53 protein-coding genes and 1 tRNA gene (1 of these 54 cut by a window edge) are annotated in these 57,047 nt (G+C 65.5%); 21 read left to right on the top strand and 33 right to left on the bottom strand.

Annotated features, from left to right (window positions below; genetic code table 11):
- The first annotated feature begins 64 nt into the window (after positions 1-64).
- Positions 65-664, top strand: a complete 600-nt coding sequence (locus tag XM53_RS09675; RefSeq protein WP_057792732.1) for a hypothetical protein — start codon at positions 65-67, stop codon at positions 662-664.
- Positions 665-781: 117 nt separating this feature from the next.
- Positions 782-2,596, top strand: a complete 1,815-nt coding sequence (locus XM53_RS09670) for a DUF4344 domain-containing metallopeptidase (RefSeq protein ID WP_144435501.1) — start codon at positions 782-784, stop codon at positions 2,594-2,596.
- Positions 2,597-2,602: 6 nt separating this feature from the next.
- On the opposite strand, the gene XM53_RS09665 is transcribed toward XM53_RS09670, so the two are convergent.
- Positions 2,603-3,088 carry a thioesterase family protein gene (locus tag XM53_RS09665; protein WP_057792728.1) on the bottom strand — a complete coding sequence of 162 codons (486 nt, stop codon included), beginning with the start codon at positions 3,086-3,088 and terminating at the stop codon, positions 2,603-2,605.
- Between the two features lie 95 nt (positions 3,089-3,183).
- Here XM53_RS09665 and XM53_RS09660 point away from each other — a divergent pair, with 95 nt between their 5' ends.
- Entirely contained in the window at positions 3,184-3,912 is a 729-nt protein-coding gene (locus XM53_RS09660) for a FadR/GntR family transcriptional regulator (RefSeq protein ID WP_057792726.1), read from the top strand.
- A 177-nt stretch (positions 3,913-4,089) separates the two neighbouring features.
- On the opposite strand, the gene XM53_RS09655 is transcribed toward XM53_RS09660, so the two are convergent.
- Complete coding sequence (locus XM53_RS09655; protein WP_057792723.1) at positions 4,090-5,361, bottom strand: ABC transporter substrate-binding protein; 1,272 nt, start codon at positions 5,359-5,361, stop codon at positions 4,090-4,092.
- A gap of 166 nt (positions 5,362-5,527) precedes the next feature.
- Here XM53_RS09655 and XM53_RS09650 point away from each other — a divergent pair, with 166 nt between their 5' ends.
- Positions 5,528-6,874 (top strand): NAD(P)-binding domain-containing protein, encoded by a 1,347-nt coding sequence (locus XM53_RS09650; protein WP_057792721.1) that lies wholly within the window; start codon positions 5,528-5,530, stop codon positions 6,872-6,874.
- Between the two features lie 233 nt (positions 6,875-7,107).
- Here XM53_RS09650 and XM53_RS09645 read toward each other — a convergent pair whose 3' ends face one another.
- The 6 genes from XM53_RS09645 to modA form a co-directional block, all read right to left on the bottom strand.
- Positions 7,108-8,772, bottom strand: coding sequence for an ABC transporter permease (locus tag XM53_RS09645; protein ID WP_057792719.1), 1,665 nt, complete (start codon positions 8,770-8,772; stop codon positions 7,108-7,110).
- Positions 8,773-8,877: 105 nt separating this feature from the next.
- Positions 8,878-9,030, bottom strand: coding sequence for a hemin uptake protein HemP (locus XM53_RS22450; protein WP_236544462.1), 153 nt, complete (start codon positions 9,028-9,030; stop codon positions 8,878-8,880).
- 20 nt (positions 9,031-9,050) lie between these two features.
- Positions 9,051-9,215: a hypothetical protein gene (locus XM53_RS23690; protein ID WP_236544456.1), complete on the bottom strand. Its 165-nt coding sequence runs from the start codon at positions 9,213-9,215 to the stop codon at positions 9,051-9,053.
- A 74-nt stretch (positions 9,216-9,289) separates the two neighbouring features.
- The gene (gene modC, locus XM53_RS09640; RefSeq protein ID WP_057792717.1) at positions 9,290-10,423 is read right to left on the bottom strand and encodes a molybdenum ABC transporter ATP-binding protein; all 1,134 of its coding nucleotides are present in this window, start codon (positions 10,421-10,423) and stop codon (positions 9,290-9,292) included.
- Positions 10,420-11,124 carry a molybdate ABC transporter permease subunit gene (gene modB, locus XM53_RS09635; protein ID WP_082630886.1) on the bottom strand — a complete coding sequence of 235 codons (705 nt, stop codon included), beginning with the start codon at positions 11,122-11,124 and terminating at the stop codon, positions 10,420-10,422. Before modB ends, modC begins: the two co-directional genes overlap by 4 nt.
- Complete coding sequence (modA, locus tag XM53_RS09630) at positions 11,121-11,882, bottom strand: molybdate ABC transporter substrate-binding protein (protein ID WP_057792715.1); 762 nt, start codon at positions 11,880-11,882, stop codon at positions 11,121-11,123. Before modA ends, modB begins: the two co-directional genes overlap by 4 nt.
- A 198-nt stretch (positions 11,883-12,080) precedes the next feature.
- On the opposite strand from modA, the gene XM53_RS09625 reads away from it, so the two are divergent.
- From XM53_RS09625 to ptsP, 5 genes are all read left to right on the top strand, one after another.
- Positions 12,081-12,551, top strand: coding sequence for an NUDIX hydrolase (locus tag XM53_RS09625; protein WP_057792713.1), 471 nt, complete (start codon positions 12,081-12,083; stop codon positions 12,549-12,551).
- A 79-nt stretch (positions 12,552-12,630) separates the two neighbouring features.
- The gene (locus XM53_RS09620) at positions 12,631-13,080 is read left to right on the top strand and encodes a DUF1178 family protein (RefSeq protein ID WP_057792710.1); all 450 of its coding nucleotides are present in this window, start codon (positions 12,631-12,633) and stop codon (positions 13,078-13,080) included.
- Between the two features lie 66 nt (positions 13,081-13,146).
- Complete coding sequence (locus XM53_RS09615) at positions 13,147-13,791, top strand: SDR family NAD(P)-dependent oxidoreductase (RefSeq protein WP_057792708.1); 645 nt, start codon at positions 13,147-13,149, stop codon at positions 13,789-13,791.
- A 140-nt stretch (positions 13,792-13,931) separates the two neighbouring features.
- Entirely contained in the window at positions 13,932-15,170 is a 1,239-nt protein-coding gene (locus XM53_RS09610; RefSeq protein ID WP_057792706.1) for an aspartate kinase, read from the top strand.
- 194 nt (positions 15,171-15,364) lie between these two features.
- The gene (ptsP, locus tag XM53_RS09605; RefSeq protein WP_057792704.1) at positions 15,365-17,617 is read left to right on the top strand and encodes a phosphoenolpyruvate--protein phosphotransferase; all 2,253 of its coding nucleotides are present in this window, start codon (positions 15,365-15,367) and stop codon (positions 17,615-17,617) included.
- A 43-nt stretch (positions 17,618-17,660) separates the two neighbouring features.
- Here ptsP and XM53_RS09600 read toward each other — a convergent pair whose 3' ends face one another.
- Together XM53_RS09600 and XM53_RS09595 are read right to left on the bottom strand one after the other, a co-directional pair.
- Entirely contained in the window at positions 17,661-18,449 is a 789-nt protein-coding gene (locus XM53_RS09600; protein WP_057792930.1) for an EcsC family protein, read from the bottom strand.
- A 31-nt stretch (positions 18,450-18,480) separates the two neighbouring features.
- Entirely contained in the window at positions 18,481-18,966 is a 486-nt protein-coding gene (locus tag XM53_RS09595; protein WP_057792702.1) for a GNAT family N-acetyltransferase, read from the bottom strand.
- 96 nt (positions 18,967-19,062) lie between these two features.
- Here XM53_RS09595 and XM53_RS09590 point away from each other — a divergent pair, with 96 nt between their 5' ends.
- On the top strand, positions 19,063-19,671 hold the full coding sequence (locus tag XM53_RS09590; RefSeq protein WP_057792700.1) for a flavin reductase family protein: 609 nt from the start codon (positions 19,063-19,065) through the stop codon (positions 19,669-19,671).
- Between the two features lie 285 nt (positions 19,672-19,956).
- On the opposite strand, the gene XM53_RS09585 is transcribed toward XM53_RS09590, so the two are convergent.
- From XM53_RS09585 to XM53_RS09550, 8 genes are all read right to left on the bottom strand, one after another.
- A complete protein-coding gene (locus XM53_RS09585) occupies positions 19,957-21,588 on the bottom strand; it encodes a SulP family inorganic anion transporter (RefSeq protein WP_057792699.1) in 1,632 nt (543 codons plus the stop codon).
- A gap of 103 nt (positions 21,589-21,691) precedes the next feature.
- The gene (locus XM53_RS09580) at positions 21,692-22,705 is read right to left on the bottom strand and encodes an NAD-dependent epimerase/dehydratase family protein (protein ID WP_057792928.1); all 1,014 of its coding nucleotides are present in this window, start codon (positions 22,703-22,705) and stop codon (positions 21,692-21,694) included.
- A gap of 79 nt (positions 22,706-22,784) precedes the next feature.
- On the bottom strand, positions 22,785-23,834 hold the full coding sequence (locus tag XM53_RS09575; RefSeq protein WP_057792696.1) for a GGDEF domain-containing protein: 1,050 nt from the start codon (positions 23,832-23,834) through the stop codon (positions 22,785-22,787).
- Positions 23,831-24,424, bottom strand: coding sequence for a heme NO-binding domain-containing protein (locus tag XM53_RS09570; protein ID WP_057792694.1), 594 nt, complete (start codon positions 24,422-24,424; stop codon positions 23,831-23,833). Before XM53_RS09570 ends, XM53_RS09575 begins: the two co-directional genes overlap by 4 nt.
- A gap of 103 nt (positions 24,425-24,527) precedes the next feature.
- Positions 24,528-26,090, bottom strand: a complete 1,563-nt coding sequence (locus XM53_RS09565) for a trimethylamine methyltransferase family protein (protein ID WP_057792692.1) — start codon at positions 26,088-26,090, stop codon at positions 24,528-24,530.
- Positions 26,091-26,178: 88 nt separating this feature from the next.
- A complete protein-coding gene (locus tag XM53_RS09560) occupies positions 26,179-27,069 on the bottom strand; it encodes a DMT family transporter (protein ID WP_057792926.1) in 891 nt (296 codons plus the stop codon).
- A complete protein-coding gene (locus XM53_RS09555) occupies positions 27,066-27,770 on the bottom strand; it encodes an HAD family hydrolase (protein WP_057792691.1) in 705 nt (234 codons plus the stop codon). The genes XM53_RS09560 and XM53_RS09555 overlap by 4 nt, the downstream gene beginning before the upstream one ends.
- Before the next feature lie 21 nt (positions 27,771-27,791).
- The gene (locus tag XM53_RS09550; RefSeq protein ID WP_057792689.1) at positions 27,792-28,076 is read right to left on the bottom strand and encodes a DUF3572 domain-containing protein; all 285 of its coding nucleotides are present in this window, start codon (positions 28,074-28,076) and stop codon (positions 27,792-27,794) included.
- Positions 28,077-28,162: 86 nt separating this feature from the next.
- On the opposite strand from XM53_RS09550, the gene XM53_RS09545 reads away from it, so the two are divergent.
- Positions 28,163-29,554: a diguanylate cyclase domain-containing protein gene (locus XM53_RS09545; protein WP_057792687.1), complete on the top strand. Its 1,392-nt coding sequence runs from the start codon at positions 28,163-28,165 to the stop codon at positions 29,552-29,554.
- A gap of 23 nt (positions 29,555-29,577) precedes the next feature.
- On the opposite strand, the gene XM53_RS09540 is transcribed toward XM53_RS09545, so the two are convergent.
- The 4 genes from XM53_RS09540 to XM53_RS09525 form a co-directional block, all read right to left on the bottom strand.
- On the bottom strand, positions 29,578-30,054 hold the full coding sequence (locus XM53_RS09540) for a periplasmic heavy metal sensor (RefSeq protein WP_160321383.1): 477 nt from the start codon (positions 30,052-30,054) through the stop codon (positions 29,578-29,580).
- A 2-nt stretch (positions 30,055-30,056) separates the two neighbouring features.
- The gene (locus XM53_RS23425) at positions 30,057-30,449 is read right to left on the bottom strand and encodes a hypothetical protein (protein WP_057792683.1); all 393 of its coding nucleotides are present in this window, start codon (positions 30,447-30,449) and stop codon (positions 30,057-30,059) included.
- A complete protein-coding gene (locus XM53_RS09530; protein WP_057792924.1) occupies positions 30,446-31,030 on the bottom strand; it encodes an RNA polymerase sigma factor in 585 nt (194 codons plus the stop codon). The genes XM53_RS23425 and XM53_RS09530 overlap by 4 nt, the downstream gene beginning before the upstream one ends.
- A gap of 103 nt (positions 31,031-31,133) precedes the next feature.
- The gene (locus tag XM53_RS09525; RefSeq protein ID WP_057792681.1) at positions 31,134-31,607 is read right to left on the bottom strand and encodes an EF-hand domain-containing protein; all 474 of its coding nucleotides are present in this window, start codon (positions 31,605-31,607) and stop codon (positions 31,134-31,136) included.
- Positions 31,608-31,855: 248 nt separating this feature from the next.
- Between XM53_RS09525 and XM53_RS09520 the strand changes: the two genes are divergently transcribed.
- Together XM53_RS09520 and XM53_RS09515 are read left to right on the top strand one after the other, a co-directional pair.
- Positions 31,856-32,290 carry a DUF983 domain-containing protein gene (locus XM53_RS09520; protein ID WP_057792679.1) on the top strand — a complete coding sequence of 145 codons (435 nt, stop codon included), beginning with the start codon at positions 31,856-31,858 and terminating at the stop codon, positions 32,288-32,290.
- A gap of 28 nt (positions 32,291-32,318) precedes the next feature.
- On the top strand, positions 32,319-33,035 hold the full coding sequence (locus tag XM53_RS09515) for an NUDIX hydrolase (protein WP_057792677.1): 717 nt from the start codon (positions 32,319-32,321) through the stop codon (positions 33,033-33,035).
- 12 nt (positions 33,036-33,047) lie between these two features.
- On the opposite strand, the gene XM53_RS09510 is transcribed toward XM53_RS09515, so the two are convergent.
- On the bottom strand, positions 33,048-33,953 hold the full coding sequence (locus XM53_RS09510) for a DMT family transporter (RefSeq protein ID WP_057792675.1): 906 nt from the start codon (positions 33,951-33,953) through the stop codon (positions 33,048-33,050).
- Between the two features lie 21 nt (positions 33,954-33,974).
- A complete protein-coding gene (locus XM53_RS09505) occupies positions 33,975-34,916 on the bottom strand; it encodes a fatty acid desaturase (RefSeq protein WP_082630880.1) in 942 nt (313 codons plus the stop codon).
- Positions 34,917-35,021: 105 nt separating this feature from the next.
- Between XM53_RS09505 and XM53_RS09500 the strand changes: the two genes are divergently transcribed.
- Positions 35,022-35,885, top strand: a complete 864-nt coding sequence (locus tag XM53_RS09500; protein ID WP_057792673.1) for a helix-turn-helix domain-containing protein — start codon at positions 35,022-35,024, stop codon at positions 35,883-35,885.
- 149 nt (positions 35,886-36,034) lie between these two features.
- On the opposite strand, the gene XM53_RS09495 is transcribed toward XM53_RS09500, so the two are convergent.
- Positions 36,035-37,078 carry an aldo/keto reductase gene (locus XM53_RS09495; protein WP_057792671.1) on the bottom strand — a complete coding sequence of 348 codons (1,044 nt, stop codon included), beginning with the start codon at positions 37,076-37,078 and terminating at the stop codon, positions 36,035-36,037.
- Positions 37,079-37,189: 111 nt separating this feature from the next.
- Here XM53_RS09495 and XM53_RS09490 point away from each other — a divergent pair, with 111 nt between their 5' ends.
- The gene (locus tag XM53_RS09490; protein ID WP_057792669.1) at positions 37,190-37,810 is read left to right on the top strand and encodes an ImuA family protein; all 621 of its coding nucleotides are present in this window, start codon (positions 37,190-37,192) and stop codon (positions 37,808-37,810) included.
- 63 nt (positions 37,811-37,873) lie between these two features.
- Here XM53_RS09490 and XM53_RS09485 read toward each other — a convergent pair whose 3' ends face one another.
- From XM53_RS09485 to XM53_RS09470, 4 genes are all read right to left on the bottom strand, one after another.
- The gene (locus XM53_RS09485) at positions 37,874-39,220 is read right to left on the bottom strand and encodes an HlyD family type I secretion periplasmic adaptor subunit (protein ID WP_236544455.1); all 1,347 of its coding nucleotides are present in this window, start codon (positions 39,218-39,220) and stop codon (positions 37,874-37,876) included.
- A gap of 25 nt (positions 39,221-39,245) precedes the next feature.
- The gene (locus XM53_RS09480; protein WP_236544454.1) at positions 39,246-41,222 is read right to left on the bottom strand and encodes a type I secretion system permease/ATPase; all 1,977 of its coding nucleotides are present in this window, start codon (positions 41,220-41,222) and stop codon (positions 39,246-39,248) included.
- 104 nt (positions 41,223-41,326) lie between these two features.
- Positions 41,327-43,252, bottom strand: a complete 1,926-nt coding sequence (locus tag XM53_RS09475; protein WP_057792665.1) for a hypothetical protein — start codon at positions 43,250-43,252, stop codon at positions 41,327-41,329.
- A 109-nt stretch (positions 43,253-43,361) separates the two neighbouring features.
- A complete protein-coding gene (locus XM53_RS09470) occupies positions 43,362-44,945 on the bottom strand; it encodes a hypothetical protein (RefSeq protein ID WP_160321382.1) in 1,584 nt (527 codons plus the stop codon).
- 827 nt (positions 44,946-45,772) lie between these two features.
- Here XM53_RS09470 and XM53_RS09465 point away from each other — a divergent pair.
- Together XM53_RS09465 and XM53_RS09460 are read left to right on the top strand one after the other, a co-directional pair.
- On the top strand, positions 45,773-46,378 hold the full coding sequence (locus XM53_RS09465; RefSeq protein ID WP_160321381.1) for a helix-turn-helix transcriptional regulator: 606 nt from the start codon (positions 45,773-45,775) through the stop codon (positions 46,376-46,378).
- Positions 46,359-46,880, top strand: coding sequence for a hypothetical protein (locus XM53_RS09460; RefSeq protein WP_057792659.1), 522 nt, complete (start codon positions 46,359-46,361; stop codon positions 46,878-46,880). Before XM53_RS09465 ends, XM53_RS09460 begins: the two co-directional genes overlap by 20 nt.
- Here the strand turns inward: XM53_RS09460 and XM53_RS09455 are convergent.
- Positions 46,877-48,133 carry an aminotransferase class V-fold PLP-dependent enzyme gene (locus tag XM53_RS09455; protein WP_057792656.1) on the bottom strand — a complete coding sequence of 419 codons (1,257 nt, stop codon included), beginning with the start codon at positions 48,131-48,133 and terminating at the stop codon, positions 46,877-46,879. The two genes, XM53_RS09460 and XM53_RS09455, sit on opposite strands and share 4 nt — an antisense overlap.
- 216 nt (positions 48,134-48,349) lie before the next feature.
- On the opposite strand from XM53_RS09455, the gene XM53_RS09450 reads away from it, so the two are divergent.
- The 3 genes from XM53_RS09450 to metG all read left to right on the top strand — a co-directional run bounded on the left by XM53_RS09450 (position 48,350) and on the right by metG (position 52,976).
- Positions 48,350-49,786 carry a calcium-binding protein gene (locus tag XM53_RS09450; RefSeq protein WP_057792654.1) on the top strand — a complete coding sequence of 479 codons (1,437 nt, stop codon included), beginning with the start codon at positions 48,350-48,352 and terminating at the stop codon, positions 49,784-49,786.
- Positions 49,787-49,954: 168 nt separating this feature from the next.
- Positions 49,955-51,193 carry an MFS transporter gene (locus XM53_RS09445; RefSeq protein ID WP_057792652.1) on the top strand — a complete coding sequence of 413 codons (1,239 nt, stop codon included), beginning with the start codon at positions 49,955-49,957 and terminating at the stop codon, positions 51,191-51,193.
- Positions 51,194-51,263: 70 nt separating this feature from the next.
- Positions 51,264-52,976 (top strand): methionine--tRNA ligase, encoded by a 1,713-nt coding sequence (metG, locus tag XM53_RS09440; protein WP_057792650.1) that lies wholly within the window; start codon positions 51,264-51,266, stop codon positions 52,974-52,976.
- Positions 52,977-53,044: 68 nt separating this feature from the next.
- Here metG and XM53_RS09435 read toward each other — a convergent pair.
- The 3 genes from XM53_RS09435 to XM53_RS09425 all read right to left on the bottom strand — a co-directional run bounded on the left by XM53_RS09435 (position 53,045) and on the right by XM53_RS09425 (position 54,234).
- A tRNA-Leu gene (locus XM53_RS09435) sits at positions 53,045-53,130 on the bottom strand.
- A gap of 33 nt (positions 53,131-53,163) precedes the next feature.
- Entirely contained in the window at positions 53,164-53,709 is a 546-nt protein-coding gene (locus XM53_RS09430; RefSeq protein WP_057792648.1) for a tetratricopeptide repeat protein, read from the bottom strand.
- A gap of 54 nt (positions 53,710-53,763) precedes the next feature.
- Positions 53,764-54,234 (bottom strand): Lrp/AsnC family transcriptional regulator, encoded by a 471-nt coding sequence (locus tag XM53_RS09425; RefSeq protein WP_057792645.1) that lies wholly within the window; start codon positions 54,232-54,234, stop codon positions 53,764-53,766.
- 123 nt (positions 54,235-54,357) lie between these two features.
- Here XM53_RS09425 and putA point away from each other — a divergent pair, with 123 nt between their 5' ends.
- Positions 54,358-57,047 carry the 5' portion of a bifunctional proline dehydrogenase/L-glutamate gamma-semialdehyde dehydrogenase PutA gene (putA, locus tag XM53_RS09420; protein WP_057792643.1) on the top strand. The gene runs 757 nt beyond the window's last position, so the window shows 2,690 of its 3,447 coding nt (coding positions 1-2,690); the start codon lies at positions 54,358-54,360; its stop codon lies beyond the right edge, outside the window.

Below are 57,047 nucleotides of genomic sequence, written 5' to 3'. Positions count from 1 at the left end.
TGACGCCGCACCCGCGCTTGTGCGTCTAGTCTGGCCTCACCCGCCGACCGCCAGGAAATCCGCCATGCGCCTTCTCTCTCTCCGACTGCTCGCGGCGCTGCTGCTGGCCACGCCAGCGCTGGCCGACACCGACAGCCCGCTTGCCAGGCACCTCGGCGATTTCGCCGCCGATGTGAAACCGGGCAAGATGCACGGCTACATCATCGCCGAACGCGGCGGCTGGGTCACCTTCGTCAGGTCAGGCCCCCCAGGCGCCACCTTCTATACCCAGGCAGACTACACCGACCAGGACCCGGCCAGCCTCACGATTTCGGCCATGCTCTTCACCGGCGGCAACCGCGAGGGCCACGGCTATATCGGCCTTGCCTACAAAATGATCGACGAAAACAACCTGGGCGCCGTCATGATCGGCAGCGACGGGCGCGCGCACCATTACCGAATAGACGACAAGCTGCAGCGTCACGAGTGGATCGAGGACAGTCATCCGCGCCTTGACGGCACCGACCGTCTGAAACTGTACGTCACCCGCGACACTGCCACCGCCTGGCTGAACGAGCGCCAGATTTTCACCACCAGCTTCAGCACCGATGAGCCCTGGAAGGTGGGCTTCCTCGTAGCCGGCAGCGGTGTTTCCGGCCTGACCGGGGTCACGGTCGTGCCTTGAGCCTGAGGTGCACACCCCGCCTTACCCAATTGGGTGAAGCCGCCGGACCGTCTTTTCGCCTTTACTGAACCCAAACCGCACGCGGCGCGCCGCACAGACTTATCAGGGGAGGCCTTCGTGCCACGTTTCCGTTTTCGCAGTTTGACAGGCGCGCTTGCCTGCGCCCTTATTCTTGCCCTGCCGCTGCCCGGCCACGCGCAATCGGACCTCGATCCACATCTGGGCCCCCTCGCCAGCCAGGTCGAGATCGGTCAGGACGCCCCCTGGAGAATCGGCACCGAGGGCGGCTGGGCCACCTTCCGCAACACCACCGACCCCGGCGACGTGCGCTATTACTGGACCGATCTCAGGGACATGGCCGACACCGACTTCTCGGTCTCCGTCACCCTGTTCGCCCAATCGAACACGCAGAACGCGATGAATGCCGGCATGATCTTCAATTTCGAGGGATCCGACAGCTATTTCGCCGTCACCATCGCCAGCGACGGCACGCCCTACGTGATCGTGCGCAACGCCGACGGCTTCCAGCCCCAACCGCTCGACACCACCGCCGCGCGGCTCGACGGCAGCGATGTGCTCCGGGTGGAGGTTCAGGGCACCAACGTCCACGCCATGCTGAACGGCGACACCCTGATCAATGCCAGCTTTGGCGGGCCGGTGTCGCGCAAGACAGGCGTCATCGTCTACGGCACCGGCGTCGCCGGCTTTACCGGCCTGACGGTCGAGCCGATGGAGACGGGCAGCACCCTGCCCACACCGGGCGGCGACACGACCCTGCCCACCCCCGGCGGCGACACCGACGGCCCCCCTCCGACCCCCGGAGGTGACACGGACGGACCACCCCCCATCCCCGGCGGCGACACGGACGGACCGCCCCCGGTTCCCGGCGGCGACACCGACGGACCGCCCCCCATTCCCGGCGGCAACACCGACGGTCCACCTCCCATTCCCGGCGGCGATACCGACGGACCGCCCCCCATTCCCGGCGGCGATACCAACGGTCCACCCCCGATCCCCGGCGGCAACACCGACGGTCCGCCCCCCATCCCCGGCGGCGACACCAACGGACCGTCTCCGATTCCCGGCAACGACACCAGTGGCCCGCCCCGCATCCCGGGCCAGGACCAGGGCACCGCCATGTCCGCCATCGACGGCCTCACCCGCGAACAGGCCGAGCGTCGCCTGGGCGTCGCCTTGGGCATCTTCCTGCACGAAATGGCCCACGCTGTGATCGGCGAAACCGGCCTGCCCGCCACCGGCCCCGAAGAAGACACCGCCGACAGCTTCTCGGCCTTCACCATGGCCAGCATGATGGAAGGCGCCACGCCGCAGACGCAGGAGTTCATCGTCGGCGTCATCGAAAGCTCCACCTTGCTGTGGTACTATACCGCCCGCGCCTTCCAGCAGCAGCAGGTCACCCATGACTGGCAGGACGAACACGCCCCCAACATCAAGCGGTTCCGCAATTCCTTCTGCATCATCTACGGCTCGAACCCCCAGATCTTCGAACCCGTCGCGACCAAGGTCGATTTCACCGACCGCTCCAAGCAGCGGTGCGCCTACGAATTCGCGAAAAGCTATGAAGCCTGGGATGAACTTCTGGCGCTGCGCGGCCGCAATCTGGGTGCCGACATGCCCGGCCGCTATCCCGCCAACCAGCCCGGCGGCAAACTCAACCTGACCTTCCAGCCCAGCCAGTCGGAATACGGTCGCAAGACCGAGGAACTGCTGAAGTACCAGAACCTCGTGCCCGGCATCACGCAGCTTTTCGAGCAGTATTTCGTCTGGCCGCGCGACGTCACCATCACCTTCCGCGACTGCGAGGAAATCAACGCCTGGTACAACCCGATGGAAGCGTCCGTGACCATGTGTTACTCAGCCATCGAATTCTTCGAAGGCTTCCTGAACCGCGGGATCGACTCGGCGAACTGACGCGCCTCAGACCGCGCCGCGCCGCAGTCCCATGCCGCGTCCCGCCGTCTCGGGGCGCGGCAACGCCTTGTGCGCCTCCGCCACCCGCCGCAACCGCGACAGCACCTTGTCGGGCATCGGCACCACCTTAGGCCCCGACTGATCCACATGCAGCGCGATCCCCTCGCCCGTCGCCACCAGCGTGCCATCCTCGCGCATCAGCTCTTGGTAGCTGTGAAACCGCTTCTCGTCGTGGTCGAGAATGCGAAAAGAAGCCCGCACCCGGTCGCCCAGCTTCAGCTCGCGCAGGTAGCGCACGTGAAACTCCGCCGCATAGGTGGTGCACCCGCTCGCGGCGCGATAGTCCGGCCCGAACCCGATCTCGGCATAGGCCTCGTCCGCCGTGCGGTCGAACAGCACCGTGTAATAGCCCATGTTCATGTGCTGATTATAGTCGATCCAGTCCGCCTCGACGGCGTGGAGACTCGACATAAGGGGTACAGGGTCGGTCATGGGTCCCCCAATAGCATGGGCCAATGGCGCATGACCACGCTTTACGCGCCCACCAGACCAATTTATACCAGTTACACTGAAATTGGTCTGGTCAGATGAGCACAGAAACCCAAGACACCGCTCCCGAACTGCGCCTCGCCCATCCCGTGGGTGCCACCGTGCAGATCGTCGTCGACACGCTCTTCGCGCGTATCAAGTCCGAGGAATATCCCCGCGACACCCGCCTGCCGTCCGAACGCACGCTGGCCGCCGAACTGGGCGTGGCCCGCAACACCGTGCGCGAGGCGCTCGACGTGCTCGAAGGCCAGGAGGTCATCCGCCGCCGCCCCGGCGCCGGCAGTTTCGTCACCTACCGCTCCGCGCCCCATTCCGCCCCCTCGCCCGGTTCCGTCGCGGGCGAGACCAGCCCCCTCGACCATCTTGTCGTGCGCGGCATCCTCGAGCCGGAAATCGTCCGGCTGGCCGTGGTGAACATGACCCCACGGATGCTGACGGCGCTGTCCGAAACCCTGTCGCGGATCGAAACGGTGACCACCGATGTCGACGCCTTCATCGCGCTCGAGGAACAGCTCTACCTGCAGATCGCCGAAGGCACCGGCAACGCGCTTCTGGCCTCGTGCTACCGGCTGGCCATCGACACCTACCGCGAAAGCTACCGCACTCGCCTGCGCCGCCGCGCCCTCACCCCGCGCCGGATGCAGGATTATCAGAAACGCTACAACACGCTCTACAACGCCATCGCCTCGCGCGACGTCGGCCAGGCGGTCGAGTTCATCAAGCTGCACCTCGTCGAGGAACAGAAGCTGCTCCTCCAAGACGATTAACGCGCATTAACTCCGGTTAACGCAGGGCCAAGACTTTTTAAAAAGTCTTGGCAAAAGTTTTCAAAAAACTTTTGCACCGCGCGCCCCGTTCATCCCGGCGCCCGGACAATGGCACCGACGCGATACACCTGAAATACCGACGCGATACCGACACGGTTTTCGGCATCTCCCGAAAGTTTACCCTTGAGTCGCGTCCTCGTCGCTCACCACCCGCGCGCCCAGCGCCAGCACCCGCTCATAGGACAGCCGCTGCTGCCACATCTGCCCCAGGTCCCGCATCTCGGCCCGCAGCAGATCCTCGTGCCGCCGCAGCCATCCCGGCACCGATCCAAAGGCCACAACCTTTGCCCGCCCTTCCTCGATCCGCACCACCGGCCAGTCGCCTACCAGCGCGTTGTCGATCCCGAACACCTCCGCCCCCCACCACTCGGCAGGACCAAAGGCGTGCGTCACCTCCCCCAACTGCTTCATCGCCGCCAGCACGCTTGCCGGCGCCACGCTGTCGGCCTTTTCCACCGCGGCGTGCCAGATATCCAGGATCGCCGCGTATTCCCAGCTCACGGCGGTCCAGCTGTCTGGGTAGAGGGCGTTGTACTCCTCGAAAAACGCGTTGGGCCGGTTGAAAAAGAACGCCTTCTCGCTCAACGCCGGATCGTCGAAATCGGGGAACTGGAACACCAGCCCTTCCATGAACTCCGCACCAAGCCGATCGACCAGCCGGTCATAGTGATCGCAGGTGCAGGACAGGATTTGTCCTTTGAAACCCTTGGCATGGGCGTATTCCGTCATCGCGTGCACCATCGGGGTATAGCTCGTGCACCAACACAGGATGTCCGGCTTCGCGGCCAACATCGGCCCCACCACGTTCTCCGCCGGCGCACCTTCGGCGGGGTATTGCACCTCGTGCACGATCTCGACCCCCGCCGCCTTGAACGCCGCACGATACGTGGCCAGCGACGGCAGGCCCATCCCGTCCTGCTGCGCGCACAGCGCGACGGACTTCAATTCCGGGCGCGCCTTGATCAGCCACTCCACCCCGGTCACCACGTAAACCGGGTGCACCTCCGACGGCGCGATCAGGTAAGGCGCGTCCGGCGACAAATCCGACGGCAACAGGGTCGAGGTCAGGATCCGCCTGTCCATCAGGCTCTGGCCCACCGCGCGATATGCGTCGCCCCCCAGCATCATCATCAGCTTGATGTCATGCTCGCGCATGAGCGCCTGCGCCCCCTCGCGCGCCGCGTCAAGACTTTCTCCACAATCGTATGCGTGAATGCGTATCGGATAGCGCCGCCCCCCGATCAGCACGCCGCCCGCGTTGTTCAGCCACCGCTCCCAGATGCGGCAGCCCTGCAATCCGGGCAGCCCCCAGCTTTCCGCCTGGCCCGACAATGGCGCCAGAAACCCGATGTCCACCGTCCGCGCCATCCCCACCGACAGGCGCGGCATCACCCCCGAAAGGGCCAATCTTTGGGCAAAACTGGATGTTTCCGCGGCCACCGCACGCTCCCTTAAGGAATCCTTGACAGACTGGTCCAGTCTTTGGCTTAGTAAAAGGAACCAAAAGAACCAAAGTCAATAATTGGTCCACACCAATCTAGGGAGATATGACAAAATGGCCAAGAAAAGAGTTGCCGTCATCGGCGCAGGACCGTCCGGACTGGCGCAGCTGCGCGCGTTCCAGTCCGCCGCCGACAAGGGCGCCGAGATCCCCGACATCGTCTGCTACGAGAAACAAAGCGACTGGGGCGGTCTGTGGAACTACACCTGGCGCACCGGCGTCGGCGCGGATGGCGAACCCTGCCACGGCTCGATGTACCGCTACCTGTGGTCCAACGGCCCCAAGGAAGGTCTGGAATTCGCCGACTACACGTTCGACGAGCATTTCGGCAAGGAAATCGCCAGCTACCCGCCCCGCGCCGTGCTCTTCGACTATATCGAGGGCCGCGTGAAAAAAGCCGGCGTGCGCGACTGGATCCGCTTCAACAACGTGGTCCGCGACGTGCGCTACGACGACAAGACCGAGACATTTACCGTCACCGCCCGCGATTCCCAATCGGACACGGAAACCGAGGAAGAGTACGACCACGTCATCGTCGCCACCGGCCACTTTTCCACCCCGAACATGCCCCACTACCCGGGCTTCGACACGTTCAACGGCCGCATCCTGCACGCCCACGATTTCCGCGATGCCCGCGAGTTCGAGGGCAAGGATATCCTGATCATGGGCGCCTCCTATTCGGCCGAGGATATCGGCTCGCAATGCTGGAAATACGGCGCCAACTCGATCACCTCCTGCTATCGCTCCGGACCCATGGGCTATGACTGGCCCGACAACTGGGACGAGGTTCCGGCGCTGGAAAAGGTCGAGGGCAAGACCGCCCATTTCTCCGACGGCCACACCCGCGAAGTGGATGCCATCATCCTGTGCACCGGCTACAAGCACCACTTCCCGTTCCTGCCCGACGACCTGCGTCTGAAAACCGCAAACCGCCTGGCGGCGGATGACCTCTACAAGGGCGTTGTCTGGATCAACAATCCCAAGATGTTCTATCTCGGGATGCAGGACCAGTGGTTCACCTTCAACATGTTCGACGCTCAAGCCTGGTGGGTGCGAGACTGCATCATGGGCCGGATCGCCCTGCCGGACACAGCCACGATGGAGGCCGACTGGAAAAAGCGCCAGGCCGACGAGGACGCGCTCGAGGACGATTACGCGTGCATCCGCTACCAAGGCGACTACACCGAGGAGTTGATGGCCGAAACCGACTATCCCGGCTTCGACGTCGAGATGGCCTGCCAGCAGTTCTATGCGTGGAAGAAGCACAAGAAAAAGGACATCATGGCCTTCCGCGACCACGGCTATGTCTCGCCCATGACGAACAAGCAGGCGCCCGCACACCACACACCATGGAAAGACGCGCTGGACGACAGCCTGGAAAGCTACCTTCAGACCAGCTGAGCAAAAGCGTTTCCGGGTCAGTTCGAAACATGCATCGCTTTTTGCGCCTCAAGAGGCAGCGAAAAGCGATGCATGATTTCCCGAAAATGCTCTCATTACGCGCCGGTTCGCCCCCCGCGGGCCGGCGCATTCCCCACCACAATTCTTCCTCTGGCCAGAAATATCCCGGAGAGCGCGAGAGGCAGCGCCTCTCGCCCCGGTCGCCGCGGGCGCAGCCCACGGCGAAACCGCTTTCAGCCCGCCTTAACCGCCGTGCCCAGCCGCGCGGCCCGGCGGCCAGGGTCCTCGCGCCCGATCGAGCGGCAGAGGATGATCACCGGCAAAAGCCCGAACGCCACCAGAACCAGCGAAGGCACTGCCGCCTCGTGCAGGCGCTCGTCGGCGGCCAGCCGGTGCGCCTGCACCGCCAGCGTCTGAAAGTTGAACGGATGCAGGATCAGCGTCGCGGGCAGTTCCTTCATTACATCCACAAAAACGATCAATAGCGCCGTCAGGACCGACGACCGCGCCACCGGTAGATGCACCCGCAAGAGCAGCTTCGGCCCCGAATGCCCCAGCGACCGTCCGATGGCATCGAAATGCCCCGGCACCGTGGCCATACCGCTGTCATAGGCATTGAGGGCGGCAGCCATGAACCGGGTCATGTAGGCCAGCACCATCAACCAGATCGACCCGGTGATCAGCAGCCCGGTGTCGATGCCGAAATTGGCCTCCATGATCCGATCGATCAGATTGTCGAGCGCGGCCATCGGCACCATCAGCCCGACGGCAATGACGCCCCCCGGCACCGCGTATCCCAGGCCTGCGCCCACCACCAGCGCCTTGCTGCGTCGCGTGGGGCGGGTGCGTGCCCGGAACCCGATCAGGATCGCGCCCAGCACCGTCAGCACCGACGCCACCGATGCCAGCATCACCGAGTTCTGCATGAAGCCGATATAGCGCGCCGCAAAGAGGTTCTGGCCCGACCCCACCGCCATCGTGCCCAGCATGATCACCGGCACGATGAACCCCAAGAGAACCGGCACCAGACAAATGAGCGTCGCGACCCACCCCGCACCGCCCGTCAATTGCGGCTTTTCCAGCGTGTCGAACCGCGCCCCGCGCCCCGCCGTCTGTGCGCGGCCCCGCTGCGCCCGTTCCAGCCCTGCCACCAGCAGAGCGAACATCAGCAGGCACAGCGACAGCTGCGCCGCCGCGGGCCGGTCCCCCAGCGAAAACCACGCCTGGTAGATGCCGGTCGCAAACGTCTGCACATTGAAGAAGGCAACAGTGCCGTAATCCGCGATCGTCTCCATCACCGCCAGCAGTGCGCCCCCGGCGATGGCCGGTCGCGCCATCGGCAACGCCACGCGCCAGAACGCCTTCATTGGCGATTGCCCCAGCGTGCGCGCCACCAGGAACGCGTTCGACGATTGCTGCCGAAAGGACGCCCGCGCAAGCAGGTAGACATAAGGGTAAAGCACGATGATCAGCATCAGCGCCGCACCGCCCAGGCTGCGGATCTCCGGAAACCAATAATCCCGAGGCCCCCAGCCCGTCAGATCGCGCAGCAGGGTCTGCACCGGGCCGGGATGGTCCAATAGGTAAGTATAGGCATAGGCCAGCACATAGGCCGGAAAGGCCAGCGGCAGCGCCAGCGCGATCTCCAGCCAGCGATGCCCCGGAAAGCGATAGACCGTCACCAGCCATGCGGTGACCGACCCGATCACGGCCGTGCTGAGGCCCACGACCACCACAAGAACCAGCGTCGTCGCGGTATAGCGCGGCAGCACGCTCGACAACACGTTGCGCCACGTGTCCAGATCGCCGGTGAACGCCGCCAGCGCCGACGCAATGATCGGCGCCACGCACAATGCAACGATGATCCAGGCCAGGCGATGCAGCAGGCTTTCCGACATCCGGCGGGTCCCTTGTGGAAGCAACCGCCCTTCGCTGCCACATCCGGCCGGAACTTGCCAGCAGAAACCTGACAAAAATGGTTTACCAGGCCCGACGTAGCGGCGTCACTTGGTCAGGATCAGCTTGCCCGCCCGAGTGATCCGCAGCGTGTAGACCTTGTCATCCAGCGTGATCTGCGCGGTCGATTGCCCGCGTGTCAGATCGCGTGCATCATGAAGCGTTTCGCCCGCCTCGCTCGCCGCCACCAGTTGCGGCATCTCTTTCGTCTGCGCGCGGATCATGCGCCTGTCTCCCCGGCGGCCTGCAACAGCCGCTCCAGCATCAGGTCAAGGCACAGCCCGCTTGTCATCGCGGCGTCGAGAAGGGTGAAGGATCGGGGGTGCGGCATCGGTACGTGCCGCGGCTCTCGGCCAGCCGTTTCAGGGTAAGGCATCACATGCATGATCGCGCTCCATTGCTTGCGATTCTAGGTGGATGGCTGACCTTGCAGGCTGGCTTGCTTAATTTCTGATTGAATTAGTCGGAAATGTCAACTCCCGCATTTTTCCGTGGCGATAACCCCGCCGAACCGCCGATGCTGCCGCGTGGAATAGCGGTGGCATTCAAGATCGCAAAGCAGGTCATGCCGGGCTGAAGCCCCAGCTCGGTCGCCGCCCGCTGCGTGATCCGTGCCAGAAACACGTCCCGACCCGCCCGCAATTGCACCGCAACACCGGGCCCCATCCCGCGATGCAGCGCCACCACATCGACCGGCAGCACGTTGTGCGATGACAACCCCTCGGGTGCGGCCCGCGAGATCAGCACATCCTGCGCCAGCACCCGCAGACGGATCGTGCTGCCTTCGGGCGCCGTCACGCCGGGCAACAGCAACTCGCCCCCCGACAGTGTCAGCCGGCTCAGCCCGTCGGCCCCGTGTTCGGCCACGCGTGCAGGCAGGATCGCGCCGGCCTCCCGGACACCGACCAGCGGCAACGCCTTGGGGTCGCTCAGCACCGCCTCGGCGCTGCCCGACAGCACCACCTGTCCGCGCTGCAGGACCACCAGGTCGTCGGCCAGCCGTGCCACCTCGGCCAGGTTGTGCGACACATAGACGATCGGCACCTGCGCCACGTCGCGCAGCCGCTCCAGATAGGGGAAAATCTCGTCCTTGCGCGGCTCGTCCAGCGCCGCCAACGGCTCGTCCATCAGCAACAGCCGCGGCCGCGACAACCAGGCCCGCGCCAGCGCCACCCGTTGCTTTTCCCCGCCCGACAGGGTGTTGGGCCGGCGATGCAGCAGCGCCTCCAGCCCCAGCAGGTCCACGACCCGCCGCATCTCGTCCCGGTCGAGCCCGCCTTTTGCAAAGCGGGCGCCATAGCCGATATTCGCCGCGACGGTCATGTGCGGAAACAACCGCCCGTCCTGAAAGACATAGCCGATCCGCCGCTGCGATGCGGGAACATGCACGCCCCGCTCCGCGTCGAACAACACCGTCTCCTCCAGCGCGATGCGCCCGCCACCCGGCCGCAGCAGCCCGGCGATAGCGTTGACCACGCTCGACTTGCCCGCCCCGGACGGGCCGAACAGCGCCGTCACGCCCGGCCCGGCCCGGAACGACACCGACAGGTCCAGCCCCGGAAAGCGGTGGCGCAGGTCGACGTCCAGGCTCATCGCGGCGCGTCCTGCCCGATGCGCCGGGCAACCCGTCGTGCCAGCCATTCCGACACCAGCACCGCGCCCAGCGCCACGATGATCGCAAGGATCACCAGCCTGACAGCCCCGGCTTCGCCGCCCGGCACTTGCAGAAAGGCATAAATCGCCGACGGCAGCGTCTGCGTCTCGCCGGGGATGTTGGCGACGAAGGTGATGGTTGCGCCGAACTCTCCCATCGCCTTGGCGAACCCCAGCACCACGCCGGCCAGGATACCGGGCGCGATCAGCGGCAGCGTCACCGTGCGAAACCGTGCCGCCCGCCCCGCGCCCAGCGTCTCGGCCGCCGCTTCCAGCTTGGGATCGACCGCCTCGATCGCCAGCCGGATCGCCCGCACCATCAGCGGGAACCCCATGATCCCCGCCGCCAGTGCCGCGCCGGTCCAGCGAAAGGCCAGCACGATGCCCCAATCCGCCAGCATCCGGCCCAGCGCGCCGTTCATCCCGAAGGTCAGCAGCAGCAGATACCCGGTGACCACCGGCGGCAGGACCAGCGGCAGATGCACCAGTGCGCTCAGCAGTGCCTTGCCCGGAAACCGCTTGCGCGCCAGCACCCAGGCTACCGCAATGGCCGGCGGCAGGCTGATCACCACCGCCCAGGCCGAAACTTTGAGCGAGAGGGTCAGCGCGGCCCATTCCACTTCACTGAGCTCCAGGCTCACGGCGCGCGTCCGGCCAGGGAAAAGCCGTGGGCGACGAACGCCTGCCCGGCCGTCTCGGATCGCAGCTGCGCCAGCACCGCTTTTGCCGCTTCGGTTTCGCGTCCCGCAACCAAAGCCGCCGGGTACACGATCGGATCGTGCAACGCGGGGTCGATCCGGCTCAGAACCTGCACCCCTCGATCGGCCTCGGCATCACTGGCATAGACCACGCCCAGGGGCGTTTCTCCGCGCGACACCAGCGCCAACGCGGCGCGGACATTTTCCGTCTCGGCAAGCTGCGGGCGCAGCGCGTCCCATAGGCCCGCCGCCTGCATCCACTGCTTCGCATAGATCCCTGCGGGCACCGCCTGGGTGTGGCCGACCGCCAGCCGCCCCCCGGCCAGCCGGGCCAGCAGACCATCGACGGTCACCTCCGCCAGCGCCGGCGCGTCCTGCGGCCCCACCAGAACCAGCCGGTTGCCCAGCAGGTCCGCACGGGTCGACGGCGCGAGGTGGCCCTGCTCTTGCAGCCAGTCCATCCACGCCACGTTGGCAAGAATGACGATATCCGCCGGCGCGCCCTGCGCCACCTGCCGCGCCATCGTCCCCGACCCGCCGTAGGAGATGCGCGCGTCGGTGTCCGACCCTTCCAGCGCGGCCTCCAGCGCGCCGCGCAAAGACGCCGCGGCAAAGATCGTCACCGGCGCGTCGGAACGGGCCGGCACCGTGGCGGCCACCGCCACGCAAATGATTGTCAGCAATCCGAAAAACCGCATCATTGCCAGAGTATCTTGCAGTTCGTGAGGTGACACAAGGGCCGCCCTGGCGCGCGGCGCGCGCCTCGGGTTCGGCACCGACACCACAATCGGTTCGAATTGTTCTTGGCATCATACAAATTTCATATCAATCTGCGACGATAGCGTTAATACTACGTATATACACGTCCGCCTGGACAGGTGCGCAGAGATCGGACCAGGATGAGTTTACAGGGCAAAGATCAGTATCCTCTCACGCTGCAAATCGCCGACAAGCGCGATGTGCGCAGCCAGTTCGGCGCGCTGTGCTATCGCATGAAGGCCGGCAAGCCGCAGGTTCTGATGATCACGTCGCGCCGCACCGGGCGCTGGATCATCCCCAAGGGCTGGCCCATGGAAGGCAAGACACCGGGCCAAAGCGCCTTGCGCGAGGCCTGGGAAGAGGCCGGCGTGCGCGGCAAGGTCACCGGCACCTGCCTTGCGCTTTTTTCCTACACCAAGGGCGTGGGCGCCGCCGACCGCTTGCCCTGCGTCGTGATGGTCTATCCCGTCAAGGTCGATGCCCTGGCCGATGACTTCCCCGAAGCCGGACAACGCAAGCGCCGCTGGATGAGCCTCAAGAAAGCGGCCAAACGGGTAGAGGAACCGGAGCTCGCTCACCTGCTGAAATCGTTCGACCCGCGCCGGCACTGACGCCGCCAATCGCCCGTTCTGCTTGATTTTTCCGGCGATCCGCCTATTTCTCTCATTGGTTTCGAAGCGGAGCAGGCCGGTGATAAAATTCACCCTGAAATGCGATCACGATCACCAGTTCGAAAGCTGGTTCCAGTCGGCCTCGGCATTCGACAAGCTTGAGGCCGCCGGCATGATTTCCTGCGCGATTTGCGGCTCGACCTCGGTGGAAAAGGCGCTGATGGCCCCAAGCGTGCGCGCCAGCCGCGAGACCGGCCACGCGACCGACCGGTCCACGCACGCGCCATCACGCCTCGCCGCGCCCTCCGACGACCGCGCCCGCGCTATCGCTGCTCTGAAAAAACAGGTTGAAGAAAATTCCGAATATGTCGGCCTCAAATTCGCCGCCCAGGCCCGCGACATGCATGACGGCCTGACCCCGCAACGCGCCATCCACGGCGAGGCCCGGCCCGAAGAGGCCCGCAAACTGATGGAAGATGGCGTTCCGGTTCTGCCTTTGCCCTTCGTACCGGGCCGCAAGTCGAACTGATATCTTGTTTGGCGCGGGGGCACCGCCCAGACCGCGCTTTTGTCGATGCCAGGAAAAGGACACCGAATGCATGTCGTGATCACCGGCGCAAACCGCGGGATCGGCGCCGCACTGGCCGAAGGCTATGCACGCCGCGGCGACGAAGTTACCGGCACCACGCGCGACCCCGAGGCCACGCACACGCTTGACGTCGCCGACCCCGCCAGCCATCGCGCCTTCGCCGCGCGGCTCGACGGCTCACCGGTGGACCTTCTGATCTGCAACGCGGGCGTCTACCTCGACAAGGGCGAGACACTGCCCGACGGCTATCCGGTCAAAATGTGGACCGACAGCTTTGCCACCAACGTCACCGGCGTCTTCCTGACGGTGCAGACGCTTCTGCCCTGCCTGCAAGCCGCCGAGGCCGGCCGGATCGCGATCATTTCCAGCCAGATGGCCAGCCACGAACGCGCCCCGGGCGGCAGCTATATCTACCGCGCGTCCAAGGCGGCGGCCCTGAATCTGGGGCGCAACCTGGCCCGCGACCTCGCGACGCTGGGGCTTGCCGTGGGCATCTATCACCCCGGCTGGGTCCGCACGGACATGGGCGGAGACAGCGCCGACATTTCCGTGGACGAGGCCGCGTCGGGCCTGATGGACCGTTTCGATGCGCTCGATCTTGACAGCACCGGCTGTTTCAAGACCTGGGATGGCAAGGATCATCCTTTTTGACCCGCGCAATTTTCTTCAGCGAAGAAAATGCCCGAGAAAATTCGTACGAATTTTCTCGGGCGCGCAACGCACACGCTCGGCCCTTGCCCTTCGCCGCGCACCCGCGTAAAGCACCTGCGATCTGATCCAAGGACGCAGCCATGCCCCTGCTCGTGATGAAATTCGGCGGCACTTCGGTGGCCAACATCGACCGCATCCGCCGGGCGGCGAAGCGCGTCGGCGTCGAGGTGGCCAAGGGCTATGACGTGATCGTCATCGTCTCGGCCATGGCCGGGCGCACCAATGAACTGGTCGGCTGGGTCGACGAGATCTCGCCGCTTTACGACGCGCGCGAATACGACGCCGTTGTCAGCTCGGGCGAGGCCGTCACCGCCGGCCTCATGGCGCTCACCTTGCAGGAAATGGACATCCCCGCGCGCAGCTGGCAGGGCTGGCAGGTGCCGCTGAAAACCAACTCGTCCCACTCCGCCGCGCGGATCGAGGAAATTCCGACTGACAACATCAACGCCAAGTTCGGCGAAGGGATGCAGGTCGCCGTGGTCGCGGGCTTCCAGGGCGTCAGCCCCGAGGGCCGGATCACCACGCTGGGCCGGGGCGGGTCGGATACGACCGCCGTGGCCTTCGCCGCCGCCTTCGGCGCGGAACGCTGCGACATCTATACGGATGTCGACGGCGTCTACACCACCGACCCGCGCATCACCGACAAGGCGCGCAAGCTCGACAAGATCGCCTTCGAGGAAATGCTGGAACTCGCCAGCCTGGGGGCCAAGGTCCTTCAGACCCGCTCGGTCGAGTTGGCGATGCGCTACAACGTGCGTCTGCGCGTGCTATCAAGTTTCGAGGAACAATCGGACGACGCAGGAACCCTGGTCTGCGCCGAGGAGGAAATCATGGAATCAAACGTGGTCAACGGCATCGCCTATTCCCGCGACGAGGCGAAGATGACCCTTATCTCCGTCGCCGACCGCCCCGGCATCGCCGCCGCCATTTTCGGGCCGCTGTCGAATGCGGGCGTCAACGTGGACATGATCATCCAGAACATCTCCGAGGAAGGCCGCACCGACATGACATTCTCATGTCCCGTGGACCAGGTGGCCCGCGCCGAAAAGGCGCTCAAGGGCGCCAAGGAAAAAGGCGAGATCAACTTTCACGACCTCGTGGCCGACACCAACGTGGCCAAGGTCTCGGCCGTGGGCATCGGTATGCGCAGCCAGTCGGGCGTCGCCGCCAAGATGTTCCAGACGCTGCGCGACGAGGGCATCAACATCAAGGTCATCTCGACCTCCGAGATCAAGATCTCGGTGCTGATCGACCGCAAGTACATGGAACTGGCCGTGCAATCGCTGCACGACGCGTTCGAGCTGGACAAATCCGCCTGATCCCGCCCCGCCGCGCGATCCTTCAGACACCGCCGGCGGCGTACCTTGTGACCAGCGCAACCCAAGATTGCATTTCTGCATTTTCGACAATCTTCATTCGGGACTGCACATTGTCCTTTCACATCGGCCTGCACCTGTGATTTAAACGGTCCGGCTTCTGGCCAGCCCATCCGAACCGAAAGGCTTCGACCGCGATGACACCCGACGGCGATCCCGTACAGACCGACAGCCGCCAGATGCTCTCGCGTTTGCGCGCGCTCATGGCCGAGGATGCCGCCGGCCAGGCCAGGCTGGACGCGATAACCACGCTCATCGCCGAGGAAATGCGCACCGAAGTGTGCTCGATCTACCTTTTCCGCGACGAGCAGACGCTGGAGCTTTGCGCCACAGAAGGTCTCAACCGCGATGCCGTGCACCAGACCCGGATGAAACTGGGCGAGGGTCTAGTGGGCCGCGTCGCCCGCACCGGCAAGGTCGTAAATACCGACAATGCCCCCGCCGCACGCGGTTTTCGCTACATGCCGGAAACCGGTGAAGAGGCCTATTCATCGTTCATGGGCGTGCCGATCCAGCGGCTGGGCGAAACCTTGGGCGTGCTGGTCGTTCAGTCGAAACAGTCGCGCGAATATTCCGACGAGGAACTCTACGCCGTCGAGGTGGTCGCCATGGTCATCGCCGAGATGGCCGAGCTGGGCGCTTTCGTCGGCGAAGGTGCGGCCATGTCCGCCCGCCACCAGCAGCCGGTGCTCTTCCGCGGCGGCATCGCACAGGAAGGTGCCGCGCAAGGCCGTGTCTGGCTGCATGAGCCGCGCGTCGTGGTCACCAACCCCATCGCCGAGGATCCAAACCGCGAACTGGAACGGCTGGAAGAGGCCGTAGAGACCCTGCGTGTAGGTGTCGACCGTATGCTCAGCACAGCCGCGACCGGCGACAAGGAACAGCTTCAGGTGCTCGAAGCCTACCGCATGTTCGCCAATTCCAAGGGCTGGATGAAGCGGATGGAAGAGGATATCGCGCGCGGTCTCTCGGCCGAGGCGGCGGTGGAAAAGGAACAATCCACCACCCGCGCCCGGATGACGCAAGTGACCGATCCGTATCTGCGCGATCGCCTCCACGACCTCGATGACCTGAGCAATCGACTGCTGCGCATCCTCACCGGGCAGGGCGCGGAAACCGGTGCGGAAATGCCCGACGACCCGATCCTGATCGCGCGCAATATCGGGCCCGGCGAATTGCTGGACTACGGCCGCAAACTGCGCGGCATCGTGCTCGAGGAAGGCTCGGTCGGCAGCCATGCCGCCATCGTCGCGCGCGCGCTGGCCATTCCGCTGGTGATCCACGCCAGCCGCATCACCAACGAGGCGCTCAACGGCGATTTCATCATGGTCGACGGCGACCAGGGCATCGTGCATCTGCGCCCCGACGACAACGTCGTTGCCGCCTTCCGCGACAAGATGGCGATGCAGGCCCAGGCCCAGGAACGCTATGCCTCGATCCGCGACAAGCCCGCCGAAACGCTGTGCGGCACCCGGCTCGCCCTGCACATGAACGCCGGCCTCATGGCCGACCTGCCCAGCCTCGAAGGATCCGGTGCCGAAGGCGTGGGCCTCTTCCGCACCGAGCTTCAGTTCCTCGTGCGCGCCCACATGCCCCGCCGGGCGGAACTGAGCGAGCTTTACGCCCACGTCATGGACGCCGCCCGCGGCAAGCGCGTCTGCTTCCGCACGCTCGACATCGGGTCGGACAAGGTGCTGCCCTACATGAAGGTCATAGACGAGCCCAACCCCGCGCTTGGCTGGCGCGCGGTGCGCGTGGCGCTCGACAAGCCCGGCGTGATGCGGATGCAGCTTCAGGCGCTCGTGCGCGCCGCCAAAGGGCGCCCGCTGTCGGTGATGTTCCCCTTCGTCGCCCAGCGAGAGGAATTCTCCGCCGCCAATGCCGAAATGAACAAGGCTCTGGAACGCGAGCGTATCCTCGGCCACCCGCTGCCCTCGGACATCGAGGTCGGCGCGATGCTGGAAACCCCGTCGCTGGCCTTTGCGCCGGACTCGTTTTACCGGGAGGTCGATTTCCTGTCCATCGGCGGCAACGATCTCAAGCAGTTCTTCTTCGCCGCCGACCGCGAAAACGAACTGGTGCGCAGGCGCTACGACACGCTGAATGTCAGCTTTCTGACGTTCATCGAATCCATCGTGAAACGCTGTGAGGCGCATGACACGCCGCTCAGCTTCTGCGGCGAGGATGCCGGCCGCCCGGTCGAGGCCGCCTGCTTTGCCGCGATCGGCCTGCGCAGCCTCTCGATGCGCCCGGCCTCCATCGGGCCGGTGAAATCCATCCTGCGCCGCATCGACCTGGGCGAGCTTTACGAGGTGATCGACGGCGTGCGCAACGCCGGCGACCAATCGGTGCGGCCGGCGGTCATGGAGTATCTCAAGGGCAAGCTCTGAGCCCAAGAAAATTCGTACGAATTTTCTTTTCTCCCAACGGCGCTCAGGCGCGTTTCACCGTCGGCATCTCCACCAGCGCCCGGAAATCCTCCAGCAATTCGCCATGATCGCGGTCGGCCTCGATGGCCAGCCGGCGCAGGCCGAAATGCACATGGGCCATCTGCTGATAGTAGCTGGTAAAGGCGTAATTCGTGGCCGCCCCTGCCGCCGCGCCCAGCACGGGCACGGTTTGCGCCGCCAGCTTCTGACCCAGCACCGTGGCCAGCCTGGGCGCGACCTTGGCCACCAATGCCTGCACCGCCTTGCCGGTCACCGCAACGCGCGTGCTGAGAAACGCCAGGTCGCTGCCATCGTCATGGTCCAGCGGCCCGGCCGCGGCAAACACCTTGATGCAATCGTATTGCACGCCCGGCTCGTCCGGATCAAAGCCGTATTCGGCCGCCACGTCCTGGATCGCGCGCAACAGCACTGTCGTCGTGACGGGCAGTTCCGCCAGCGCCGTGGGCAAACCGCCCGCGCCGCCCGCGGCCCCCATCGCAGTGGTCATCGCACGACTCAACCAGCCGGGACTGTCCGGAAAATAGCCGCGCGAACGGTGCGCCGTCTCCATCGCCATCCGCAGCGCCCGCTCGGTGCTGTCGTCCAGCCGCGACCGCACCGGCACCGGCAGACGCGACAACAGCCCCTCGGCCTGGCCGCCGATCATGTTCAGCACCTGGATGCCCACGTTCCCGGCACGGCGGTGCCGCTCGGCCAGCGCCTTTAGGCGCGCCTCTACCGCACTCGCATCTATCGCCGCCGGCAGAATCTCGGAATAGGTTTTCTTGACCATGGACAAAAGATCGGGCACCGCCGCCGCTTTTTCAAGCGTCCCGCATGACTTTGCCGGCAATTCCGTCCCACGCGCCGGGGGTCAGCGCGATGCCTAGCACCCGCTCGGGGTTGGTGGGCGGCGGCATCTTCACCTTGTCCAGCCGGGCAAAGCCGAACCGCTGGTAATACGGCGCATCGCCCACCAGCATCGCCCGGTCCCAGCCGGCCTCCTGCCCGATCCGCAGCGCCTCGCGAATAAGGTACCCGCCCAGCCCCTCGCCCTGGCGCGTCGGGTGCACCGCTATGGGCCCCACAAGCAAGGCCCGCGCCGGGCCGATCCGCACCGGCCAGACCCGGATCGCCCCGGCCAGGATGCGCCCCTCATCCCGCGCTACCAGGCACAGCGCCGCCACCGGCGCCACACCATCGCGCAGTCGGTACGAGGACAGTGCCTCGCGCCCCGGTGCGAAACACAGGTCGTAAAGCGCCTCCACCTCCCACCAATCGGCTTTCGTTTCCGGGGCCAGATCGAACACGCGGCGCCTTGTCCTTTGAAATAACTGGTGGAACGTCGCCTAGCACGCGGCTAGGTCTATGTCCAAACGCAATCGCAACACCCCTGAAAGGTGCCCATGTTCTACCGCCCCGAAGACGGCCACGGCCTGCCGCACAACCCGTTCAACGCCATCGTGGCCCCCCGCCCCATCGGCTGGATCTCGACCCGCGGCAGCGACGGCTCGGAAAACCTCGCGCCCTATTCGTTCTTCAACGCCGTGGCCTACGTGCCGCCCCAGGTGATGTTCTCCTCGACCTCGACCAAGCCCGACCGGGGCGACACCAAGGACAGCGTCGCCAATATTCGCGACACAGGCGTGTTCTGCGTCAACATCGTGGAATACGCGATGCGCGACGCGATGAACCAGACCTCTGGCCCCTGGCCCATGGACATCGACGAATTCACCGATGCCGCCATCGAACGGGCGGCCTGCGAGACCATCCCCTGCTCCCGCGTGGCCGCCGCGCCCGCAGCGCTTGAATGCAAACTGACGCAGATCGTCGATCTGCCGGGCGAGGCCAACAAGGTGGTGTTCGGAGAGGTCACAGGCGTCTACATCCGCGACGACTGCCTGAAGGACGGCATCTTCGACGTGCTCAGTTTCAACCCGCTCGCGCGGATGGGATACAAGGATTACACCGTGGTGCGCGAGAAATTCGCCATCGCGCGTCCGGGAGAAAGCTGAGCCGCAAGCCGCGCCAGCGCCGGCCCCCGGGGTGGCGACCCGACGGGTGGGCTGAGCACTTTATCGCAGCCAAATCCGGAAAACCTGCACGCGATACGCCTGACCTAACCAATCGCCGCCCCCAGGGAGGGGGCCGGCGATGGCGCGGCGGCCTTCGGCCTTGATTCCGCGCTCAAGCTACATGCTCTACCGCGTTCAGGGACCTCTCGCACAAGGAGATCCCGGATCACGTCCGGGATTGCGTAGGGTGGGCGAAAACCCACGCGCGCCCGCCCCGGCAGGCCGTCAATGCCCCCCGCCCAGAACCCCGGTCTTTACGTCGTAATCCACGGCCAGCCCGTAATCGGGGTCGTCGTCGCTGTCGACCATCAGGTGTCCGGCCTTGTTCAGCATCCGGTGGCAATCCCGCGTCAGGTGCCGCAACTGCAACCGCTTGCCCGCCGCCAGGTACTTGCCCGCCACCGCTTCGATGGCCTGCAACGCCGACTGGTCCACGACCCGGCTCTCGGCAAAGTCCACGATCACCTTTTCGGGGTCGCTGTCGGGGTCGAACAGCTCAACGAAGCCGCTGGCCGAACCAAAGAACAGCGGCCCCTGCACGCGATAAACCTTGGTGCCGTCCATCTCCTTGCCGGTTATGGCGTGGATGCGCTTGGCGTTGTTCCAGGCATAGGTCAGCGCCGACACGATCACCCCCACGACCACGGCGATGGCCAGGTCGTACTGCACCGTCACCACCGTCACCAGCACGATCACCAGCGCGTCCGACAGAGGCACCTTGCGCAGGATGCGCAGCGAGTTCCAGGCAAAGGTCCCGATCACCACCATGAACATCACGCCCACCAGGGCGGCCAGCGGGATCTGCTCGATCAGCGGCGAGGCGAACAGGATGAAGATCAGCAGGAACACCGCCGCACAGATCCCCGCGATCCGCGTGCGCCCGCCCGATTTCACGTTGATGATCGACTGACCGATCATGGCGCACCCACCCATGCCACCGAAGAACCCGGTCACGGTGTTGGCCACGCCCTGCGCGATGCATTCCTGGCTGGCCCCGCCGCGCTTGTTCGTCATTTCGCCCACTAGGTTCAGCGTTAGCAGGCTTTCGATCAGACCAATCGCGGCCAGGATTACGGCATAGGGCAGTATGATCTCGAACGTCTCCAGCGTCAGCGGCACGGTCGGAATGTGAAAGGCCGGCAAACCGCCCTGGATCGACGCCAAATCCCCCACCCGCGGCACGTCTAACCCGAACACCACGACGATCCCGGCCACCAGCCCGATCCCCGCCAGCGGTGCCGGAATGACCTTGGTCACCCGCGGCATCAGCCAGACCACCGCCATTGTCAGCGCCACCAGCGCCAGCATGGTGTAAAGCGGCGCGCCCGACAGCCATTCACCCCCGCTCATCCCGTGGCCGGTATTCTCCATCGTGCCTGGCACCTTGAACTGGCCCAATTGCGCCAGGAAAATCACGATGGCGAGACCATTGACGAAGCCCAGCATCACCGGATGCGGCACCAGCCGGATGAACTTGCCCCAGCGCAGCACCCCCGCCGTGATCTGCAAGATCCCCATCAGAACGACGGTGGCAAAAAGGTATTCAACCCCATGCTGCGCCACCAGCGACACCATCACCACCGCCAGCGCGCCCGTCGCCCCGCTGATCATGCCGGGCCGGCCGCCGATCAGCGCGGTGATCAGCCCCACGATGAAGGCCGCGTAAAGCCCTACCAGCGGGTGCACCCCGGCGACAAAGGCAAAGGCCACCGCCTCGGGCACCAGCGCCAGCGCCACGGTCAGCCCCGACAACAGCTCGATCCGCAGCCGCGCCGGGCTCAGCCGCTCTCCGGGCGTCAGGCTCAATTCGGACAGATCAAAGCGTTTGGCCCAGTCGGCCAGCAAGGTGCGTTTCACGGGGGGTATCCTGAATGGTATTTTTCGCGCGAGCGTCCCCCTAACGCGAACGGGCGCGATTGACCATTGCCAATTTCGGAACCCGGCCATGAACGCGGCGGGACTACCTGCCGTAATAGTCCCGGAACCACGCCACGAACTGGCGAACCCCGTCGCGCACGTCCGTATCCGGGCTATAGCCCGTCAGGCTTCGCAACAGGCTGGCATCGGCCCACGTGGCCGGCACGTCGCCCTTCTGTATCTCTATCAGGTTGCGCTCGGCGGTCATGCCCAGCGCCGCCTCGATCGCATCGACGAAATCGGTCAGACGCACCGTCCTGGAGTTTCCGATATTGACCACACGATAGGGTGCCACCGGCGACAGGCTGTCGCCCTCTGCAATCGCCTCGGGGCTCTGCGGCCGCACCGGTGCCGCGTCCATCAACAGGCGGATTCCGCGCACCAGGTCGGTGACATAAGTGAAATCGCGGTACATTTCGCCGTGGTTATAAACGTCTATCGGCCGCCCCTCCAGGATCGCATCCACGAACTTGTAAAGCGCCATGTCCGGCCGCCCCCAGGGGCCGTAGACGGTGAAAAACCGGAACATCGTCGTCGGCAGGTTCCACAGATGGGCATAGGAATGGCCCATCGCCTCGGTCGCCTTCTTGGTGGCGGCATAGATCGTCATCGGCGTGTCGGCCTTCTGCGTCTCGGCATAGGGCATGTCGGTCTCGGCCCCGTAGACCGAACTGGTCGAGGCCATCAGCAGGTGCCGCACCTCGTGGCGCTTGGCCGCCTCCATCACGTTGAAGGTGCCCACCACGTTCGCCTCGATATAGGCGCGCGGATTTTCCAGGCTGTAGCGCACGCCGGCCTGTGCGGCCAAATGCACGATGATATCCGGCGCGCAGGCATCCACGGCGCTGTCCAGCGCCGCGACATCCTCCAGCATCGCCTCGGTCGCGGTGAAATTGGGCGATTGCAACAGCATCTGATGCCGCCGCGCCTTCAGCGACACGTCGTAATAATCGGTCATGCCGTCGAAGCCATGCACGGCCATCCCCTCGTCCAGCAAAAGCTGCGCCAGGTGATAGCCGATGAAACCGGCCGTTCCGGTGATGAAAACCCGCGTCATGCCTGCGTCGTCCCCGCTGCCCCGATCCGCCGCCATTCGTTAGCGGGCGCGGCCGCCACGCACAAGGCCCCGGGGCGGTTCAGACAGGAGGCACCGCGCCGACAGACCGCATCTCGACCGCGTTGCGCAGGCCCGGCCTAAAGGCCACATGGCACCCACGTCCGGCCTGCTTTGCGGCGTAAAGCGCAAGGTCGGCATCGTCCATCATCACCGCCAGCCGCGGCTTGGCATAGGTGCTGCTGCGCGTGGTGCCGATGCTGCCCGATATCCGCGCGACCTCGCCGTTGAAGGCAACCGGCGCCTCCAGCCGCCGGATCAGCCGCCCGCCAAGGCGCGACAGTTCCGCGTCCGAGGTGCGCTCGGCGATCATCAGCACGAATTCGTCGCCGCCCACGCGGATCACCGTATCCCCGTCCCGGATTTCCTGCCGCAGGATCTGCGCCACGTGCCGCAAGACGTGGTCGCCGGCCGCATGGCCCAGCGTGTCGTTCACCGACTTGAAGTAATCGAGGTCGAGATGCATCAGGGCAAACTCTTGCCCGGAAGCGATCAGCCGCCGCATCATTGGCTCCAGCGCGCGACGATTGAGCAGGCCGGTCAGCGTGTCGGTATAGGCCTCCTGCTCGGCCACCGCCTTGGCCCCCTGCAACCGCTGGTTCAATTTCTGCCAGGCATCGGTCACCACCGACTTGGCCTCGGCCAGATACAGCATTTCCACAGCAAGGTCCGTCACCGCGAAATCCGCACTGCGCAGGTCGTGCCGACCCACGGCTTCGATGACACCGATCCCGAAACTCAGATCGACGATCACACCGCCCGGCGGTCCCAGCGCCCGGTCCTCGGGAAACGGCACCGCGACACCCTTCAGTTCCGTATCGGCGGGGCCGCGCAACACGAAATGCAGCCGCCGCCCCGCCGCCGCGCGCAGCCCCGGCACACCGGGGTCCAGCCGCGGACGCCTGACCTCGAACAGATCAAAAAAATCGCGCCCGGTCAACGCCTTGGTGTCCAGCACCTTTGTCGCCGTCGGACCCGCGTGCGTGATACGCCCCATGGCATCCACGATCAGATGCATCGGGCACAGCACGTCCAGCAGCGCCCCAAGGGTCTCGATCGCGCCGGGTCTCATCCGGCGGCGCCCAGCACGAAACTGCGCCCGGTCGCAAACGCCGCCTCCAGCAGTTGAACATCAATGGTCTCTACACCATCACGGCACCCCTTGTGCTCCAGCAGAACCAGGGCGCCGTAATCATCCGCCATGGCCCGCAACAGCCCCAGCAGAACGTGACCGAAGGCAAAACCCGCCGCCTCTCGTCTTCCGACCGTGACCGAGAACATCTGCTGCCCATGATCCGTCAGCGCCACGGGCGGCAATTTCAATTGCGGCACCGCCAGCCGCGCCCGCGCCGGCAGGTCGTCCAGCGAATGCAGGAAATCGGTAAAATCCGCACCCGAGAACCGCAATAGCCGCCGCAGCGCCTCGGCGGTGGGGTGCGAGACAAGGTACGTGCCGATATCCTCCAGTATCTCGGCCTCGGGCTTGTCCAGCAGCTGTGCCGCCTGCGCCAGCACATCCACGGTCAGCGCGTCCGGATAATCCAGCATCGCCTCGAATTCCGGCGGCGCAAGGTCCGCCCGGCGCGCGATCTCGTCCCACGCCTCCTGACCGTAGGTATCCCGCAAAAACAATTCTATGGCCCGGTTGATCAGCCCATGCATCCTGTGCTCCCGAATTCGGTCAAGCGTTTGCACAACCGAATTAAGAAGCCTTGAACGTTTCAATTTGTCCTTAACAAATTGCCCGGCCGGATCTGCATGGTGCTCAGAAATCCGTCGGCGCGCCGCCTTCCTCTTTCCGCCTGGCGACAAAGGCCGCCAGTTCGTCGCGGATGCCGTCGTCCATCGGCGGCGCCTCGAAGCTCGCGATGATGTCGCGAAAGACCTGGTGCGCGCGCTGCGGCGTCCACATGGCGCCTGCCGCCTCCCAGGCCTCGAAATTGCGCCAATCGCTCAGGAACGGCTGATAGAATGCGGTCGTGTATCGGTCCTGGGTGTGCTGAATGCCAAAGAAATGCCCCTGGTTGCCCACTTCGCGCACCGCCTCCAGCGCGATGTCGTCGGGGCCGGTCGCGGTCAGCATCGGATCCATGTACCGCTGGATATGCTGCAATATCTCGCAATCCATGATGAATTTCTCCGGGCTGGCGATCAGCCCGCCTTCCAGCCAGCCGGCGGCATGATAGACCATGTGCGCCCCCGACTGCACCGCCGACCATAGGCTGTTCGAGGTTTCCCACATCGCCTGCCCGTCCGGCACGTTGGCCGCGCACACGCCCGAGGCCCGCATCGGCAGGCCGTAGAACCGCGCCATCTGCCCCGTCATCTGCGTCGCGCGCATGTATTCCGGCGTGCCGAAGGCCGGCGCGCCCGATTTCATATCGACATTGCTGGTGAACGTGCCGATGGCGCACCCCACCCCGGGCCGGATCGCCTGCGCCAGCACGATCGCGCACAGCCCCTCGGCCAGCGATTGCGCCACGGCCCCCGCCATGGTCACCGGCGCCATCGCGCCCGCCAGCGTGAAGGGCGTCACCACCAGCCCCTGGTTCCGCCGCGCCAGCCGGATCCAGCCGTCCAGCATCGGGAAATCATGCTTCAGGGGCGAGGTGGAGTTGATGTTGGAATACATGTGCGGGCTGGCTTCGAACTCTTCGTCGGTCAGGCCACCCGCGATGCGCACCATCTCCATCACGTCCTCGACCCGTTCCTTGCCTAGGCAATAGGCATGGGCGACCTTGTCGGTCAGCGTCAGCTTGTCATAGAGCACATCCAGGTGCCGCACGCTGGCATGAACGTCCTGCGGCTCCACCGGATAGCCACCCACGAAATGCACGCAGTTGAAATACTGGCTCAGTTTCAACAGGTTGGCACACATCTCGCGCGTGCCGGTCACCTTGCGTCCGATCCCCATATCCCAGTAACTGGGCGGCGACGACACGTTGCCGAAATTAAGGTGCCGGCCCCCGATCGTGATGGCATGATCGGGGTTGCGCGGGGTGATGGTGAATGCGCTCGGCGCCTTGGCGATCATCTCCATCACGAAATCGCGGCCCATCCGCACATTCTCGCCATTGATGTCGCAGCCGCCGGTGCCGCGCAGGATCTCCACCGCTTCGGGGTTCAGAAACTCGATCCCGATCTCTTCCAGGATGCGCATCGCGCCGTCATGGATCGCGGCGATGCCTTCGTCGGTCAGCGGCTCGACCGGCCGGTCGATATTGATCGGCGGGTTCCAGGGCATCTGGTCGATGACGGCCGTGCCCCGGCGCGTCGCATTACCGGCCCGTCCGCCGCTGCGTTTCCTGCGTAAGGCTGTGTCTGGCATGGTGAGTCTCCTCGAAGGGCTCTTTCCATGCAATCACCGCGCAGGCCGGCGAGTTTGCCGCTTTGCGACAGAACCTGTCGCAGGTGAACTACCGCGGCACGATTAGCGCCGCGCGCCGCCGCAGGATCGAAAGATATACGGTCAGGCTGCCCACCACGATGGCGCCGCCCACCAGCATCGCCACTGTCGGCCGCTCGCCCACGCCGATCCACACCCACAGCGGCCCCAGCACGGTTTCCAGCAACATCAGCAGACTGACATTGGCCGCCAGCGTGTGCCGTGCCGCCAGCGACAGCATGAAGAACGACACCGGCAGCACCACGCCCCCGGTGATCGCCATGGCCCAGACCCGCCCCTGAAACATCGCCTCGACGCCCGTCAGCGACCAGCCGATCACACCCGCGATCCACGCGCCCACCCCGATGGCCAGCAAGATCGGCAACGCGGGGCTCGCGCGCACGGTCACGAAATTCAGCGCCAGCACGAACGCCACGCCCAGGCCAAAGACCGCCCCCGTCGCCGCGGCCCAGTTCAGCGCCACGTCGCCATGCCCGCCGCCCAGCACCGCAATGCCGATCCCCGTCATCACCGCCGCAATGGCCGCCCAGGTCAGGGCCGATGTCGCCTCGCCGGTCACCACCCGGCTCAGCACGGCCGAAAAGACCGGCACCGCGGCCACGCCCATCAGCACCATCGCCGCCGGGGCCGAGGCAATGCCCAGGCAGAACAGCATCGAGTTCAGCACCTGCGCCGCCACGATCAACAGCCCCGGCCCGCTTATCAGCCGGGCGATGTCACCCTCCCTGTCCCGGCTGACAGCGGCCCAGGCCAGCACCATCATCGTGCCCATGAACACACCGCGCCAGCCGGTCATCTGGAAACCTTCCATGCCCGACAGCCGCATCAGCATCGCGTCCGGCGTCAGCACCAGCGTGCCGATCAGCGCCAAAAGAACGCCGCGGGAAACCCCTGTACTCACGTCGTCATCCAAGCCGGGATATGCCCGATATCCGTCAGGACCACATCGGCATGGGGGCGCAAGTCATCCAAGCCTGCGGGACCGGTCAGGACCGCGATGGTCTGCATCCCCGCCGCACGACCCGCGATCAGATCATGCGTGCTGTCACCCACCATCGCCACGCGCGCGGGGGCCAAACCCGCTGCACGGGCGAACGCCAGGCACGGCCCCGGGTCCGGCTTGGCCCCGTGGCCGGAATCGAACCCGGCGATGAAATCGAAGAACCCGGTGACCCCGGCTTCGCCCAGATGGGCGCGAGCGCCGTACTCGGTATCGTTCGTGGCAACGCCCAGCGCGATGCCCTCTCCCTTCAGCGCTGTCAGGAACGGCACGAGCGGTACAGCTTCCGCCTGCGGCGCGGTGGCCGAGGTCTGCATCAGGTAAAGTTCCAGGTCCGCCACCTCGCGCCCAGGCAGCGCCCGCGCGACGCATTCCGCCGCCTCGCGGTTGGTGCCCGCGATGATCGGGCTGGTCGGCGCGAAGCGCCCAGCTGCAAGATCGTAATGCATTTCCCTGGCCAGCCGTGCACGCACATCCGCGTCGCCGCCGGCCAGATCCTCGATCAGCCCCCCAGCCCAAGTGCTCCACGTGGTGTGGAAATCGAACAGCGTGCCATCCTTGTCAAAGAGCAGCCCATCAATCTTTCTTGCTGGTTTGTTCACCTTATGGTCCTCAAAATTAATTTATGTCCAATGGGTCTGAACTCCGCCCGGAAGGGCCGCGCGGGCCTCGACAATCGTCTCGGGCGGCACATTCGCGGCCTCGCTGAACTCCATTATCCAAGCGTCGTCCATCAGGATGAAATCCATCAAAGACGCAAGAAAATCAGGGTCTTGCGCACCGTCTCGCAGGTCATCCTGCCCTGCCCCCGTGGCCCCCATGAACACGTCCAGCAGGTTCTCGTGACCGGCGATCCAGCCCAACGCCTTGAGCGCGACAGTCTCGGCAGCTTCTCGCTGATCGGCCATATTGATTAACTCCCGGCAAGGTTTTCTTAACCAATCACAGGGATAGTCTAGCCATCGGAAAGGACAAGTCGGAAAGGCCTCGGCACATGTCAGGCACCATTCTCATCGTCGATGGTCTCGCGACCAATCGCATCGTGCTGAAGGTCAAGCTGTCGGCGGCTTACTTCAGCGTCGAACAGGCCAGCACCGCGGCAGACGCGGTCGCGGCCATCCTGCGCGACAAGCCTCAGGCGGTGCTGATGTCCGGCGACCTGCCCGACCGTGACGCGTGCGAACTGATCCGCGGCATCCATGCCCTGCCCGGCTGCGACCGGCTGCCGGTGCTGGTTCTGAGCGCTGACCGCACGCCCCAGGTCCGGATCGATCTGCTGCGGGCGGGGGCGGACGATGTCATGTCCAAGCCGTGCTGCGACAAGACGCTGCTGGCGCGCCTGCGCTCGATGGCACGCCATGCGCCGGTCGAGGCCGATCTTGATCTCACGCACGACACCGCCGAAGCCCTCGGTTTCGCCGAGGCGCAGGCGGGTTTCGCCGCCCGCGGCCTGATCGCGGCGCTGCATTCCGGCGCGGCACGCGACCAGGCGCTGTGCCGCCGCCTGGCACAAGCCACCTCGCACCGGTTCGAAACGCTCCGCACGGGCCGGACCGACCTGCTCACCGGTCTGCAAGTACCGCCCGACGTGCTGCTGACCTTTCTGCCCCCGGGCGCCGGCGAGCCCGAACTAGTCCACCTGGCCGAGCTGTGCAGCGCGCCCCAGACCCGCCAATCGCGGGTCCTTGCCCTGATCGATCCCGAAGACGACGCGCTCGCGGCAAAGGTGCTTGACCTCGGAGTGCACGACATCGCCGCCCATGACGCAGACCCCGGCGAGATCACACTGCGCCTTGAAAAGCTTCTGCACGCGAAACAGGCAGACGACACTCAGAAGGCCCGGTTGCGCACCGGGCTGCACGCCGCGGTGACCGATCCGCTGACCGGCCTCTACAACCGCCGTTACGCCCTGTCGCAGATGGCCCGGCTGATCGACAGCGCCCGCTCCAGCGGGCAGACCTTCGCGGTGATGGTCGCGGATCTCGATCACTTCAAGGCGGTCAACGACACCTACGGGCACGCCGCCGGCGACCAGGTCCTGACCCGCGTGGCCCATGCCCTGCGCGACGCCCTGCGCCCCGGCGACAGCCTGTCGCGCATCGGCGGCGAGGAATTTCTGGTGCTGATGCCCCAGTCCGGCATCGCGGACGCCCGCGCCATGGCCAAGCACCTGTGCCAGACCGTGCGCGACACCGCCATCACCCTTCCCGGTGTCCAAACCCCGGTCACGCTGACCATCAGCATCGGTGCGATGGTGGCCGATCCCGCGCGTCAGGGCGCCACGTTCGAGCCCGAGGCGATGGTGGCCGAGGCCGATCACGCGCTTTACGCCGCCAAGTCGGGCGGCCGCGACATGGTAACGATCTCGCATCTCTCCGCGGCCTGAGGCGCCGCGCGGCCCGGTGGGGCTCAGCGCCTGCGCCGCTCCATCTCCTGCTCCAGCCGGTCGGCATAGGCGGCCCGCTCCGACGGGGTCATTTCGATCCAGTACCCGATCAGCAGGTCCTGCGCCGCAGTGACCCGGCCATTGAACAGCGCCCGCACCCGCGCCATCCGGTCCGCCGCCGCCGCCGGGTCGAACGCGTCGGCCCGCAGCAGTTCGACGAGCCCGGCCATTTCCTGGCGCACCGCCGCGCGGTCTTCTTTTCTGTCACGGAATTCCCGGATCATCCGGCGCTTGAGGTCGGCGCGTTCCGCATCGCTCAGCGCGCGGTGCATGGCCCCCATGCCCCCCGGCGGCCCCCTGTGCCCGTCCGGCCCGCCCTTGATCGCGAACCCGGCCACCACGCCGACGACCAGCAGGTTCAGCGCCAGCGACGCCACCAACAGCAGCCGCATCCAGCGCGGCGCCCCGGTGCGGGACGTATGTTCGGTCTTGTCATCCACGCTCATCCCTCCTCTTCGGGGAACAGGTCGGTTCCGATATCGGGCTGCAAGGCCAGGGTGATATCCTCGCCCCATACCTGCTGAGCCGTCGCGTCCAGCCGCTCCGGCGGCGCCACCCCGATCCACAGCCCCGCGACCGCCGCCGCGCTCAATCCAGAGACCGCGGGCCATCCGCCCAGCGCATGGAACACGCCGCGCCATCCGCCGCGCAAGGCCAACCGCTCGCGGTCCTCGGCAAAGGGTTCGGTCCGGTCCGCCCGGGCGAACCCGTCCTGCACATCCTCCGCATCGGCCAGCACCCGCGCCAGGAAATCGGCATCGGGTTCGGGCGCGGTCCGGCGCGCGGCGGCGAAAGCCTCCGTCAGCGCATCTTCAGGTTTGCCGGTCTTGCTCATTCCGCGTACCCCAGTTCATCCTTTCTACCCCGCAGCACATCGCTCAGCGCCCGCTTTCCCCGCGCCGTCAGGCTTTCCACCGCGTCGACGCTGATCTCCATGATCTCGGCGATCTCTGGATTGCCGAGTTCGTCTATGTGCCGCAACACCACCGCCTGCCTCTGACGCTCGGGTAGGGATTGCAGCGCCTCTTGCAGCGCGTCGACCCGGGCGCGTTCCTGCATGTCCTCGGCCGCGCTCGTGCGGTCGTCGGCCGGGTCGCCCGCGGCCTCCAGCGGGCGCTGGCGCCAGCCCCGGCGCAACCGGTCGGTGCACAGGTTCGCCACCACGCGATACAGCCAGGTGGTGACCTTCGCCTCGCCCTGCCGCCAGTCGGGCGCCACCCGCCACAGCCGCAACAGCGCCTCCTGCGCCACGTCCTCGGCCTCGGTCCTGTTGCCCAACAGGCGATAGGCATGGGCCAGCACCCGTGGGCTCAGCCGCAGGGTCAGCGCCCGCGCCGCCGCCCGTTCGCCATTGGCGAACAGAACCAGCAGCGCCTCGTCCGGCACATCGTTCATGGCGTCGAGCGGCATCGTCATGTCCCGGTCGTACATCCAGCCTCGTCATCTGCGTCCGGCTTTTACGCCGAAACGCCCCGCCCCGGCCAGCCCCGCAAAGGACACCGGGACGGGACCGCGCGGATCACTCCGCGTTCTGCTCGCTCTTCTTGCCGTGACGTTTGGCGTGCATCTCGCGCATCTTCTCGCGCGCGGTGTCGAACTCGGCCTGGCTGATCGCGCCATCGCCATCGGTATCGGCCCGCTCGAACATCTTGCCGCCGCGCCGCGCCTGCGCTTCGTCGAAGCTCACGCCACCGTCGCCATCCGTATCCAGCCGTTCGATCATCTTGGCGGCCCGCTTGGCCGCGCGTTCCTGCCCGCGCGCCTGCATTTCCTCCAGGCTCATCACGCCGTCGCCATTGGTGTCGGCGGCGTCGAATCGCGCCTTCATATGCGCCTGCATCTCGTCGCGCGTCAGCTGGCCGTCCCCGTTGGTGTCCAACTGCTCGAACGAATGACGCGGGCCCTTGCCCTCGCCCGACGCGGCCATGCCCTGCACGGCCCCGCCAAGGACAATCGACATGCCAAGGGCGCTCATCATCATCAGGTTCTTCATCGTCTTGCTCCATCTCTGACAGGGTCATTGGGGCGCGATCCGACGCCGCGCCATGAGCTTTCGACCGCGCCTGCCATCGCGATCATGTCCCCTAAACGGCGTGTCCCGCCCATTCCGTCGCCCCGCGCTGATATTTTTGCGGGCGGTCCGGGCGTGCCCTTTGCGACATCCCGACGCACGGACAGCCTGTCACCTTCCATTTTCAGCGCCGGCAGCGCACCTCTAGGGCCATTGACTGGCGAGGCACCATGACCACCACCGACCACCCAACGCAATCGTCTGCCGCGTCGCACGCAACGACGCCCGGCGAAGACACCGCCGAACGCGCGCTCTGGCCCGCGGTTTTTCGCGGGTTTCGTCGCACCTGCCCCAATTGCGGGTCCGGCCCGATCCTGAAAAGCTATCTAAAGCTGCGTCAAACCTGCCCGGTCTGCCGCGAGGATCTCAGCCATGCGCGCGCCGATGACGGTCCGGCCTATCTGACCATTCTCTTCGTGGGCCACCTCATGGCCCCGCTGCTGCATATCACCTTCACCACCTGGCGGCCCGACCCGCTGGTACTCTTCACCATTTTCGCTATTGGCTGCGTCACGCTCTCGCTTTACCTTCTGCCCCGGCTGAAAGGGGCCATCGTCGGCTTCCAGTGGGCGCGCCAGATGCACGGCTTCGGGGATGAGACCTGACCCCTTCGGCACCGAGGGACAGGACCTGATGACCGCAAGCTACCCGAAACATTCCGACAAGAGCGCCATCCGCGACGCGGCTACCGTCATCGTGTTGCGCGACCGCATGACGGAACCGCGCGTGCTCATGGGCCAACGCGGCGCCAAGGCCGCCTTCATGCCCAACAAGTTCGTCTTTCCCGGCGGCGCGGTGGATGCTGGCGATGCCGCGATCCCGCTGGCCCGCCCGATGCCCGAAGGCTGCACCGCGCGCCTGCGCGACGACAGTGAAACCGACATTGCGCACGCCCTGGCCGCCGCCGCGATCCGCGAATTGTGGGAAGAAACCGGGCAAGTGCTGGGCCAGCCCGGCGACTGGTCCGACCCGCCCCCCGCCGACTGGGATAGTTTTGCCGCCACCGGCCACCTGCCCGACGCCTCGGCGCTGCAATTCGTCTTCCGCGCCATCACACCCCCGGGCCGCCCCCGGCGCTTCGACGCGCGGTTCTTCCTGGTCGATGCCACGGCGCTCGCCTCGGACCCGGACGATTTCTCGCCCGCCTGCGACGAACTCAGCCATCTGCAATGGGTGCCCCTGGCCACCGCCCGCCACAACTATGACCTGCCCTTCATAACCGAGGTCGTGCTGGCCGAAATCGAGGCCCGCGCCCACGATCCCGCGCCGCCCGCCTCGGTGCCGTTCTTCCGCAATGACGACGAAAGCAACCTCTTCAAGCGCCTCTACGGTGCGCGCCTGCCCGACTGACGCGCCGGGCCGCTATCCCAGCAACACCAGCAGCAGGATGCTGGCACTTACCAGCACGATCCCGATCAGCTCGCGCCGCGTGACCGTCTCGCGAAAGAACAGGACCGACGCCGCCAGCGAAAAGATCACCTCCACCTGCCCCACCGCAAAGACGTAGGCCGCGTTCTGTAAGGTGAAGGCCGTGAACCAGCCAACGCTGCCCAGCAGGCTCGTGACTCCCATCCACACTGCGCGCCCCCGCGCCGCCCAGACACGGGACAACTGCCGCGGCTCGCCCCAGCGCAGATAGGCCGCCATCCCAAGGCTCTGCGCCGCCGTAACCGCCGCCACCGCGATCATCGCCCGCAGGAACGCGTCGTCACTGGCCACCTCCAGCGTCGCGCCCCGGTACGTCACCGCCGACACCGCGAAAAACGCGCCCGAAGCCAGCCCCAGAAGCGGCGCGCGGCTGGTCACCCGCCGCCACCAGCCGCCCGCGCCGCCCGGCACGTCCGACAACACCAGCACGCCGATCAGCCCCAGGAAGATCGCCACCAGCCCCGGCAAGCTGATGCGGTCGCCCAGCACGATCAGCCCCACCAGGGCTGTCTGCACCACCTCGGTTTTCTTGAACGTGATGCCCACCGCGAAATTTCGCTCGGCAAACAGCAGCACCACGCACCACGTCGCCAGGATCTGCGCCAGCCCGCCGCTCAGCACGTAGATCCAGAACCGCCCGCCCACCGCCGGCAACCCTTGCCCGGACCACGCCGCATAGCCGCCCGCCAGCACCGCCGCCATCGGCGCGGCATAGGCGAACCGCGCAAAGGTCGCGCCCAGCGCGCTCAACGTCCCCATGCTCAGCGATTTCTGCAACATGAAACGCAGCGTCTGGAAAAACGCCGCCATGATGGAAAGAAGGATCCACGGTTCGACCATGGATCTCCTATTGCCGGTCTTTTACTTCCTCCGCCAGAGCGGATGCGCCACCGGGTCCTTCGCCCGCAACAGGTGACGCGCGAAAATCTCTGCGTAAGAGCGATAATAGTACCCGCCATTGCGCCGCAAATACGTGTCGCGGTTCTGCCGCCACATCGCCGGCAGCCGGTACCACGCCACCTTCGGATGCATGTGATGCACCACGTGCAGGTTGTTGTTCAGAAAGAGAAACGCCAGCGGCCCGCCATCCTCGACCACCACGGTCCGCCCGCTGGCGCGCTCATGCGCCCGGTGCTCCAGAAAGGTGCGGATCTTCAAAATCGCATAGGCCAGGTAGGCGCTGACCAGGTAGGCCCAGACCGGCATCGGAGACACCGCGACCAGCGCCAGCACCGCCGCCACGCCCAGCCCATGCAACACCCAGGCCCGCGCAATGCCCTCGTCCCCGGCCCGGATCGCGGCCCAGTCGCCGCGCATGAACACCACCTGTCCCAGCACCGGCCCCACGATCATCCGCCCCAACAGCGTGTTGTTGAAGCGCAGCACGGCCCGGAACCAGCCCGGCAGCCGCGCCCAGACCTCGGGGTCAAGGTAGTTCGATTCCGGGTCGTCATAGGGATCGGTCAGCAGGCTGTCGCGGTGATGCGCAAGGTGCAGTTCCATGAACCGCCGGTAGGGCACGCACAGCCCGAGGCTGAAGAACCCAAGCGCCTCGTTGAGCCTGTCGTTTCGGGTCGGGTGCCCGTGGATCATCTCGTGCACCAGCGACGAATGCAGCGTGATCCCGATCGCCGCCACCGCCACGCCTGCCGGCAGCCAAAGCCCCGCCAGCCAGAACAGCGCCATGCCCCAACCCGCATAGCACGCGGCCAACAGTCCCAGTGTCGGCCATTCCACGTCCGTCAGCGCACGCGCCCCCGGCCCCGGCACCGGCCCGGCGCCGCCTTCGAATTCCACTTTCATCTTGTCCCCAATTCAGTCCTTCACAAAACCGTTACGACAGATCCTGTCAGGGGGGCAGTCAGAGAATGATTAACAAACCTCTCGTTTGTTGATAAAATCCAACATATGATCCAGAAATCCGACAAACGTGACCGCGCCACCCTCTTCCGCACCCGCCTCAACGAGGCGCTGCGCCTGCGCGGCACGTCTCAAAGCGCACTGGCGCGGACCGTCGGCGTCGACCGTTCGACCATCTCGCAACTGCTCAAGGGCACCGGCGCGCGCCTGCCCAATGCGCAGGTGGTGGGCGAATGCGCCCGCGCCCTCGGCATATCCGCCGACTGGCTCCTGGGCCTCACCGACCGGCCCGAGACCGCCGCGGACATCCTCGCCAACACGCTTTCCTTGACCGAAGCCCCCCGGGCGCTCGTCGACGAACAGATCTTCGCCTGGCACCGCGAGGCCGCAGGCTACAAGATCCGCCACGTCCCCGCCGGTCTGCCCGACATGCTGAAAACCCGCGAATTGCTCGAATGGGAATACACCCCCCACCTGGGCCGCTCCACCGAACAGGCCATCGGCGCATCAGAGGATCGGCTCGACTGGATGCGCGGCACCCGATCGGATTACGAAATCGCCCTGCCGCTCTTCGAGATGCACAGCTTCATCGCCGGCGAAGGCTATTACCACGGCCTGCCCCGCGACATCCGCCAGGGCCAGGTCGATTACCTGCTCGAAATCACCGAACAGCTCTACCCCCGCCTGCGCCTCTACCTCTTCGACGCCCGCCGGCTCTACTCCGCACCCATCACCGTCTTCGGTCCGCTCCTGGCCGTGCTCTATCTGGGGCGCAACTACCTCGCCTTCCGCGACACCGAACGGGTCGCGGCGCTGACGCTGCATTTCGACGCGCTCGTCCGCGAAGCCGCCATCGGCGCCCGCGACCTGCCCGCCCACATCCGGAAATGCTGGGCCGAAACGGCGGACTGACCGCACCGCCTCTTCTTCTGGCCAAAAATATCCTGGGGGAGCGGCGAAACACCGTTTCGCCGCGGGGGCAAAGCCCCCGTCAACACGCGCCACAAAAGCGTTTTCGGTCGGGCATCGCGTAGGGTTGGTGAAAACCCACCACCCGCCCCTCAATACGGCATCGGATGCGCCTTGTGCGTGTCGTCCAATGCCTCCAACACCTCGTCGGACAACGCCACCTCCGCCGCCCCCAGCGCCACGTCCAGCTGTTCCAACGACGTCGCCCCGAAAATGGCCGAGGTCATGAAGGGCCGTGTCAGGCACCACGCCAGCGCCATCTGCACCGGGTCGAGGCCGAACCGCCGCGCCACCTCCAGGTAGGCGTCCACCGCCTCAAAGGCCCTGTCGGTCTTCCGCCCGCCCAGCGTCTCGTTCAAAGACAGGCGCGAGCCCTCGGGCACCGCGCCGCACTGGTACTTGCCGGTCAACAGTCCCGCCGCCAGCGGCGAGAACGCCAGCAATCCCACATCCTCGTTCACGCTCAGCTCCGCCAGGTCGGTATCAAAAAGGCGGCACATCAGCGAATACTCGTTCTGGATCGAAGCCACCCGCGGCCCGTCCACCTCATCGGCCACCCGCAACCACTGCGCCGTCCCCCAGGCACTCTCGTTGGACAGCCCGAAAGCCCGGATCGTGCCCCGCTCCACCTCGCGTTCCAGCGCGCCCAGCGCATCTTCCATATGCGCCCGCGTCGCGGCCGGGTCCTGCGCCGATGGATCGAATGTCCAGTTCTGCCGGAACATGTAGCTGCCCCGGTTGGGCCAGTGAAACTGGTAAAGGTCGATCACGTCCGTCTGCAACCGCTTCAACGAGCCTTCGATGGCCTGCGGAATCGTCGCCGACGAGATCGGCGCGCCCTCCCTCGCGTGCTGCATCCCCGCGCCCGAATGCTTGGTGGCTAGCACCACGTCACCGCGCCGCCCCGTCCGGACAAACCACGTGCCGATGATCTCCTCGGTGCGCCCGATGGTCTCCTGCGCGATCGGGTTCACCGGGTACATCTCGGCGGTGTCGATGAAATCCACACCCCGGTCCAGCGCCCGGTCGATCTGGGCGTGTCCCTCGGCTTCGGTATTCTGGCTGCCCCATGTCATCGATCCGAGGCAAAGCGCGCTCACCTCTATGCCCGTCCGTCCCAATTGCCTGCGCTGCATGTCCCGCTCCGTCTTGCCTGTCGTCAAAGCCCCATATGTAGCGGCTCTGTCACGGGCGTCACCCCTATTTCGATATTGAGAACAAATGGCGAACAAACTACATTGAACGCCATGGACACCACCCTGCTTACCCGCCGCAGCAGCCACCGCACCCGCCCCGCGCTCACCGTGCTGGGCGAGATGGCCCTGACCCCCGCCCGCCTGCACGAGCTTTGCGGGCCGGCGCGGCACATGGCGGCGATGCTGGTGGCCGCGGCCACCCAAGGGCCGGTGTTCTGGATCGCCCCCGACTGGGCCGCCGACCGGCTCAACCCAGATGGCATGGTGGCGCTGGTGGGCCCCGAACGCTTTACCTTCCTGTCGCCGCGCCAGCCCATCGACCTTCTGTGGTGCCTCGAGGAAGTGCTGCGCTCCGGCGCCGTGCCCCTCGCGGTGGCCGAACTGCCGGACCTGCCCAATCTCACCCAGGTCCGCCGCCTGCATCTCGCGGCGGAAACCGGCGCGGCCGAAGGCACCGGCGCGCCCCTCGGCCTCATTCTCACCCCCGGCGAGGGCGGCGCCCCCGGCGTCGAAAGCCGCTGGCACATGACCCCAGCCCACACGCCCGGGCGGCTGGGCTGGACCCTCGCGCGCCGCCGCGCCCGCACACTGCCCCCGGCGACATGGGCCGTGACCCGCGCCAAGGGCGGCTTTGCGCTTGATCCCTGCAAGGAAACTGGCACGCCCGCCTGAACAAAGACGCAGGAAACGCGCCCCGTCCAGACCTGTCCATCCCTGTCCCGCCGCCACGCCGGATTATTGCTCGCGGAACGCCCGCGACATCGAATCCGTGATCGGCTTGCTGAGATACTCGAAAAAGGTCCGCTCGGCGGTCTGGATCATCACCTCCGCCGGCATCCCCGGCGTGGGGGCAAAATTGCGCACCCGCGCAATCTCCTCGGGCGGGATCCGCACCCGCGCCAGGTACACTTCCTGCGGCATCAGCTCCGACTCGTCGGGCAGCGCGTCGGCCGACACGTAATAGACCGTCCCGTTCAGCACCGGCGTCGTGCGCTGGTTCAGCGCCACCAGACGCACCGTCGCAGACTGCCCTATCTTGACGCTGTCGATATCGGTGCGCGGCAGCTTGGTCTCAATGATCAGCGGCGCATTCGCGGGCAGGATCTCGGCGATGGTCTTGCCGCTCTCGATCACCCCGCCCGGCGTGTTGTAGGTCATCCGCACGACCGTCCCCGCCACCGGCGACACGATCGACGACCGCGCGTGCACCTCCAATGCGCGGTTATAGTTCTCGCGCACCGTGTCCAGCTCGTTTTCCGCCGACTGCAGCTCGTCCAGCGCGGCCTTGCGATGCTCGACCACGACCTGCTCGATCTGCTGCTCGTGCTTGGCCAGCAGCGCGTCGACCTCGTGTATCTCTGCCTGCAACTGCCCGATCTGGCCCAGACCGTCCGCCTGCGCGCGGTACAGCGAATTCAGCTGCGATTTCTGGGTCAGCCCCTTGTCCAGCAGGGCGGATTGCGCGGCGATATCCTCCTTCAGCAAAGCGATCTGCTGTTCCAGCGCACCCTGCTGCGCCAGAAACCCTTCCTTGCGGCTGTTCAGCGCCAGCATGTTGCTTTCCAAAAGGCCGATGTCCTTTGCGATCTTCGCTTTGGACGATTCAAAGTTCAGCCGCTGGTTGCTCAGGATCTGCTGCACCGCCGGGTCGTCCGCACCCCCCGACAGGAAAGGCGGCACCGTGAAACTGTCGGCGCCGTTGTATTCCGCCAGCAGCCGCGCCGCCACCGTCTCCAGCCGCGCCCGCCGCAGGTACAGCTCGCGCAGCTTGGCCTGCGCCGCGGTCTTGTCCAGCTGGATGATCGCCTGACCCTCAGCGACACGCTCGCCCTCGGACACCAGGATATCCTGGATGATCCCGCCCTCCAGGTGCTGCACGAACTGGTTGTTGCCGATCGCAACGAACGATCCTTGCGTGATCACTGCCGCCGCCAGCGGCGCCTTGAAGGCCCACGCCCCGAACCCGCCGAAGGATGTCAGCATCACGGTCAGGCCAACAAAGGTAAATCGCCGGATCGAGCGCGGCACTTCCGCGAACCAGCGTGTCTCGACGGGCAAGGTCTGCATTTTAATACGGCTCACAATAAAATCCTCCGTTCAAACTGGGTCAGGCCGGTGCCGCCGCGGCCGGCGGCGCCGCCGGGCCGGTCCCTGGGCCCGGCGCGGGCTGTGGATTGCCCGACAGTGACTGCAACACATGCTCCCGCGGGCCGATCATCGACACCGCGCCACCGGCCAGCACCATGATCTTGTCCACATGCGCCAGCAGCGACGGCTTCTGCGTGACCACGACAACCGTGATGCCCTGCGCCTTGGCATGTTGCAGCGCGCGTGCCAGCGCCTGGTCGCCCGCCACGTCCAGGTTCGAGTTCGGCTCGTCCAGCACCAGCAGCCGCGGATTGCCGAAAAACGCCCGCGCCAGCGCGATCCGCTGTTTCTGCCCGCCCGACAGCGGCGCGCCGTCGGCGGCCACCACAGTCTCGTAGCCATGCGGCAGGTTGGCGATCATCTGGTGCACGTCGGCCAGCTGCGCCGCCTGATAGATCTGCTCGTCCGTGGCATCGTCCCGCATCCGCGCGATGTTGTCCTTGATCGTGCCGGGAAACAGTTGCACGTCCTGCGGCAGATACCCGATGCTCTCGCCGAACTGCCGCTGATCCCAGTTGCGCAGGTCCATCAGGTCCAGCCGCACACAGCCCGAGGTCGGCAGCACCGCCCCCACCAGCATCTTGCCCAGCGTCGTCTTGCCCGCGCCCGAATTGCCGATCACAGCCAGAGACGATCCCGGCGCCAGGCTGAAGCTGATACCGTTCAGCACCACGTTCTTGGTGCCCTGCGGCACGTATAGCAGGCGTTCCACGTCCAGCCGCCCTTCGGGCCGCGGCAGCACCAGCCGGTCATGGTTGAGAGGCGACGCTTTCAGCAGGTCGGAAATCCGGCCAAACGACGCGCGCGACAGGATGAACTGGTTCCATCCCTCGATCGCGCCTTCGATCGGCGCCAGCGCCCGGCCCGCGATGATCGACGCCGCGATCACCATGCCGCCGGTCAGTTGCCCGTCGATGGCCAGGTACGCGCCCCAGCCCAGCATCGCCACCTGCGTCAACAGCCGCACGCCGCGCGAAAACGCGGCCGAGGTGATGTTGCGGTCCTGCGCGCGCACCTGCGCGGTCAGTGATGCCGCCGTGTCGCGCCCCCAGATCGACACCGCCTCGGGGATCATCGCCAATGCGTTGATGATCTGGCTGTTCCGCGACATCGAATCCAGATGCATGTTGGCCGCGCTCTGGTGCCGGTTGGCCACCGTGAACGGTCCCGACGTCGCCCGCTGGTTGATCATCGCGATCACCAGCAGCAGCAGCGCCGTGCCCACCACGATCAGCCCGAGGTGAAAGTGGATGAGGAAGATCGCCAGCACGAACAGCGGTGCGAACGGCGCGTCCAGAAACGCCATCAGCGTGCCCGACACCAGAAAGCTGCGCAGCTGCTGCAAATCTCCCAGTGTCTGGTACTCGCGCCCGTTGCTGGCCAGCGCCGCGCGCGCCGCCGCACTCAGGATCGACGCGCCCAGCCGCGCGGCCAGCTCGACCGCCGTGCGCATCAGCACAAAACGCCGCATCGCGTCAAAGAACGCCTGCAGAACGACCGCGCCGATGATGACGCCGGTCAGCATGATCAGCGTGTCCACCGACCGGCTGGTCAGCACCCGGTCCGAAATCTGGAACAGATAGATCGGAATCGCCAGGATCAGGATGTTGGTTGCGAAGCTGAACACCAACACCACCGAAAGGTTCCGGCGCACGGCTGCCAGGCCCAATTTCAGGTCGCGGCCGAAATCGACCGGGCCCGAGCGTTTGTGAAATCCTGCCCCGCCCCCGCCACCGTTGGCGCCACCGCCCTCACCGCCACTGGGGAGAGGCGCTTTCGGGACGCCGCGCACGGGCGAAACCTCGTTCGCCCGCTTGGCATCGATCACGGGTGTGGGCGATGCGTCAACGGTTTCGGGGGCGGGATCGGGCCCGCTAGCGGCGGGCATCCCTGTCCCGGGCACGCGCAGGTCGGGCGAAAGGGTCAGAAGATCCACTCCCCCGGTACGATCCTTTTCGTGAGTGGCGGCAGAAGCGCCCTGCGCGGCCCGTGATTCGTGACTATCCATGGTTCAATATCTCTTTTTCAAAATGTTTCCGCTCAAGCCAGCAGACCTCCCATCGGATCGCTGCCCATATCGTCCCCGCCGACATAGCCGCCGTATCCGCCATCCCCGTCCTCGGCCTGCTGATCCACGTCATCCATCAGAAAGGCGACCGCCTCGGTCACCAATCCGCCCCCTTGCGTCAGAAGCGGGCTGTCCTCTTGCACGATCAGCCCGGCTTGGTGCATCAGCGCGTCGGAATAGACCTCGCCGCCCACCTGGATCTCGGAATCGACACCGAATTCCGAGATCGCCGCGATGTTGATCAACGCATTCGCCCCGGTGATCGCTGCCGCCGCATCGCCCTGCGCGCTGACGTCCACCTGATCGACATCCGACAGGATGTTGACCTGGTCGACGACCTGAAGGCTTATCAGGTCGCCCTCGATGTAAAGCACGCTCAGAACCTCGTCCTGCCCGTCGAATGCCTCATGCCGCAGGATGCTGCCCGGCACCGCGTCCGACCCGGCGGCAAGGCTGTCGCCCAGCGCCGCGAACCCGTCCGACATGTCGTGATACGTGTCGGCGCCGATCGAACGAATGCTGGCCTGGTTCCACAGCACGTTGCCGCTGTCGGTCACGTCCCAGGCCTCGTCCTCGGGATAGGTGATGAAATCGTCGTCCAAAAGCACGTTCATCTGGTTGACGATGCTGGCGTTCACGATGTCGCCACCGACCACGATCAGATCGTAGATATAGCTCAGCTCGACCAGGCTTGTGGCGTTCACCGTCAGGTTGCCGCCGCTTTGGATGAAGGTCTCCGAGGCGGTCAGTTCGGTGCTCACAATGTCGTCGTCGGTCACCAGATTCTGCTGGTGCAGGTAGTTGAAGTTGACCACGTCCCCCTCGATCCGCATCACCGATGCGATCCACGGAAATACCGGCGCGTCCTCCTCCTCGTCTGCCGCGTCATCCGTGTCGTCGCTTTCCGGCGCCGTGCTGACGGTCAGGAATGACGCGGCGTTGCTGACGATGTTGTCGGCGCCGCCCGCGCCCCGAAACATTCCGTTCACCGTATCAAGATCACTGATCACGTTGGTCTGGCTGATACTGACCACCGACAGGCTGTCGCCCATCACCGCGATCACCGGCGCCTCTGCCAGCGAAAACGAAATGTAGCCTTCGTTGACCACCGTGTTGCCGCCGGTGATCACGTCATGCGCCGGTCCGGTGTCGTCCTCCGCTTCGGGCAGAACCGGCAGCACCTCCGTCAGATCGGGCAGCGCATCGCCCTCTTCTCCGTCCACGTGGATCCCGGCGGCGTCCTCTCCGACCAGCGTCGCCACCTGGGCCTCCTTCGGCGCCCCCGGCACAAAGGCGCTGACGCTCTCGTGCACCTCGCGGCCCGTCACCGCGATGTCGGCGCCACTTTCGGGAATCTCGGGAATATCCGGCCCGGCCAGTGCGGCGCCCTCCCCCGCCAGCCAGTCCAGCGCAAGGGCCGCCGCTTCCTCGGACAGTTCCACCACGGCATCCGCGCCCAAAAGCCGGTCGGAATCGGCCAGCAGATTGTGCTGATAGACCACCGTTGCATAAGACGGCGGTGGCGGCGGTGGCGCGACGTAAGGCTGCGGCGCCCCCCCGAGGGCCACCCCCGGCACCCATTGCGGCGCCACGACGCTCGCCCCCGCCACATAGGGCAGGCCAGCTTCGACCCCGGTCTGCATGTAAACTGACACCGGCGTGAATTGCTCGGGCAGCGGCAGCAGCTGAATACGATAGGATATACCGGCATCGACAGCCACCGGCTGCATCGGGGCCGACAGCGTGATGGTGATCGTATTCAGGCCGTTTCCAGGACCATAGGCCGGTCCGGCGTTCTCGAACGGATCGTGATCCGTGCGCAGGCGGGCCTGTTCGATAATCTGGTTGAAAGACCCTATAAAATGGGCAATCGCTTCGGTTGTAAAATCAAAGGCCATTTGTTCTTCCTACTCGTCAGAGATCGAAGACCAGACCTACTTTTCTGGTTTAAAATATGACCTGCGCGATGCGCACCGCGCAGGCCGTTTTCAATGCAAGGCCGGGGCCTCAGACGGTGTCGTCTTCGCCCACCAGCGTCGAGGTCAGCGAGCCGCCGACCACGGTCATGTCGACCGTGTTGCCCAGGATGTTGGCACCCTGAACGATGCTCTGGTTGAACGCCGAGGTATCGACAACCGCCGACGCTTGGGCTTCGCTCAAGCCGTTGACAAAGCCGTCATCGCCATTGTTCGAGCCCCAGAGGCCGCCATGTCCGGCCATGCCGCCGTCGCCGTTGTTGGCGTTGCCGGCCGAGCCGCCATAGCCGCCGATGGCACCTGCGGCACCACCCATGGCCTGGCCACCCATGCCGTCACCGCCGCCACCTGCGCGCGCCGCAGCCATGCCGCCGTCGCCGCCGGCACCCAGGCCAAGGCCCAGGCCGGTGCTCATGCCGGCACCCAGCGCGTTCGCGCCGCCGCTGTTGCCGCCATCCGCGTCGGAGGCACCGATCGCGCCGGACCCGGCATTGCCGCCGTCGCCGCCGTCACCGCCGGCCCCCAGGCCGATCCCGGCTCCCAGGCCGACCGGTACCAGCCCAAGGCCACCCAGGCCCAGTCCGCCGCCAAGGCCAGCCGCACCACCGCCATCGGCGTCATTCACGCCGATCGCGCCAGAGGCCGCGTTGCCGCCGTCACCGCCAGCACCGCCGTTACCGGTCTCGCCGCCGACACCGACGCCCACGCCGATGGAACCCAGTCCACCGCCAAGGCCGGCCGCGCCGTCACCACCGCCGGAGGCCGCGATGCCGCCATGGCCGCCTTGGCCGCCCGCGGCTGCCGCGATCCCGCCAAGCGATGCGGCGTCACCGCCCCATCCGCCGGCCGAAAGCGCACCGGACCCGCCAGTGCCCCCCGTCGGCTGGGATTCGATGCCTTCATCGGCAGTCGCCGTCCCGCCTGTCGCGCTGCCCTGCTGCTGGAAATTGCCGCTGTTCTGGACCTGCGCGTTGTGAACGGTGTCATTGTCCGTCAGCGACGCCGATTGCGCCAGAACGGTCCCGGCGTCGTTGCCGGCGCCGTTCAGCGCGTCTTCCAGCACGTCTTTCAGAACGATGTCATTGCCGGCGCCATAAACAGCATGAACGCTACCGCCCTTGGTCGCCATCATGATATCACCGGTCGAGCTGCCACCTGACAGGTCGAAATCAGCAAAATCATCGTCTGACGGCAGGCCTTCCAGCCCGACATCCACGTTCACATTGACGTCTGTCGTGCTGACATTGGTCGCTGTGTTCGTGGCCGTGTTCGTCGCGGTGTTGGTGGCATCATTGTGATTGTAGTTGCCGTTGGCGTTGACGTTGCCGTTGGCATTGCCGTTCACGTTGCCGTTGGCGTTCCCGTTGGCGTTGCCATTACCGTTGTGGTTGCCGTTGGCATTGCCGTTGCCGTTCAGGTTGCCATTGGCATTGCCGTTGCCATTGCCGTTCAGGTTGCCGTTGCCACTGAGGTTCACGTTCTCATTATGGCTTGACTGGTGCTGATCCTGACCCTGGCCCTGGCCCTGGCCTTGCGCCTGAGCTTGGCCTTGACCCTGGCCCTGAAGCTGGCCTTGGCCCTGAAGACCGAAAAGGTATTGGTTTTTCTTACTCATTGGACTTTCTCCGAATGGAGCATCCGATGGTCACCGCTCTATACCAAGTGACATGCAGACGGATGCGATTGGTTTGTCTTTGGTTTGAAATTTTCGGGAACCCGCAACGAAATCTCGGTCTTGGACGTCCCGTTTACTGCGATATAAAAAGTTCCGGTCCTCACCCTGTCCTTTCTTCGGGGGCGGTCTCCGGTCGCGGTCATGACGCACGGGACAGATGCGGTCCCGCATACGCGGGCGCCTTGTGCACCATTGTCCGTTGACTAGAGTTGGATCCCCGATCCTTACAGCACGATGTCGTGCCTGACCGAAGATGCGCGCGAATCGGACGTCAAAAACACCCGTTAATCTTGAGTAAACCGGATGGCGTCTATATTTTATCTTTTTATTTCAAATTCTTGAGATGAAGCCGACTGACCCGTTCCGGCTATTCAGTCCAATGCACGCACGACAATCGAAGTAGTTCTTCAACCTGCGATTTAATCCGAAAGATCTAGACTTTTGGCAGAAAACAGACCGAATGATATATGCCGGAACCCGATTTACAGGAAAATTTGTGCCAACACTTCAGTGGTGGTATGATGCGTCATCTTTTGAATTTCATTTTGACTGTTTGATAAATTATTTTGATCTAACAGTGCGTAATGTGACGACTTCTTGGGGGGAGCATTGTCATGCAGCACTTTTCTGAGCCGCGCGAAGTACGCGCGAAAGAGTTCTTAAAATTGGAACGCAAAACACATTCTGTAATCGCATTGGTTTCCGCCAATCAGAGCTTTTCCGAAAGGCTCTGTCGGGTCACCGAAGCCGAGATCGACAGGACCGTCGTGAAACGTTTCGACTCCGTGGACCAGCTTGTCGAGATGCTGCCGTCCTGGCGCGACCGTCTCTGCCTCGTCATTCTCGATCAATGTGCGGCGAAAAAGCTGGATGAACATCTGGCGACCTGGGTCTGCAATCAATCCAGCGCAAAGATCGCCTGCGCCTACGGCGACCCGGACAAAAGCAGGTCGCTGATCACCAGCCCGCTCTATCCCACTGTCGTCTCCAGCTTCTTTCCGGTACACTTGAACTTCGACTCGTGGATCTCGATGCTCAAGCTTTGCCTTTCGGGGCACTCCTACGTGACGCCCGAACTGCTGACGTCGGCGACGCTGACGGCGACCGACCCACCCAACCACGCCGGAGGCCGCGAAGACATGACGCCGGCAAAGCCCGGCAACCGCGTGGCCGCTTCCGCGCTGGATCGGCTGACAGTCCGCGAGATCGAGGTGCTCGAACACGTCGCGCGCGGGCGCCAGAACAAGGTGATCGCGGCCCAGCTGGGCTTGTCGGAAAACACCGTCAAGCTGCACATTCACCACATCATCTCCAAGCTGGGCGTCCACAACCGCACCGAGGCGGCGATGCTCTATGCCACGTCAAGGCTCTGAACCGGCGCAGCCCGCGCATGAAGAGGCGCTGCGCGACATGTTCCTGCGGGTCGGTCAGCTCAATTTCAACTGGACAAACACCGAGAGCCTGTTGATCCACCTGATCGCCGGGCTGGCCGACACCGACAAGGACGTGGCGATGGTCATCTTCCTGACCCTCAACACCACCAGCGCCCGGCTCGATCTTGTCGACCGGCTGGCCAAGCTCGCCCATACACCGGCCGACCAGCGCGACGCGGTGCTGTCGCTGACCGCGCGGTTCCGCAAGGAGGCCACCTTGCGCAACAAGTTCAACCACTGCATCTATTCCTTCAGCCCCGATGGCGGGCCGCTCAACACGATCATGATGCGCATCGCCGACCGCAAGGACCGCATCCTCGTTGGCAAGCAGGAAGTCGCGGACGCACAGGAGGTCGCGCGGATCGACGCCTCGATCGCGCGCCTGCGGCAACTCAACCTCGACATCTGGCAGACCGTCGCGACCTTCGGCTACCCGCTTTAGCCCTCGCCCATCTCGCGCAGCGCCGTCAGCAGCCGCGTCACCTCGGCCTCGGTATTGTAGTGGCACATCGAGATGCGGATGCAATCGCTCAGCCCCAGCGGTTTCAGAACGTTTCCGCTGTAATGGTCGTCCTTGCGGATATGCGTGCGGATGCCTTGCGCGTTCAGCCGCTCGACCACCTCGGCCGACGGCACGCCCGAGACCACCACCGAAACCAGCCCCTCGCGCGCCGGGTTGTCGGCCCCGCCCAGGATGCTCACGTGATCCATGTCGCGCAGCCCGGGCAGGTTGCCGGTGCCGTTGATCATCGCGTCCGTCAGATGCGTCTCGTAGGCGCGAATGGCCCGCCCCGCCGCCTCGATCCGGCGGCGGCGGTCGGTCTCGTCCGACACCTCGCCGCCCAGCCAGTCGAAATAGGCCACCACGTCCGACACGGTGGCATAGGACCCCGCATCGCGCGTACCCATCTCCCACGCGTCCTCGGGCGACCCGATCAGCCTCTCATGCGGCATCCGGCTCAGCCGGTCCGAAATCCACCCGATCCCGAAGCCGTGGCGCGAAAACACCTTGTAGGGTGAAATCGAATAGCCATCGACGCCGTAGCTGTCGAGGTCCAGCTGCCCGTGCGCCGCGTGCTGTATCCCGTCGACGATGATCACCGCCTCCGGCGCCACCGCCCTTATCGCAGCCGAAATCGCCGCCACCTCCATCCCCATCCCTGTAACCGGCGACGCATGGACGATCGTGGCCACCGCGACGTCGGGCGTCATGCGTTCGGCATAGGCCTCTGCCGTCACCATGCCCGTCGCGTCGTCATGCGGCACCTCGACATAACGAAGCCCCGCCACCTCGGCCCAGCGCCGCGCGGCGCTGCGCGAGGCGGGGTGCTCGATCGACGACCCGATCACCTTGGCCCCCTCGGGCGCGTTCACGCAGGCCGTGCGGATCATCCGAAACAGCAGCTCGGTCCCGCTTTCCCCGGCAAAGAACTGCCCCGTCGAGGCATTCATGAACACCGCCAGATCCGCCTTGGCCCGGTCGATCACGTCCTGGATGCCCTGCCCCGCCGGGTTCGCACGGCCAGGATTGTCCGGGATCGCGGCATAGAACCCCGACGTCTCCACCACCTTTTTCAGCGTCAGCGCCCCGCCCGCGTTTTCAAAGAAAATCCGCTCGCCCTGGAACGGGCAGCGGTCCACATGGGCAAAGCGGTCGCGAACGGCCTCGATCAGGCCCGGGGTGTCGTGGATCATCGTGTCTCCATCGGTTGGCGCTGCGCGCGCGGCGCGTCTTGCGTTGCTTAAGTGGGTTTCGCCCCTGGACGCAATAGCCTCCGCACACCCACCGCCAAACCCTTCGCACGAGGCCCGTCATGCCCGCAGGCAGAACACCCATTTCGTTTCTCCAAGGTTGCACTTCTCGGGCGTACCCCGTATCGCGCTCGAAATTGTGAATATACGGTGCTTGCAATGGTCGACGTCACAGGTTTTCCCCGCCCCGGCTCCACGCTCGGGGTCGATCTTCTCAGTCTCAGCGACCAGAACTTCTGGTACATGGGCCTTCTCGCCCGCGACGCGTCGGGGCCGACTTACGTGGCCGGCAACACCAGTTTCAACCAAAGCCGCGACGCTGCCATCCTGCTCTTCGAAGGGGCGTTCACGGCTTCCAATTCCTACTCTGGCGATCCGGTCTATTCCGTGTCGATCATCGACGGCGCGAACAATCGGCTTGTGCAGCTGGATTTCGCCCCCGGCTTCACCGAAGACGATCTGCGCCGCCTCGAAGGCCGCAGCGATCTGGAGGCCTTCACCGTCTTGCTGTCGGGCGACGACACCTTCACCCTGACCGAGGACCGTGATGCCGTGTCCGGCCACGGCGGCAACGACCTGATCGACGGGTTCGGCGGCAACGATACCCTGCACGGCGGCACGGACAACGACACTCTGCGCGGCGGCGCGGGCAACGACGACCTCGACGGCGAAAGCGGCAATGACAGCCTCGAAGGCGGCGCCGGCTTCGATACGATCCACGGCGGCTCCGGCGCCGATACGTTGATCGGCGGTGCCAACGCCGACCAACTTTGGGGCGGCTTCGGCGACGACCACCTCGAGGGTGGCGACGGCTTCGACATCCTCTATGGCGGGCTGAACGATGACACCCTGCTTGGCGGCGACGGACCCGACCGGTTGTTCGGCGGCGACGGCAACGACCTGATCCGCGCGGGCAGCAACTTTGGGGCCACCGTTGACGGCGTCGAGGGCGGCGACGGCGACGACGAAATCCATGGCGAGCTTGGCTTTGACAATTTGTTGGGCAATGCCGGCAACGACCTGATCTATGGTGGGGCACAGGCCGATAACCTCTTCGGCGGCGACGGCGCCGACACGCTGATCGGAGGCGCGGGGTTCGACCGGCTTTTCGGCGGCGACGGCGACGACCTGCTTCAGGATTTCGACGGTTTCGGCGGCCAGTTCGGCGGCGCGGGCGACGACACGCTTCAGGGCGGCGCCGACGCAACGACCTTCTATGGTCAGATCGGCAACGATGTGATCGAGGCCGGTGGCGGCGATGACCGGATCGGCGCCGGCGCCGGATTTGACCGCGTCGATGGCGGGGCCGGCAACGACCTGATGTTCGGCGATTTCAACGCCGACACGTTCGTTTTTGCCGACGGCCATGGCACCGACACGATTGCGGATTTCGACGCGCTCAACGATTTCGAGCGGATCGACCTGACCGCGGTCTCCGCGATCACCGACATCGCCGATCTGAACCTTGGATCGGCGTCCTCGGGCGCCGCGACCCAGGCGGGCGGCGATGTTCTGATCGACACCGGAGACGGCACATCCATCCTGCTGTGCAATGTCAGCCTCGCCGATCTGGACGCGAACGACTTCCTGTTCTGACCAGCGGCGGCACGCGACGGTTCAAGGACTGCGTTCGGGCACCCTTCCCCCAGCCCTTGGCGCGGCCCTCGGCAAACCGCCCATCCAGCAGGCAGCCGCGCCGAAAACGACACCGTTCTGTCGAAAACGCGGCAGGACATCCGCGCCGCGCCATGCCAATCTGCGCCCATGCGCATGATCATTTCCTTCGCGGCCCTCTTCCTGTCGGTCATCCTGTTGCAGTTGTCGACCGGCGGCGTGGCCCCGCTCGATGCGCTGTCGGGCATCACGCTCGACTTCTCCACCCAGGAAATCGGCTTTCTCGGCTCGGCGCATTTCTTCGGCTTCTTCATCGGCTGCTGGTTCGCCCCGCGTCTGATGGGCTCGGTCGGCCATTCCCGCGCTTTCGCCGCCTTCACCGCCGCCGGGGCCATCGGCCTTCTGATGCACATGATCATCATAGACCCCATCGCCTGGGCGCTGATGCGCGTGGCCTCGGGGCTCTGCGTCGCGGGCTGCTACACGGTGGTCGAGGCCTGGCTGCAAGCCAAGGTCACGAACGAGACGCGCGGGCGCACCATGGGCATCTACCGCGTGGCGGACATGGGCGCGTCGCTCGTCGCGCAAATGCTGATCTCCGTCTTGGAACCGGCGTCATATGTCTCCTACAACCTGCTGGCCATCATTTGCTGCGCCTCGCTGCTGCCGCTGACGCTGACCACCGTGCGCCAGCCCGAAACCCCCAAGGCCCCCCGCCTGCGCCCCATGCTGGCGGTCCAATGCTCGCCCCTCGCCGCCGCCGCCGTGATCGTCGCCGCGCTCTCCAGCGCCACATTCCGCATGGTGGGCCCCCTATATGGCCAGCAGGTCGGCCTCGCGCTCGACCAGATCGCGTGGTTTCTCGCCGCCTTCGTCCTCGGCGGGGCGCTGGCGCAATACCCGGCGGGCTGGCTCGCCGACAAATTCGACCGCCGCCACGTCATGATCGGCCTCTCGCTCGCCGCCATCCTGTGCTGCATCGTCACCGCCCTGGCCGGAACCACCTCGCCCAACGGCGCCATGATCGCTGCCTTCTTCTTCGGCTTTACCGCCTTTCCGATCTATTCCGTCGCCGCCGCCCACGCCAACGACTACGCCACCTCTGAACAGCGGGTGGAACTCTCTGCCGCCCTGATGTTTTTCTACGCGTTGGGCGCCATCGCCGCGCCCTACGTGGCCTCCGCCCTGATCGAACGCTACGGCCCGCAAGCGATGTTCGTGATGATCGCCGCGGCCCATGCCGTGCTCATCGCCTTCAGCTTCGTGCGAATGCTCATCCGGCCCAGTGCGGGCGCTCGCACCCGCTATGTCTGGTCGCCGCGCACGTCCTTCCTGATCGGGCGGCTCACCCGCACCGCCCGCGAACACGACAAGCGCACCGACCCCTGACGCCAACCGCCTCTGGCACAGGCCGCGCCATTGCGTTACACGAACGCCCAAAGCTCAAGGACGTCTCGCAATGGCCCGCCACCTGATCACCTCCGCCATTCCCTACATCAACGGGATCAAGCATCTCGGCAATCTCGTGGGCTCCCAGTTGCCCGCCGACCTCTATGCCCGCTACCTGCGCGGCCGGGGGCACGAGGTGCTGTTCCTCTGCGCCACCGACGAACACGGCACGCCCGCGGAACTCGCAGCCGCCAAGGCCGGCAAACCCGTGGCCGAGTATTGCGCGGAAATGTGGGAAGTGCAGGACAAGCTGGGCCAGGGTTTTCGCCTGTCGTTCGACCATTTCGGCCGCTCCTCGTCCGAACAGAACCGCAAGCTCACCCAGCATTTCGCCGGCAAGCTCTATGACGCCGGCCTGATCGAGGAAGTGACTGAAAAACAGGTCTATTCCAACGCCGATGGCCGCTTCCTGCCCGACCGCTATATCGAGGGCACCTGCCCCAATTGCGGTTTCGACAGCGCCCGCGGCGACCAGTGCGATAACTGCACCAAGCAGCTCGACCCCGTCGACCTGATCGATCCGCGCTCGACCATTTCCGGCTCGACCGACCTCGAGATGCGCGAGACCAAGCACCTCTACCTGCGCCAGAGCCAGATGAAGGAACGGCTGGAAGACTGGATCGACACGCGAGAGGGCTGGCCGGTGCTGACCACCTCCATTGCCAAGAAATGGCTCAATGACGGCGACGGCCTGCAGGATCGCGGCATCACCCGCGATCTTGACTGGGGCGTACCGGTGCAGCGCGGGGACGACCCTTGGCCCGGCATGGAAGGCAAGGTTTTCTATGTCTGGTTCGACGCCCCCATCGAATACATCGCCTGCGGCGCCGAATGGGTCGAGGCGGGCAAGGGCGACGACTGGGAACGCTGGTGGCGCACCGACAAGGGCGCCGAGGATGTCCGCTATACCCAGTTCATGGGCAAGGACAACGTGCCCTTCCACACGCTCAGCTTCCCGGTCACGATCCTCGGGTCGGGCGAGCCGTGGAAGCTGGTCGATTACATCAAGTCGTTCAATTACCTCAACTACGATGGCGGCCAGTTCAGCACCTCGCGCGGGCGCGGCGTGTTCATGGACCAGGCGCTCGAAATCTTGCCGGCTGACTATTGGCGCTGGTGGCTGCTCAGCCACGCGCCCGAAAGTTCGGACGCCGAATTCACCTGGGAAAACTTCCAAGCCAGCGTCAACAAGGATCTCGCCGACGTGCTCGGCAATTTCGTCAGCCGCGTGACCAAGTTCTGCCGTTCCAAATTCAGCGAAGAGGTCCCCGAGGCGGGCAGCTACGGCCCCGACGAGACCGTGCTGATCGACACGCTCACCACCCGCATCCGTGCGTACGAGACCCACATGGAAGCCATCGAGGTACGCAAATCAGCGACCGAACTGCGCGCCATCTGGGTCGCGGGCAACGAATATCTACAAACCGCCGCCCCATGGTCGACCTTCAAGGAAGACCCTGAACGCGCCGCGATGCAGATCCGCCTCGCGCTCAACCTCATCCGGCTCTACGCGGTGATCTCCGCGCCCTTCATCCCCGACGCCTCCGCTGCGATGCTGCAGGCCATGCAGACCGACGATTGCCACTGGCCCGACGACGTAGGCGAGGCGCTTGAAAGCCTAAAACCCGGCCACGCCTTCACCGTCCCGGAGGTTCTCTTCGCCAAGATCACCGACGACCAGCGCGAGGAGTGGGCCGCACGCTTCTCCGGCACCCGCACCTGACGCCGGCGCTCAAATCTTTTCTGAAAAGATTTGCCAAAAGCTTTCTCAAAGCTTTTGGCCCCGGCCTGTGGTACCCGCGGCCGGACTCGAACCGGCACGGCCTTTCGGCCTGGGGATTTTAAGTCCCCTGTGTCTACCATTCCACCACGCGGGCACAGGCCCCCGTCGTAGCGCGACGGTTTCGCGATCACAACTCCTCTTCGCTCTGCTCCAGCACCGGCAAGAGGTGCCGCTCGCCCAGCCACGGGTTCAGCGCTAGCGCCGCGCGCAGCGCCAGCGCCGCTTCTCCGTTGCGTCCCAGCGCGTGCAGGGTCAGCGCCTGCCCTGTCCGCGCCGCCACGTGCTGCGGCTGCAACTCCAGCGTCCGCTCCAGATCGGGCAGCGCCGCCTCGAACTCCTCTCTCAGGAAATGGATGAACGCCCGCTGATTGTACCCTTCAGCATAGTCCGGGCAATACGCCACCAAGGCTTCCGCCGCCGCCATCGCCGCATCGTAATCATACGACTCGCGCCGCGCCATCGCGTCGTCCAGCAATCTTTGCGCCTTGGCGTCCGGCGCCTCGGCCCACAGCGCCCACATCTCGTCCGACAGCGCCCGCCCCGCCGCCTCATCCGGCGCGGCCTGCGCCGCCTCGATCAGGCGCGACAATGCCTCGGCGTGGTCGGGCGCGTCAGGGCAGGTCCCGGCCCAGGCCGGGCCGGCCAGCACGCAGGCAATCAGCAAATGTCTCATGGACATCAATGATGCGCCGCGAGCCGCCGAAATCAACGGGCAAATGCGCCCCGCTCAGAACACCTCGGACAGCGCGTTCTCCTTCACCGCCTCCATCGCCACATAGGTCGAGGTCTTCGACACATGCGGCAAGGTGCTGATCTGCTCGGCCAGCACCCGGCGGTAATCCTGCATGTCCTGCGTGCGGATCTTCATCAGGTAATCGAAATTCCCGGCAATCAGGTGCACCTGCTCGATCTCCGGGATTCGCTTCACCGCCGCGTTGAACTCCGCCAGCGCGCTTTCCCGCGTATCGGTCAGGCTGACCTCGACGAAACTCACATGGTCCAGCCCCAGCCGGATCGGATCCACCAGCGCCCGGTAGCCCGAAATCACGCCCTCGCGTTCCAGCTTGCGCAGCCTGGCCTGTGTGGGTGATTTCGACAGGCCGATCCGCCCGGCCAGCTCGGTGATGCTGATCCGGCCTTCGGCCACCAGCACGCGCAGAATCGCCTTGTCGAACTGATCCAGCTCGCTTGCATCCATTTGACTTGTCTCCCCGCCGAATTACCGTCTCATTATCCCGCGAAATGACACCAATCGGGAAATCAGATCATATATACAGTGGTACACTAGTCCAAACCGCCATCCCCCAGCAAGAGGACCGCAATGCCCTACGATTCCGACCTGCGCCGTGTGATCGACCAGACCACCTATGCCGAAGAGGCCGAAACCGTCGCCCGCCTGACCGAGGTGGCGGGCCTCACGGAAGAGGACCGCGTGCGCATCTCGAAATCCGGCGCCGACCTGGTGCGCCGCATCCGCAACCAGTCGGACCCCGGGCTGATGGAGGTTTTCCTGGCCGAATACGGCCTCTCCACCGACGAGGGCATCGCGCTCATGTGCCTGGCCGAGGCGCTGCTGCGCGTCCCCGACGCCGACACGATCGACGCGCTGATCGAGGACAAGATCGCGCCCTCGGACTGGGGCAAGCACATGGGCCACTCCACCTCGCCGCTGGTCAACGCCTCCACCTGGGCCTTGATGCTGACCGGCAAGGTGCTGAAGGACGAAAACCCCGGCCCCGTCGGCCACCTGCGCGGCGCCATCCGCCGCCTGGGCGAGCCTGTCATCCGCACCGCCGTCGGCCGCGCCATGCGCGAGATGGGCCGGCAATTCGTGCTGGGGGAGACCATCGACGCCGCCATGGACCGCGCCGCGAAAATGGAAAAGAAGGGCTACACCTACTCCTACGACATGCTGGGCGAGGCCGCGCGCACCGATGCCGATGCCATCCGCTATCACCTGGCCTATTCCCGCGCGATCAGCGCCATTTCCAACGCCTGCACGCACAAGGACATCCGCAAGAACCCCGGTATCTCGGTCAAGCTCTCCGCGCTCCACCCCCGCTACGAGGTCGCGCAGCAGCATCAGGTCATGGACGTGCTCATGCCCCGCCTGCGCTCGCTCGCCATACTCGCGAAATCCGCCCGCATGGGCCTCAACATCGACGCCGAAGAGGCCGACCGCCTGTCGCTCTCGCTCGAGGTGATCGAGGCCACGCTCTCCGAGCCCTCCCTGGCCGGATGGGACGGCTTCGGCGTCGTGGTGCAGGCCTATGGCCAGCGCGCTTCCCACGTGCTCGACTACCTGCACGATCTCGCGCAAAAGCTGAATCGCCGCATCATGGTCCGCCTGGTGAAAGGCGCCTACTGGGACACCGAGATCAAGCAGGCCCAGGTCGAAGGCATCGACGGCTTCCCGGTCTTCACCTCGAAACCCGCGACCGACATTTCCTACATCGCCAACGCGCGCAAGCTCCTGTCGATGACCGATCACATCTACCCGCAATTCGCCACGCATAACGCGCACACCGTGGCCGCCATCCTCGACATGGCGCGCGAGATGGACAAGGGCACCGAGACCTTCGAGTTCCAGCGCCTGCACGGCATGGGCGAGGCGCTGCACAACATCGTCATGAAAGAGCACGGCACCAACTGCCGCATCTACGCCCCCGTCGGCGCCCACCGCGACCTCTTGGCCTATCTGGTGCGCCGCCTTCTGGAAAACGGCGCCAACTCCAGCTTCGTCAACCAGATCGTGGACGAGGATGTCGCCCCCGAAACCGTCGCCCGCGACCCGTTCGAGGCGTATAAGGACGACCGCCCGCAACTGCCCACCGGGCCGGAACTCTTCCTGCCCGAACGCCCCAATTCCAAGGGCTTCGACCTCAAGCACCAGCCGACGCTCGACGTGATCGAGGCCGCGCGCGGCCCCTTCGCCAACGCTACGTGGGAAGCCGCACCGCTGATCGCGGGCACAGCCGCCCCCGAAGAGGCCGAAGCGGTGTCGAACCCGGCCGACCCGTCCGACAGCCCCGGCACCGTGGCCACGGCCAGCAAGAAGGACATCGAAACCGCCCTGTCCGCCACCGCGCCTTGGGACGCCTCGATCGAGGAGCGCGCGCGCATCCTCAACGCCGCCGCCGACCTCTACGAGGAAAACTTCGGCGAGATATTCGCCATCCTCGCACGCGAGGCCGGCAAGACCCCGATGGACGCCGTGGCCGAACTGCGCGAGGCGGTGGATTTCCTGCGCTACTACGCCGCCAACGCGCCGCAGGACCCGCCCGTGGGCATCTTCACCTGCATCAGCCCGTGGAACTTTCCGCTGGCCATCTTCACCGGCCAGATCAGCGCGGCCCTCGCCGCCGGCAACGCCGTGCTCGCCAAACCGGCAGAGCAAACACCCCTGATCGCCCATTACGCCATCTCGCTGATGCACAAGGCCGGCGTGCCGAAAACCGCCCTGCAACTCCTGCCCGGCGCGGGCGACGTGGGCGCCGCGCTCACCTCCGACGCCCGCGTCGGCGGCGTGGCCTTCACCGGCTCCACTGAGACCGCGCACAAGATCCGCGCCACCATGGCCGAGAACCTCGCCCCCGGCGCGCCGCTCATCGCCGAAACCGGCGGGCTCAACGCCATGATCGTCGATTCCACCGCGCTGCCCGAACAGGCCGTGCAGGCCATCGTCGAATCCGCCTTTCAATCGGCGGGCCAGCGCTGCTCGGCCTTGCGCTGCCTCTACGTGCAAGAGGACGTAGCCGAGGGCTTTACGGAAATGCTCACCGGCGCGATGGACGCGCTTTCCATGGGCAAACCGTGGTCTCTGTCCACCGACGTGGGCCCGGTCATCGACGAAGAGGCGCGGCAAGGCATCGCCGATCACATCGAAAAGGCCCGCGCCGACGGTCGCCTGATCCACGAGATCCCCTCGCCCAACTCCGGCTGCTTCATCGCGCCCACGCTAATCAAGGTGAACGGCATCGAGGACATGCAGCGCGAGATCTTCGGCCCCGT

The sequence above is a fragment of the Roseovarius atlanticus genome (genome assembly GCF_001441615.1).
Taxonomy (GTDB): Bacteria; Pseudomonadota; Alphaproteobacteria; order Rhodobacterales; family Rhodobacteraceae; genus Roseovarius; species Roseovarius atlanticus.
Note: the sequence above shows the minus strand (reverse complement) of the source record. Positions and strands in the feature narration are given on the sequence as shown.

Bases quoted from the DNA above. Each gene is read 5' to 3' on its own strand.
- XM53_RS23425 (WP_057792683.1), bottom strand. From the start codon at position 30,449: ATGAGCAAGACCGGCAAACCTGAAGATGCGCTGACGGAGGCTTTCGCC.
- XM53_RS09510 (WP_057792675.1), bottom strand. From the start codon at position 33,953: ATGGTCGAACCGTGGATCCTTCTTTCCATCATGGCGGCGTTTTTCCAG.
- XM53_RS09660 (WP_057792726.1), top strand. From the start codon at position 3,184: ATGAGCACAGAAACCCAAGACACCGCTCCCGAACTGCGCCTCGCCCAT.
- XM53_RS09550 (WP_057792689.1), bottom strand. From the start codon at position 28,076: ATGGCCGATCAGCGAGAAGCTGCCGAGACTGTCGCGCTCAAGGCGTTG.
- XM53_RS09575 (WP_057792696.1), bottom strand. From the start codon at position 23,834: ATGAGACCCGGCGCGATCGAGACCCTTGGGGCGCTGCTGGACGTGCTG.
- XM53_RS09515 (WP_057792677.1), top strand. From the start codon at position 32,319: ATGACCGCAAGCTACCCGAAACATTCCGACAAGAGCGCCATCCGCGAC.
- XM53_RS09545 (WP_057792687.1), top strand. From the start codon at position 28,163: ATGTCAGGCACCATTCTCATCGTCGATGGTCTCGCGACCAATCGCATC.
- XM53_RS09600 (WP_057792930.1), bottom strand. From the start codon at position 18,449: ATGGTCAAGAAAACCTATTCCGAGATTCTGCCGGCGGCGATAGATGCG.
- XM53_RS09500 (WP_057792673.1), top strand. From the start codon at position 35,022: ATGATCCAGAAATCCGACAAACGTGACCGCGCCACCCTCTTCCGCACC.
- XM53_RS23690 (WP_236544456.1), bottom strand. From the start codon at position 9,215: ATGCATGTGATGCCTTACCCTGAAACGGCTGGCCGAGAGCCGCGGCAC.
- XM53_RS09665 (WP_057792728.1), bottom strand. From the start codon at position 3,088: ATGACCGACCCTGTACCCCTTATGTCGAGTCTCCACGCCGTCGAGGCG.
- XM53_RS09490 (WP_057792669.1), top strand. From the start codon at position 37,190: ATGGACACCACCCTGCTTACCCGCCGCAGCAGCCACCGCACCCGCCCC.
- XM53_RS22450 (WP_236544462.1), bottom strand. From the start codon at position 9,030: ATGCCGCAACTGGTGGCGGCGAGCGAGGCGGGCGAAACGCTTCATGAT.
- XM53_RS09475 (WP_057792665.1), bottom strand. From the start codon at position 43,252: ATGGCCTTTGATTTTACAACCGAAGCGATTGCCCATTTTATAGGGTCT.
- XM53_RS09430 (WP_057792648.1), bottom strand. From the start codon at position 53,709: ATGAGACATTTGCTGATTGCCTGCGTGCTGGCCGGCCCGGCCTGGGCC.
- XM53_RS09470 (WP_160321382.1), bottom strand. From the start codon at position 44,945: ATGAGTAAGAAAAACCAATACCTTTTCGGTCTTCAGGGCCAAGGCCAG.
- XM53_RS09525 (WP_057792681.1), bottom strand. From the start codon at position 31,607: ATGAAGAACCTGATGATGATGAGCGCCCTTGGCATGTCGATTGTCCTT.
- modA (WP_057792715.1), bottom strand. From the start codon at position 11,882: ATGATGCGGTTTTTCGGATTGCTGACAATCATTTGCGTGGCGGTGGCC.
- modC (WP_057792717.1), bottom strand. From the start codon at position 10,423: ATGAGCCTGGACGTCGACCTGCGCCACCGCTTTCCGGGGCTGGACCTG.
- XM53_RS09590 (WP_057792700.1), top strand. From the start codon at position 19,063: ATGTTCTACCGCCCCGAAGACGGCCACGGCCTGCCGCACAACCCGTTC.
- XM53_RS09645 (WP_057792719.1), bottom strand. From the start codon at position 8,772: ATGTCGGAAAGCCTGCTGCATCGCCTGGCCTGGATCATCGTTGCATTG.
- XM53_RS09505 (WP_082630880.1), bottom strand. From the start codon at position 34,916: ATGAAAGTGGAATTCGAAGGCGGCGCCGGGCCGGTGCCGGGGCCGGGG.
- XM53_RS09570 (WP_057792694.1), bottom strand. From the start codon at position 24,424: ATGCATGGGCTGATCAACCGGGCCATAGAATTGTTTTTGCGGGATACC.
- ptsP (WP_057792704.1), top strand. From the start codon at position 15,365: ATGACACCCGACGGCGATCCCGTACAGACCGACAGCCGCCAGATGCTC.
- XM53_RS09565 (WP_057792692.1), bottom strand. From the start codon at position 26,090: ATGCCAGACACAGCCTTACGCAGGAAACGCAGCGGCGGACGGGCCGGT.
- XM53_RS09445 (WP_057792652.1), top strand. From the start codon at position 49,955: ATGCGCATGATCATTTCCTTCGCGGCCCTCTTCCTGTCGGTCATCCTG.
- XM53_RS09520 (WP_057792679.1), top strand. From the start codon at position 31,856: ATGACCACCACCGACCACCCAACGCAATCGTCTGCCGCGTCGCACGCA.
- XM53_RS09425 (WP_057792645.1), bottom strand. From the start codon at position 54,234: ATGGATGCAAGCGAGCTGGATCAGTTCGACAAGGCGATTCTGCGCGTG.
- XM53_RS09450 (WP_057792654.1), top strand. From the start codon at position 48,350: ATGGTCGACGTCACAGGTTTTCCCCGCCCCGGCTCCACGCTCGGGGTC.
- XM53_RS09455 (WP_057792656.1), bottom strand. From the start codon at position 48,133: ATGATCCACGACACCCCGGGCCTGATCGAGGCCGTTCGCGACCGCTTT.
- XM53_RS09625 (WP_057792713.1), top strand. From the start codon at position 12,081: ATGAGTTTACAGGGCAAAGATCAGTATCCTCTCACGCTGCAAATCGCC.
- XM53_RS09495 (WP_057792671.1), bottom strand. From the start codon at position 37,078: ATGCAGCGCAGGCAATTGGGACGGACGGGCATAGAGGTGAGCGCGCTT.
- XM53_RS09610 (WP_057792706.1), top strand. From the start codon at position 13,932: ATGCCCCTGCTCGTGATGAAATTCGGCGGCACTTCGGTGGCCAACATC.
- metG (WP_057792650.1), top strand. From the start codon at position 51,264: ATGGCCCGCCACCTGATCACCTCCGCCATTCCCTACATCAACGGGATC.
- XM53_RS09675 (WP_057792732.1), top strand. From the start codon at position 65: ATGCGCCTTCTCTCTCTCCGACTGCTCGCGGCGCTGCTGCTGGCCACG.
- XM53_RS09460 (WP_057792659.1), top strand. From the start codon at position 46,359: ATGCCACGTCAAGGCTCTGAACCGGCGCAGCCCGCGCATGAAGAGGCG.
- XM53_RS09655 (WP_057792723.1), bottom strand. From the start codon at position 5,361: ATGCCGCGCCTGTCGGTGGGGATGGCGCGGACGGTGGACATCGGGTTT.
- XM53_RS09615 (WP_057792708.1), top strand. From the start codon at position 13,147: ATGCATGTCGTGATCACCGGCGCAAACCGCGGGATCGGCGCCGCACTG.
- XM53_RS09650 (WP_057792721.1), top strand. From the start codon at position 5,528: ATGGCCAAGAAAAGAGTTGCCGTCATCGGCGCAGGACCGTCCGGACTG.
- XM53_RS09580 (WP_057792928.1), bottom strand. From the start codon at position 22,705: ATGACGCGGGTTTTCATCACCGGAACGGCCGGTTTCATCGGCTATCAC.
- XM53_RS09530 (WP_057792924.1), bottom strand. From the start codon at position 31,030: ATGACGATGCCGCTCGACGCCATGAACGATGTGCCGGACGAGGCGCTG.